This is a genomic window from Amycolatopsis sp. NPDC028719 (genome assembly GCF_055565395.1).
In genome coordinates this window covers 355227-411112 of sequence record NZ_JBVHUL010000005.1, presented here as the reverse complement: position 1 = coordinate 411112, position 55886 = coordinate 355227, and the positions used below count along the sequence as shown (strand labels likewise).

Genomic DNA, 55886 nt, shown 5'->3' with positions numbered 1-55886 from the left:
CGGCCGAGGCGGGTCATGAAGCTGAGCCGGTCGCCCCGGTACAGCGAGCGCACCCGCTCGAACGGCGCGCCGTCCGGACCCCACGAGACGCGGTGCGCGAGCAGCATCGGCAGGGCCGGGTTGGTGCCGATGAGCAGGGCTTCGCGCGGGGTCGCCAGGACCGTCTCGACGCGCTCCTCGGCGCCGTCGAACACCACGCCGAGCTGCTCACGCAGGCAAGCGTGCAGCGGCTGCCCGGGGTCGAACACCTCCAGCAAGGTCGGGAACCGTTCGGCCAGGAGATAAGTCGACTCCAGGCCGACGCGCTCCTCGTCGGCCAGCAGCACCCGCTCGAGGTGGATCACCTCGGCGTCCGACGTGACCTGCAGGTCCGCCGCCAGCGCGCTGCCGGCCAGGCGCCGCTCCAGCGTGATCACCGTGCGGCCCGGCCGGATGCCCTGGCGCCGCAGCCCGTCGGTGTAGCTCACCAGGGCCAGCGGCTGCACCAGCTTCGGGCCGGCCACGAACGTGCCGCTCCCCTGCCGCCGGCTGAGCCTGCCCTCGAGCACCAGCTCACCGACGGCCTGCCGGACGGTCGCCCGCGACACCTCGAAGCGCTCGCACAGCTCCCGTTCCGTGGGCAGCACCGAGCCTTCGCCGAGTTCCGCGATCACCGCCAGCAGTTCGACCTTGACCGCGTAGTAGCGCGGGACGCGGCCGTGCTCGGGAATCCCGTCGAGCACGGGACCGTCGGCGGACAGGCGGTAATGGCGCGAAGGGGCGGGCACGGAATCGACCCTATTCGGTTCCCGGTGCCCGGCGGTTCGCTGTGGCGCGCAACACGGCTGTCACACCGACGATCACCCGGATGCGCCCGGCGCGCTCCCCGCTGCCGTGCTGGGCGTTTCGGCCTACGGCGTTCGTCGGTCCGCCGGTGAGAAATCACCCAACCGCCCGAAACATCCGAAGAAAGTTGGTTGTCCGGGTATGTGGGCACCTGGTGTAGTCATGGGGCCACTCTCGAGCTCGGCTTCCACTGTGGACACTGGAAGGACTGATCCCCTTGGCTCCCAAGCGCTGGTTCACCCTGCTCAGAAACGTCACCACCGCGGTGGCCGCGGTCGCCGCGGCCGCGTCGTTCGCCACCCCGGCGATCGCGGCCCAGCCGCCGTCCACCGACGTCGTCGGCGGGACCCGGGCCGCCCAGGGCGAGTTCCCGTTCATGGTCCGGCTGTCGATGGGCTGCGGCGGCGCGCTCTACACCAACCAGATCGTGCTGACCGCCGCCCACTGCGTCAGCCGGACCGGGGCCAACACCTCGATCACGGCGACCGTCGGCGTGGTCGACCTGCAGAGCACGAGCGCCAAGAAGATCAAGTCGACCTACGTCTACCAGTCCCCGACCTACGGCACCTCGACCGGCGGCGACTGGGCGCTGATCAAGCTCGCGAGCCCGGTCACCGGTCTCTCGACGCTGCCGATCGCGACGACGTCGACCTACAACACCGGCACGTTCACCGTGGCCGGCTGGGGCGCGGCGACCGAGGGTGGCGCCCAGCAGCGGTACCTGCTCAAGGCGACCGTCCCGTTCGTCTCCGACAGCACCTGCCGCGCCCAGGGCGGCAGCTACCCCGACCTCATCCCGAGCGCCGAGATCTGCGCGGGCAACCTCACCGCCGGCGGGGTCGACACCTGCCAGGGCGACTCCGGCGGCCCGATGTTCCGCCGGGACAACAACAACGCCTGGATCCAGGTCGGCATCGTCTCCTGGGGTGACGGCTGCGCCCGGCCGCACGCCCCCGGCGTCTACACGGAGGTGAGCACGTTCGCGTCGAAGATCGCCGCGGCCGCCGCTTCTCTCTAGTCCCCAATGCCGTGAAGGCCTCCTTACCGGCCATGAGAGCCGGTAAGGAGGCCTTCACGGCTTTCAGCGGGTCTTGTCCAAACGGGACAGTGCGTCTTCGTAGCCGGAGACGAGGTCCGCGACGACCTCGGCGACCGGGCGGACCGCGTTCATCCGGCCGACGATCTGCCCGACCGGCATCGACACCACGCTCGGGTCGTTCGCCGCGTGGATCCGGTTGTGGGCGTGGGAAACCAGCAGGTTCTGCAGTGGCATCGGCAACGGCTCGGGCGCGTCGGCCGCGGCCCACGCCTCGGTCCAGCGGGTCTTGAGCAGCCGCGCGGGCTTGCCGGTGTAGATCCGCGTCCGGACGGTGTCCGACGACGTCGCGCCGACCAGCGCCTGCTGCATCGCCACGGATTCGCCCATGGTCTGCAGGTACTCCTCGGTCGCGAGCCACATCGAGCCCATCCAGACGCCGGCCGCGCCGAGCGCGAGCGCCGCCGCGACCTGCCGGCCGGAGCCGATCCCGCCCGCGGCGAGCACCGGCACGTCGACGGCGTCGACGATCTCCGGCACCAGCACCATGGACGCGATCTCGCCGGTGTGCCCGCCGGCTTCGTAGCCCTGCGCGACCACGAAGTCGACGCCGTTCGCGACGTGCCGGACCGCGTGCTCGGCCTTCCCGGCGAGCGCCGCGACCGGGACGCCCCGGTCGTGGCACTGGCCGATGACGTCCGCCGGCGGCGAGCCGAGGGCGTTGGCGATCAGCTTGATCGGGTGGTTGAGCGCGACCTCGACGTGGGACCGGGCCACCGAGTGGAGCCAGCCGAGCACGCCCGCGCGTTCGTCCGTGTCGTCCGGCAGCGGCGGCACCGCAAGGTCGCGGAGCACCCGGTCGACGAACGCGCGGTGGCCCTCCGGGATGTGCTTGGCCAGGTCGACCTGGGTGCCCTCGGCGGGAATCTTCGCCGGCATCACGATGTCGACGCCGTAGGGCTTGCCGCCGGTGTTCTCGTCCATCCAGGTGAGCACCCGGTCGAGCTCGGCGGCGTCGTTGAACCGGACGCAGCCGAGCACGCCGAGCCCGCCGGCGCGGCTGAGCGCCGCGGCGACGTGCTCCGAGGGCGTGAACCCGATGATCGGCAGGTCGATGCCGAGCCGGTCGCACAGGGATGTCCGCACTGGTCGTGTCCTCCTAGACGGGCTGGGCCGTGGCCGGGTCGTGCCCGGCGGCGTAGCGCTGGGCCCACGGGTAGTCCGGCTTGCCGCTGGGCGAGCGGCCGATCTCGTCGGCCAGCCAGACGGTGCGCGGCACCTTGTAGCCGGCGATCTCGTGCCGCACGTGCTGCTCGATCCCCGCGAGGTCGGCCTCGACGCCCTCGCGGAGCTGGACGACGGCGGCGACGCGCTGGCCGGTCCGCTCGTCCGGGATCCCGATGACGAGCGCGTCGAAGACGTCGGGATGCGACTTGAGCGCGCCCTCGACCTCCTCCGGGTAGACCTTCTCGCCGCCGGTGTTGACGCACTGCGAGCCGCGGCCGAGCAGGGTGACCGTGCCGTCCTCCTCGTAGCGGGCGTAGTCGCCCGGCACGACGTACCGGACGCCGTCGATGTCGACGAAGATCGTCTTGCTCTTCTCGGGATCGCCGTAGTAGCCGAGCGGGACGTGCCCGCGGCGGCCGATCAGCCCGACCGCGCCGGGCTTCGGTTCGACGAGGTTGCCGTCGTCGTCGAGCAGGATGGCGTCCTTGCCGAAGTTCACCCGCGGGCCGGCGCTGTGGTCGGAACCCTTGGCGACCATGCCGATGCCGGTGAAGCCGCTTTCCGACGAGCCGATCGCGTCGGTGATCACGGCGTTCGGCACGAGCTCGACGAACTCCTGCTTCACCGACTGCGAGAACAGCGCGGCGTGGCTCGACACCGCGACGAGCGACGAAGCGTCGTAATCGCCCTCGCGGAACGCCTCGATCAGCGGCCGCGCCATCGCGTCACCGACGATCGTGAGGACCTGGACCTGGTGCTCCTGAACGGCCTTCCAGATCTCGTGGGCGTCGAAGCGGGGCACGAACACCACCGGGCTGCCGGTGAACAGCGCGCCGAACGCGGCCCACTGCGCGGCGCCGTGGATCAGCGGCGCGGCGGGCAGCCGCGTCAGGCTCCCGGCCTTGCCCTGCTCGGCGAGCGTCCACTCGTCCGGGACGTACTCGCCGGTGACGAAGTTGATCCCGCCGCCGAGCGCGCGCCAGATGTCTTCGTGGCGCCAGAGGACGCCCTTCGGGTAGCCCGTGGTGCCGCCGGTGTAGAGGATGTAGAGGTCGTCGTTGCTGCGTTCTCCGAAGTCGCGCTCGGGCGACTGCGCTTCGAGCGCGGCTTCGTAGTCGACGCCGCCATAACCCGAGTAGTCGCCGTCGCTGCCGTCGTCGATCACGACAACGTGTTTCAGTTTTGGCGATTCGGCCAGCGCCGCCGCGACCTTGTCGGCGTAGCTTCTCTCGTGCACGAGCGCGACGAGGTCGGCGTCGTTGAAGAGGTACACGAGCTCGCCGTGCACGTAGCGGTAGTTGACGTTGACGGCGATCGCGCGCAGCTTGTACGCGGCGATCATCGCCTCGAGGGCCTCGATCGAGTTGCGGGAGTAGACCCCGATGTGGGATCCGCGTCCCACGCCGTGCGCGGCGAGGTGGTGGGCGAGCCGGTTGGCCCGCGCCTCCAGTTCGGCGAAGGTGACCCGCCGGTCGCCGCACACGACCGCGACGCGCTCCGGCACGGCGTCGACGGCGTGCTCCAGAAGATCCGCGATGTTGAGTGCCACGTCCTCAAAGTAGAACATGTTATCGTTCTGGGCAATGGCACTGCTCCTTCAGGAGGTTTCCGTGGGTGAACCGCACGCGCTGGTCTCGCAGGACGGGGCGACGCTCATCGTGACGATGAACCGGCCCGAGGCGCGCAACGCGATCACCGGCGAGATGATGTCGATCATGGTCGACGCCTGGGACCGCGTGGACGCGGACGACTCGATCCGCAGCTGCGTCCTGACCGGCGCCGGCGGCGCGTTCTGCGCGGGCGCGGACCTCAAGTCGATGTCCCGCAACTCGCCCGCCAAGTCCTTCGACGAAGGCAAGTTCGACCCCGCGCACATCCCGGGCCTCCTCAAGGGGCGCCGCCTGACGAAGCCGCTGATCGCGGCCGTCGAGGGACCGGCGATCGCGGGCGGGACGGAGATCCTCCAGGGGACGGACATCCGGGTCGCGGGCACTTCCGCGCGCTTCGGGGTGTCGGAAGCCCGGTGGGGACTGTTTCCGATGGGCGGGTCGGCCGTGCGCCTGCCGCGTCAGATCCCGTACACCCTCGCCGCGGACATCCTGCTCACCGGGCGCCACCTCAGCGCGGACGAAGCGCTGGCCATCGGCTTGATCGGGCACGTGGTGCCGGACGGCCAGGCGCTCGCGAAGGCACTGGAGCTGGCTTCCCTGGTGAACGCCAACGGGCCGGTAGCGGTGCGGGCGATCCTGCGGACGATCCGGGACACCGAGGGGCTCCACGAGGAGGAGGCCTTCAAGCTCGACTCGCAGTACGGGATCGAGGTCTTCGCGTCGGAGGACGCGAAGGAAGGGCCGAAGGCGTTCTCGGAGAAGCGGAAGCCCGAGTTCCGCGGCCGCTGAGCCCGGCTTGATAGAACACGTTACATCCAACCCGAGAGCAGCCGATGCGGGTGTCTTGCCGCCAGAACGAGAACGTGTTTCACTCATGGACGTGACCGAGACACCACTGGCGGCACCCCTCAACGTCGGCTTCGACTACACGCGCTCCACCGGGCCCGTCCTGGGCCGGTTCGTGAACGCCCTGCGGGAACGCCGCATCGAAGGCATCCGGGGCAGTGACGGCCGCGTGCACGTTCCGCCCGTCGAATACGACCCCGTCACCGCGGAGCAGCTCGGCGAGTTCGTCCCGGTGGCCGACGAGGGCACCGTCGTCTCGTGGTCGTGGTGCGCCGAGCCGCTCGACGGGCAGCCGCTGAGCCGGCCCTTCGCCTGGGCGCTGATCAAGCTCGACGGCGCCGACACCGCGATGCTGCACGCCGTCGACGCGGGCGGACCCGGGAACATCCACAGTGGACAACGGGTCCGCGTCCGCTGGGCCGAGGACACCGTCGGGCACATCCGCGACGTCGCCTACTTCCTGCCCGTGGACGCCGAGGACACGACCCCCACCGAGCCCGCTCCCCCGGTCGCCGAACGCGAAGAGGGCGCGCCGGTCAGCATCGTCATCATCCCGGTGCACCTGCGCTATATGCACTCCGCGTCCCCCGAGGAGAGCACCTACCTGCGCGGGCTCGCGGAAGGCAAGCTGATCGGCCAGCGCTGCCCCGCCTGCCGGAAGGTCTACATCCCGCCGCGCGGCGCGTGCCCGACCGACGGCGTCCCGACGACCGACGAAGTCGAACTGCCCGACACCGGCATCGTGACGACGTTCTGCATCGTCAACGTCCCGTTCCTCGGCCAGCGCCTCAAGCCGCCGTACGTCGCCGCGTACATCCTGCTCGACGGCGCCGACATCGCGTTCCTCCACCTCGTCCTCGGCTGCGACGCGCAGGACGTCAAGATGGGCATGCGCGTGCGCGCGGCCTGGAAACCCCGCGACGAATGGTGGACGTCGCTGGAGAACATCAGCCACTTCGAGCCGACCGGCGAGCCGGACGCGGCCTACGAAACCTTCGCCCACCACCTGTGAGGTCCTGATGCCAGACGTCGCGATCGCGGGCTTCGCGAAGGCCCCCAACGTCCGCGAGACCCCGGGCACCACCAACGGCGTGGAAATGCTCGTCCCGATCTTCTCCGAGGTGTTCGCCAAGACCGGCCTGTCCAAACAGGACATCGGGTTCTGGTGCTCCGGCTCGTCGGACTACCTGGCCGGGCGCGCCTTCTCGTTCATCGCCGCCGTCGACGCGATCGGCGCGTTCCCGCCGATCCACGAGTCGCACGTCGAGATGGACGCCGCCTGGGCGCTCTACGAGGCCTGGCTGAAGATCAAGATGGGCGAGGTCGAGACCGCGCTCGTCTACGGCTTCGGCAAGTCCAGCGCCGGGCAGCTGCGCCGGGTGCTCGCCCTGCAGCTCGACCCGTACGTCGTCACGCCGTTGTGGCCTGACTCGGTCTCGATCGCCGGGATCCAGGCGCGGCTGGGCCTGGAGGCCGGGCTTTGGTCCGAGAAGGACCTGGCCGAGGTCGCCGCGCGCGGCACCGGCAAGGACGTCAGCGAACTGCTCGACACCCCGTACTTCGCCGACCCGTTGCGCCGGCACGACATCGCGCCGATCACCGACGGCGCCGCCGTGGTCGTCCTGTCCACTGTGGAACGTGCGCGCGACATCGTCGAGCACCCGGCGGTGATCCAGGGCATCGAGCACCGGGTCGACTCCCCCGTGCTCGGCGCCCGCGATCTCACCCGGAGCCCGTCCACGGAGTCCGCGGGCCAGGCCCTGGACCTCGACGGCGCCGACCTCGCCGAGCTGCACGCGCCGTTCACGCACCAGGAGCTGATCCTGCGGACGGCCCTGAAACTCGACGACACCGCGAAGATCAACCCCTCGGGGGGCGCGCTCGCCGCGAACCCGATGTTCTCCGCCGGCCTCGCGCGCATCGGCGAAGCGGCGGCCCGGATCCACAGCGGCGAATCCCGCAAGGCCGTGGCGCACGCGACGAGCGGGCCGGCCCTGCAACAGAACCTGGTGACCGTGCTGGAGGCCCGATGACCAAGCAGCTCACCGCCGTGCTCGGCACCGGCCAGACGCACCACCGGGCCAAGCGCCAGGACGTCTCGATGCCGGGCCTGCTCCGCGAAGCGATCGACCGCGCGATGGCCGACGCCCAGGTCGGCTGGGCCGACATCGACGCCGTCGTGCTCGGCAAGGCGCCGGACCTGTTCGAGGGCGTGATGATGCCCGAGCTCTTCCTCGCCGACGCCCTGGGCGCGACCGGGAAACCGTTGCTGCGCGTGCACACCGCCGGTTCGGTCGGCGGGTCGACGGCCCTGGTCGCCGCCTCGCTCGTCCAGTCCGGCGTGCACCGCCGGGTGCTGACCGTGGCGTACGAGAAGCAGTCCGAGTCGAACGCGATGTGGGGCCTGTCGATCCTGCCGCCGTTCCAGATGCCGGTCGGCGCCGGCGCGGGCGGCTACTTCGCCCCGCACGTGCGCTCCTACATCCGCCGCTCCGGCGCGCCCGAGCACGTCGGGGCGATCGTCGCGGCGAAGGACCGGCGCAACGGCGCCCTCAACCCGTACGCGCACCTGCGGCAGGCCGACATCACCGTCGAGTCGGTGCGGAAGTCGCAGATGCTGTGGGACCCGATCCGCTACGACGAGACGTGCCCCTCGTCCGACGGCGCGTGCGCGATGGTGCTCGGCGACGAGGCCGCGGGCGACGCCGTCGAAGGCGGTGCCGCGTGGATCCACGCGACGGCGATGCGCACCGAGCCGACGACGTTCGCCGGCCGCGACCAGGTCAATCCGCAAGCCGGCCGCGACGCCGCCGCCGCGCTCTGGGCCGAGGCGGGCATCACGGACCCGATGTCCGAAGTCGACGTCGCCGAGATCTACGTGCCGTTCTCCTGGTTCGAGCCGATGTGGCTGGAGAACCTGGGATTCGCGCCCGAAGGCGAAGGCTGGAAGGTCACCGAGGCCGGCGAGACGGCGATCGGCGGGCGGCTGCCGTGCAACCCGTCCGGTGGGGTGCTCTCGTCCAACCCGATCGGCGCGTCCGGCATGCTTCGCTTCTCCGAAGCCGCGAAGCAGGTGATGGGCCGGGCCGGGGACTACCAGGTGGACGGCGCCCGCATCGCGCTCGGGCACGCCTACGGCGGTGGGTCGCAGTACTTCTCGATGTGGGTCGTCGGCGCCGCCAAGCCACGTTGATACGCTCGACCCACCATGCCGAGACTCGCCGACCACGAGCAACGCCGCCGCCAGATCGCCGAGGCCGTCTGGCGGATCGCGAGCACGCGCGGGCTCGAAGACGTGTCGCTGCGCAAGGTCGCGGCCGAGGCCGGCGTTTCGCTGCGGCTCGTCCAGTACTACTTCGGGACGCGGGACGACCTGCTGCTCGGCGCGCTCGAAATCCTCAACGCCGACGCCGGGGAGAGCATCCGCGCGGGCATCGGCCCGGAGGAGGACGCGCCCCCGCGCGAGGTGCTGCGCGCCCTGCTCGTCGGGATGCTGCCGGTCGGTGACGAGCGCCGCACGCGCTACCTCGTGCACCTCGCCTACTTCGTCCGGTCGCTTTCGGACCCCGGCCTGGCCTCGGCGTTCAGCGCCGCGCCGCCCGAGCTGGAACGGCTGACCGCGGACCTGCTCGCGTGGGGCCGCGACCGCGGCGAGGTGGCGCCGGACCTCGACCTGATGCCGGAGGCCGAGCTGCTCCTCTCGAGCGTCGACGGCCTGCAGACCAGCATCATCCTGGGTCAGCGGACGCCGGAAGCGGCGATCGCGCTGATCGACCACCAGCTGGACCGGCTCTTCAGTCTCGCGAACGTCGCCACCTGAGCGCCAGCAGCGTCCCGACCACCCCGGTCACGACGCCTACGGTGGCCGGCACCGCGACCGGCGGGTCCACCACGATCACCGGCTCGAGCACGACCGGCGCCGGCGGCTGGACCGGCTTCGGCGGCGCGTCGGAGCCGGTCGCCGTCCACGCCGTGACGTAGACGAGCAGCCGGGCGACGAGCGAGATGAAGAAGATCAGGCCGATGACCGAGCCGAACGCGATGCCGGTCGGCGAGTCGCCGATCAGCCGGAGGTAGAACCCGCCGGCCAGCTTGAGCAGCTCGAACCCCACGGCCAGGGCGATCGCGCCGCGCACCGCGCTGCGCACGCCCACCTTCTGCCGCGGCAGCCGCGTGAGGACCCACAGGAACACCAGCCAGTCGGCGACCAGCGCCAGCGGCACGGACGACGCCGACACGAGCTGGTGCCCCCAGCTCGTGTCGTCCAGCCCGGCCAGCCGCAGCAGGTAGCTGCCGAGCGCCGTGCCGGAGATCGTGATCGTGAACGACACCACGAGCGCCGCGCTCAAGCCGATCAGCGCGAGCAGGTCGACGGCGATGAGCCGCAGCAGCGACTGGTCGGACCGGTTCTGCCCCCACAGCGCGGTGAGCGAGTCCCGCAGCGCGTTCATCCAGTTCCAGCCCGAGTAGAGGCCGATGGCCAGGCCGAACAGCCCGACGCTGGTCCGCTGCTCGACGAAGCCGGTGAGCAGGTCGGTGGCCTTGTCGCCGAGCCCGCCGGGCAGCGTGGACACGATCGCGTGCACGAGGGTCTCGCGCAGGGCCGGCTGGCTGGCCAGCACGAACCCGGCGACCGACGACGCGACCATCAGCAGCGGCACCAGCGACAGCAGGCTGAAGTAGGTGATGGACGCGATGTAGTGGTAACCGCCGGCGTCGAGGTAGCGGTCGGCGGCGCGGGCGATGTGGTCCAGCCACCGGTACCGGGCACGGGCCCGCGCCCAGGGGCTCGGGGCCTTCGGGGAACTCTTCACGGACACTGTCTACCCAGCGGACGGCCACTTCGCGCGGGCAACACGCGGTTGGCCCATCAGCCCAGGACCACGAGCCCCGTGCCGTCGTCCACCGGGAGTGCGGCGTCCGTCGTCGCGAAGACCGTGCTGCCGAGGAAGTCGAGCTCGCAGCCGAGGGTGGCGAGGAAGGACGTGTCCGCGGCGTCGCGGCCGGTCGAGATCCGGAGCATGGTCTGGCGCGGAGCGAGGTGGGTGGCGTCGAAGACGTACCAGTGACCGTCGACCCCGGCCTCGAAGACGGCGTGGAAGTCCATCGGGGAGAGCCCGGGCGCGTAGACGCCGACGTAGCGCGCGGGGATGTCGAGGAACCGGCACAGGGTGACGCAGACGTGCGCGAAGTCGCGGCAGACGCCCTGCCCGGCGAGGAGCGTGTCGATCGCGTCGTCGGTCGGCCGGCTGGATCCGACCACATAGGACAGTCGCTGGTGGACGGTGCGGACGATCGTGTCGACCTTCTTCTTGGTGCTCTTCAGGGAGAACAGCTCCGGCGGCACGAGCCCGGCGACCCGGTCGGACGGGCAGTACCGGCTCGGCCGGGTGAAGACGGCGGCCTCGGCGCGCGTGACGGGCTCGGGTTCGGGCTCGGCCAGCACGCGTTCGGCGTGGTAGGTGACGCGGTGCTCGCCGGCGGGGAAGTCGAAGACCTCGGCGCGGGTACCGTGCTCGAACTCGACGAGCTCGCTTTCGCCGTGCCAGGAGACGGTGAGTTCTTCGGTGTCCGCGTGCGCCGCGGCGACCGAGATCGCGGCGGGACCGGGTTCGGTGACGCGGACGGAGAACTCGACGTCGACGGTCGCTCGCGGGGCCATCGCCTCATGATGTCATGGTCGGGTGACCGACATCGCGCTGTTCCATTCCGTCCTGGGGCTGCGGCCCGTCGAACTCGGTATCGCCGACCGGCTGCGGGAGGGCGGGCACCGCGTGGTGACGCCGGACCTCTACGACGGCCGGACGGCGTCGACCCTCGACGAGGGCTTCGCGCTGAAGGACGTCGTCGGCTGGGAGACCATCACGCGGCGGGCCCGCGAAGCCGTGCGCGACCTCCCCGCCGAGACCGTGCTGGTGGGGGTGTCGATGGGGGCGGGCGTCGTCGAGACCGTGCTGCCGCACCGGCCCGGCACCGCCGGTGTCCTGCTGCTGCACGCCCTCGGGAACCTGCCCGCCGGGAGCCGCGCCGGCCTGCCCGTGCAGGTCCACGTCGCCGATCCCGACCCGATCGCGCCCCCGGCCCAGGTCGCGGCGTGGTTCACCGCCGCGACCCGGTCGGGCGCCGATGCCGAGGTGTTCCGCTACCCCGGCATCGGCCACTTCTACACCGATGCGGACGGGCCCGACCACGACGCACGCGCGGCCGCGCTCACCTGGCAGCGCGCCGAGGAGTTCCTCAGGCGTACCGCACCGGGTAGTGCTTGATCCCGTTGAGCCAGCTCGACCGCAGCCGCACCGGGGGCGCGGCCTCGGTGATGCCCGGCATCACGTCCGCGATCGCGTTGAAGATCAGGTCGATCTCCAGCCGGGCCAGGTTGGCGCCGATGCAGTAGTGCGAGCCGGTGCCGCCGAAGCCGACGTGCGGGTTGTCTTCGCGGAGGATGTCGAACTTCTCCGGGTCGGCGAAGACCTCGTGGTCGAAGTTGGCGGAGCTGTAGAACATGCCGACGCGGTCGCCCTTGCGGATGTGCGCGCCGCCGAGCTCGGTGTCACGGGTGGCCGTGCGCTGGAACGCGACCACGGGGGTGGCCCAGCGGACGATCTCGTCCGGCGCCGTCTTCGGCCGCTGCTCCTTGAAGAGCTCCCACTGGTCCGGGTGGTCGAGGAACGCCTTCATGCCGTGGGTGATGGCGTTGCGCGTCGTCTCGTTGCCGGCGACGGCGAGCAGGATGACGAAGAAGCCGAACTCGTCGGAGCCGAGCGCTTCCCCGTCGACGTCGGCCTGGATCAGCTTCGTGACGATGTCGTCCATCGGGCACTTGCGGCGGTCCTCGGCCATGTTCCACGCGTAGCCGATGAGCTGCGCGGATGCCTCGAGGGGCTCGACCTCGTACTCCGGGTCGTCGTAGGCGACCATCTGGTTCGACCAGTCGAAGATCTTGAGCCGGTCTTCCTGGGGGATGCCGATCAGCTCGGCGATGGCCTGCAGGGGAAGCTCGCACGCGACGTCGGTGACGAAGTCGCCGGACCCCTTCTTGCGCGCCTCCGAGACGATCCGCTCCGCGCGGTCGCGCAGGGTGTCTTCGAGCTTCGCGATCGAGCGCGGGGTGAAGCCCTTCGACACGATCTTCCGCAGCTTCGTGTGCTGCGGCGCGTCCATGTTGAGCAGGACCAGGCGGTTCGCGTTGAGGCGGTCCTCGGTCATGCTCTCGTCGAAGCGGATGATCGCGGTCTTCTCGCTGGACGAGTAGAGCGTGCTGTCGCGCGAGACCTCCTTCACGTCCTCGTGCCGCGAGACGACCCAGTAGCCGTCGTCGCCGAAGCCTGCGGTGTTGGTCTTCTGGGGGTTCCACCACACGGGCGCCGTCCGCCGGAGTTCGGCGAATTCGGCCAGGGGCAGCCGTTGGGCGTAGAGGTCCGGGTCCGTGAAGTCGAAACCGGCGGGGATGAGCGGAGCGGCCACGTTGCCTCCCACGGTTCGCCTTTGAAACACGTTCTAAGACCGATTAGAGCATACGGTGTTAACTTGCGGAAGACCGTTCAGTGAAACCCGTTAACTTGACCGATGAGGCCAGGTGAACGTGCGCTCACTCGGCAGAGATCAAGATCGCGTCGACCCTGGGGTCGCTTGCACAGAATGATAACTTGTTCTAGTTTTGGGTAACAGCATGACACCGACGAAAGGGACGACATGGGCGTGCCGGTCATCGTCGAAGCCGTGCGGACCCCGATCGGCAAGCGGGGCGGGCTGCTGGCCGGCCTGCACGCGGCCGAGCTGCTGGGTGCCGCGCAGCAGGCCCTGCTCGACCGCGCCGGGATCGACCCGGTCCTGGTCGAGCAGCTGATCGGCGGTTGCGTCACGCAGGCCGGCGAGCAGTCCAACAACATCACGCGCACGGCGTGGCTGCACGCGGGCCTCCCCGAGACGGCCGGCGCGACGACGATCGACGCCCAGTGCGGCTCGGCGCAGCAGGCGACCCACCTGATCGCCGGTCTGATCGCCGCGGACGCCCTCGAGGTGGGCGTCGCGTGCGGCGTCGAGGCGATGAGCCGGGTGCCGCTGGGCACGAACCGGGCGGGAGCGTCCCCGCGGCCGGCGTCGTGGTCGATCGACCTGCCCGACCAGTACGGCGCGGCGGAGCGCATCGCCGTCCGGCGCGGCCTGACGCGCGCCGACGTCGACGCGTTCGGCGCGGCGTCCCAGCAGAAGGCGGCGGCCGCGTGGGAAGCCGGGCACTTCGACCGCGAAGTGGTACCGGTGAAGGCCCCGGTCCTGTCCGATTCCGGTTCCCCGACCGGGGAGACCCGCCTGGTCGGCCGCGACCAGGGCCTCCGCGAGACGACGGCCGAAGGCCTGGCGCGGCTGAAGCCGGTGGTGGCGGACGGCATCCACACGGCGGGGACGTCCTCGCAGATTTCCGACGGCGCGGCGGCTTTGCTCCTGATGGACTCTTCGCGGGCTTCGGCGCTCGGACTGCGGCCGCGGGCCCGGATCGTGGCGCAGGCCCTGGTCGGCGCGGAGCCGTACTACCACCTGGACGGCCCGATCCGCGCGACCGAGCGGGTGCTCGCCCGCGCCGGGATGACGATCGCCGACCCGGACCTGTTCGAGGTGAACGAGGCGTTCGCTTCGGTGGCACTGTCGTGGCAGCGTGTTATGGCGCCCGATCCGGCCCGGGTCAACGTGAACGGCGGCGCGATCGCGCTGGGTCACCCGGTGGGCAGCACGGGAGCCCGCCTGCTGACGACGGCGCTGCACGAGCTGGAGCGCCGGGACGCCTCGACGGCCCTGGTGACGATGTGCGCCGGCGGCGCCCTCGCCACGGCGTCGATCATCGAACGCCTCTAACCGGGAAGGTGCGCGTCCACGCACCGAACACGGTGAGCCTCAGCCGGCCATCGCGCCGGGATGACGGGTCATCGCGGCGAAACCGGCCGCAAGCGCCTGCGCAGCCGACTCGGCGGAAAACGACCAGTGCACAGCGAACCCCTGGTTCGTCGAGAGATCCACCTCGCCATAGCGCATGACGGGCAACCGGCGGTTGTTCTTGAACCGCCGGTCCGGGCCACCCCGCTTGTTCACGTACTGCCAGGTCGTGTCCACCTGGACGGCGTCGGGAGGCACCTGCCCGTCCTCGATGAACCGGGTGGCTCCGGCGACCGCGAAGACCGCGCCGTAGGCCAGGTCCGCGTAGGTGTTCCGGTCCCGGACCAGGATCCGGTCCGGGAGGAAGTAAACCGATCGGGTGGCCGACTGCAGGGAAGGAATGGCGATGTTCGACTCGAGCTGAGCCGATCCGCCCACCCCGCGGCGCAGCGGCTCGCGCCGGACCAGAAAACCCGCGCCCGCGTTCACCTTGCGCTGGTAGGTGGTCTGCAGGTCGCCGCGCGCGACCGTGCTCCACGCGTTGTGCGCGCGGCAGACCTCGCCGAAGGCTCCGAGCAGGCGCTCGAACTGTTGCTGCGCGGGGCCGTCGACCTCGTAGAACGCCACCACGGTCCGCCGGATCTTGTCCCGCCAGGCGACCCAGATGGTGAGCGGGAGGCCGGCCAGGAGGATCCACGGAGTCGCCGCGACGAGGAGCAGGCTCGCGACGAGCACCCAGGGCCAAATCCGGTGCGCGCCCGCCGCAGCATTGAGCTGCGCAACGAGGGTGCTGGGCGTCGCCGGCAGGAGCTCTTCCGCGCGTTTGCCGGTCACGTCGGACAGCACGACATCACCGGGTTCCGGCAGCACGGACGCGGGTACCGGCGCGGATCCGCGAGCATCGGTGCGCCCGCGGCGTCCGCCCACGGTCGCGCGGTAGGACACCCCGGCGGCACCGATCCGCACATAGCTCCCGCGCGGCCCGGCGCCCACTCGCAACCCTGGGACACCGGCGGAAACACCGATGCCCGACTTCGAAACCCCCACCCGGACCGGTCCCAGCCGGATGCTGGTGCGCAGGTAGATCGACATGTGTCCTCGCTTCCCGTCCGTGACCACGTCGTACGGGAAGCGGTGATCGCTACGGCGGACCACCGAACGCAACCGGCCTGAGATCTTCGCGTGATGGGGACTTCGACGATGTCGGGCAGGTCAGGACGGCAGGTGCGCGTCCACCTCGATCTCGATCTTCATGCGCGGGTCCGCCAGGCCGCACTGCAGCATCGTCGCCGCCGGGCGGACGTCCGCGAAAGCCTTGCGCAGCACCGGCCAGCACGGCTCGAAGTCCTCGCGCTCGGGTAGCAGGTAACGCACGCGGACCACGTCCGCGAGCGTGCAGCCCGCCTCCGTCAGCGCCGCCGCGATGTTGCGCAGGCACTGGGCCGCCTGCTCGACGACGTCGTCGGAAATGGTCATGGTCGCGTAGTCGAAGCCGGTCGTGCCCGACACGTACACGCGGTCGCCGTCGACCACCGCGCGGGCGTAGCCGATCTGCTCCTCGAAGGTCGACCCGCTGAGGATCGCTCGCCGTTCACCCATGCCGCGCACGCTAGGGGCCGACCACCGCGCCGTCCACTTCATTGTCTGTGCTTGACTTCCACGCATGATCTCGGAGAGCCGTTGCCCGGTGGAGGACGGCGAGCTCCTCGTCCGCCGCGGCGGCGAGGGCCCGGCGCTGCTGCTCATCGCGGGCGGCACCGGGGCGGGTGACTCCTACCGCGCGCTGGCGAAGCAGCTGTACGCGGACTACACCGTCATCACGTACGACCGGCGCGGTCACTTCGGCAGCACGGACACCACCACGGGCCCGGTCCCGGTGTTCCGCCAGGCCGACGACGCGCGGGCGGTGCTCGACCACGCGACCGGCGCCCCGGCGCTGGTGTTCGGCACGAGCGCGGGCGCGCTGATCGGCCTCGACCTGGTGGCCCGCTTCCCGGACCGGGTGACGACGCTGGTCGCGCACGAACCCCCGGCGGTGCACCTGATGCCGGACGCGGGCGGCTGGCTCGAAGCGGCCGCGGACCAGGTCCGGCTGGCCCGGTCGGGCGAGCTGCTGACCGCGGTGACGCGCTTCGCCGACGCGATCGCGGGCGCGGCGCTGCCCGACCTGCCCAACCTGCGCCTCCCGCACGAGGCCGACTGGATCCGGCTGTTCGACCGCGAGCTGACGGAGTTCTTCGACTACCTGCCGGACCTGCGTGCCCTGCGCAGGGCGAGCACGGAGATCATCCCGGTGGCGGGCGAAGGCAGCCGCGGGCGCTACCACTACCAGCCGGCGAAGATCCTGGCGCTGGAGCTGGGGTTGCCGTTCACGGAGATGCCGGGGGCCCACCTGGCTCCGCAGCGGAACCCGGCGAAGTTCGCGGTGGCGTTGAAGGAACTGCTGAGCCCGGAGGCGTCGTGACGAACGCCTGGACGCCCGGCGACTTGAGCCTCCTGGACGCGGCCCAGGAGCTGGAGATAGCCGTCGGCGGATCGCGGCGGTGGGTCCCGATCTGGGTCGTGTGCGCGGGCGGGCAGGTGTACGTGCGGACCTGGTACCGGCGGGACACCGGCTGGTTCGGCGCCGCGGTGCGCTCCGGCCGCGCCCGCGTTCGCGTGCCGGGCCTGGAAGCCGAGGTCGCGATCGAAGACATCGGCGCCGCCTCGACGCGGGCCACGGCCGACGTGGATGCCGCCTACCGCACCAAGTACGCCGGCGGGGGCACCGACGCGATGGTGACGGCCGAGGCCGCGGCGACCACCCTCCGGCTCGACCCCCGGTAGCGCCTCAGACCACCCGGACCCCGTCCTTCCAGACCTCCCGGATGTTCGACGCCAGCGCCGGGAAGTCGTACGGATCCCCCGCCACCACGACAAGATCCGCCCGCAGGCCCGGCTCGATCCGCCCCAGCTCGCCGTCCAGCCCCATCAACCGGGCCGCCGAGGACGTCGTCGCCTCCAGGACGTCCGCCTGGGTCATGCCGCACGCCGCCATCAGGGCCAGTTCCTCCAGGTTCGTGCCGTGCGGCCCGACTCCGCTGTCGGTCCCCATCGCGATCCGGACCCCGGCCGCGTACGCGCGGCGGACCGAATCGCGGTGCGCCTCCACCACTTCGCGCGCCTTGGCGACCACGGAAGCCGGCAGGTCGACGCCCGCGTCGGCCGCGCGGACCACGTTGACCGGGGCGATCAGCGTCGGGACCAGCCACGTCCCGTGGCCCAGCATCAGCTCGATCGCCTCGTCGTCGAGGTAGATGCCGTGCTCGATGGACCGGACGCCCGCCCGGACCGCGTTCTTGATGCCCGCCGCGCCCTGGGCGTGCGCCATCACCGGACGGCCCTGCGCGGCCGCCTCGGCGACCAGGACCTCCAGCTCCTCCGGGGTGTACTGCGAGTGCCGCGGGTCGTCGCGCGGCGAGAGCACGCCGCCGGTCGTGCACACCTTCAGCACGTCCGCGCCCGCGCGCAGCAGCGTCCGGGCGACGCGGCGCATCTCGTCGGGGCCGTCGGCCGTCGCGTCCGGGCGCCCCGGGTGCGGCACCAGCAGCGGCACGCAGATGCTCGACGGGTTCCAGCTGTCGCCGTGCCCGCCGGTCTGGCTGATCAGCCCGATCGAGATCTGCAGCCGCGGCCCCGGGATCAGCCCGTCGTCCACCGCCTGCTTGATGCCGAGGTCCGCGCCCGACGCGTCGCGCACCGTCGTGATGCCCAGCCCGAGCGTCGCCCAGAGGTTCCGCGCCGCCTCGTAGAACTGGTAGGAGAACGGCTTCTGCACCCGCGACAGCAGCCCGATCTCCGACACCGTGACGTGCACGTGGCAGTCGAAGAGCCCGGGCAGCAGCACCGCGCCGGAACAGTCGACACCCTCGTCGCCGTCGAGGTCCGTGCCGACGTCGACGATCCGGCCGTGCTCGACGACGACGTCCGCCGACGCCGGCTCCGCGCCGGTGCCGTCGAACACCGAACCGCCCGTGAAAACCGTGCGCGTCACGCCGCCTCCTTGGCCGAAGCCGAAACCACGAACCGGTCCACCACGACGGCCAGGCCGAGGACGACGACGTTGACGCCGAGCCCGATCAGGCCCACGTTGACCGTGCCGGCGAAGTGAGTGTCCACAAAGGTCAGCCAGATCACGACGAGCTCGCCGGCGATCAGCCCGGCGAACACCGGGCCCTTGCCGACCGGCACCCGTCGCAGGAAGCCCAGCAGGTTGGCCGGGGCCAGCTGGACCGAGCCCGAATACGTGAGCAACAGCAGGTTGGCCAGCAGATCCGGCCGGAAGATGCCGAGCACGAGGGCAAGAGTACTCGCGAGCACAACCGTGCCGTGGTTGATCCAGAACTGCTTGCGGCCACTGCGGACGCGGACTATGTTGCGCGCCACCAGCGACGAGATGCCGATCAGGATCCCGGCCGCCGGGACCATCGCGGTGGCCGTCGCGGCGACCACGACGACCCCGGTCACCCAGCCGGGCAAAGCATCCTTCGACAGCGTCAGCAATACGCCGTTCGGGTCACTGCCCTCGGGCACCACGACGATCGCCGCGAACCCGATGATCATCGGCAGCAACAGCGAAAGCTCGTACACCGGCATCCAGGTGTAGTTGCGCCGCAGCACCTTCGGGTCGCGCGCGGACATCAGCGCCGGCCACGAGTGCGGCAGCGTCATCAGCCCGACGCCGATCGCGCTGACCAGCATGCTCGTCACGAACCAGACGTGATCGTTCGCTCCACTGTGGACGATCAGCTTCTCCGGGTGCAGCTGCTCGATCTTGTGGAACACTCCCCCGATCCCGCCGGCGAAGTGCGTCGGCACGGCGATGATCAGCACCACCAGCGCGACCAGCATGATCCCGTCCTTGAAGTAGGACGTCGCCGCGACGCCGCGCAGCCCGGCCCACAGCACGAACGCGACCACCAGCACGCTGCCGGTCACCATGCTGAGCGTGCCCGACGCGCTGTCGCCGGTGACCAGCCGGACGATCAGGCCCAGCCCCGTGATCTGCAGCTGGAGGTACGGCAGCACGAACACGACGCCGAGCACCGCGGACAGCGTCCCGAGCGCCCGGCTGGAGTACCGGTCCTCGAGGAAGTCGCCCTGCGTCAGGTAGCCGCGTTCCTTGCCCAGCGTCCAGAGGCGTTTCGCGAGGAAGAACAGCACGACGTAGGCGATCGGCACGTACGGCAGCGCGTACATCGCCGCGACGCCGCCCGAGAACGCGAGACCGGCCATCCCGAGGAAGGTGAAGGTGGTGAACACCTCGCCCGCCTGCAGGAACCACATCGTCAGCGCGCCGAAGCGGCGGCCGCCGACGGTCCATTCGGCGAGGTCGGCGACGGGCTTGCGCCGTCCGACGAAGCCGAGAACGCCGATCAGGACGATGCCCACCAGGGTGAAGGTGAGGATCACGGCTCCTCCTCCCGCCCGCGCATCAGGCGTTCGGACAGCAGCAGCGCCGGGGTGAACATCAGGCACCAGAACGCGCCCCAGACGATCATCCGCGGCAGCCCGAGCCACAGCCCGGTGGTGTTGACGAACGGCAGGAACGGCATCAGGACCAGCGCGAGCACGGGCAGCACCGGGGGCCAGTGGTAGCTGCGCACGGCGTCACCCGGCCAGGAGCCCGAGCCGGCGGACGGCGAGTTCGGCCAGCAGCGCGGCGCCGTCGCCGAGCACGCTGTCGTCGAAGCGGGCGCGTGGCGAATGGTTGTCCGCCGCGGTGGCCGGGTCCGTCGGGCACGCGCCGAGGAACAGGTACGCGCCGGGCACGCGTTCGAGCACGCGGGAGAAGTCCTCCGAGCCGGTGATCGGGTCGGCCATCTCGGTGAACCGCTCTTCGCCGAAGACGTCACGGATCGTGGCGGCGACGAAGTCGTACGCGGCCGCGTCGTTGACCGTCGCCGGGTACTCCGGCTCGTAGGTGACGTCGATGTCGAGGCCGTGTGCCTGGGCGATGCCCTGGCAGAGCTGGACGGCCCGCTCCCCCACCCGCGCCGCGACCTCGGGCGAGAACGACCGCAGCGTCGCTTCGAACACCGCGTCGTCCGGGATGATGTTGCGCCGGGTGCCCGCGTGGAACGAGCCGACGGTGACCACCACCGGGTCGAAGACGTCGAAGGTGCGCGTCACCATCGTCTGCAGAGCGGTCACCATCTCGCAGGCCGCCGGGATCGGGTCGCGGGCGTCGTGCGGGGACGAGCCGTGGCCGCCCGCGCCGAGCACCCGGACCTCGAGGGCGCCGGAGGCCGCCATGAGCGTGCCGGGGCGGGCGACGAACTGGCCCTTCGCGTAGCTGGCGGCCGAAACGTGCAGGCCGTAGGCGGCGTCGACGTGCTTGCCCGACGCCGTGAGGACACCTTCGTCGATCATGCGGCCGGCGCCGTCCCAGCCCTCTTCGCCGGGCTGGAACATGAAGACGACGTCCCCGGGCAGGTCGTCCTTGCGGGCGGCGAGCAGGCGGGCCGCGCCGACCAGGCCCGCGGTGTGCAGGTCGTGGCCGCAGGCGTGCATGGCGCCGTCGAGGGTCGAGCTGAACTCCTCGCCGCTGGCTTCGGTGACCGGGAGGGCGTCCATGTCACCGCGCAAGAGCACGGTACCGCCGGGTTTGCCGCCGCGGAGGACTCCCGTGATCGACGAGAGGTTCTTGCCGAGGCTCACTTCGAGGGGCAGGCCGTCGAGGGCCACGAGGACCCGCTCCTGGGTGCGCGGCAGGTGCAGGCCGATCTCGGGGATGCGGTGGAGGTCGCGGCGGAGGGCGACCAGGTCGTCGAGCAGGGCGGCGGCGTCCGAACGCAGGGTCATCCGCAGATCATGCAAGTGTCGAGCACAATGGCCGCAGGAATTACCTGAAACCACCGTTGCGAGAGCCGATGAGCGAAGAATCCGCCATGTTGACCGAGCAGGACCTCAAACTGGTCGACGCGCTGCAGGCGGCGCCGCGGGCGTCGTGGTCGACGGTGGGCCGCGCGCTGGGCCTGGGCGCGGTGACCGCCGCCCGGCACTGGGACGCGCTGGTCGAGCGCGGGGACGCGTGGCTCACCGCGTACGTCGGCGGGGAGCTGACCGCGCAGCTGGCGCTGGCCTTCGTCGAGATCGACTGCTCGCCAGGGGCCGCCTTGCGCGTGGCGTCGGCGCTGGCCGCGGACCCGCACGTGGTCACGGTCGAGTACGTCGCCGGGCCGTGCGACCTGCTCGCCCACGTCGTCGCGCCGACGGTGCGGGAGCTGGGCGCGCACGTGCTGGACCGGGTGGCGGCGGTGCCCGGAGTGGCGCGGGTGCGCACGGTGCTGTCGCCGCGGATGTTCACCGAGGGCAGTCGGTGGCGCGTGCGGGCGATTTCGCCGGGGCAGCGCGAGGCCCTCTCCCCGAAGCCGGCGAAGAACCGCGCGCCGCTGCGGTTCGACGACGCGGACCGGGCGCTGGTCCTCGCCCTCGGCGTCGACGCCCGGGCGTCGGCCGCGGCACTGGCGAACGAGCTCGGCGTCGGCGCGACGACTGTCCGGCGCCGGCTGGACGCCCTGCTGGGCCGGGGCGCGATCCGCGTCCGGTGCGAGATCGCGCGGTCGGCGTCGCCCGCGCCGGTCACGGTGACGCTGTGGCTGCGGGTGCCGCCGGACAAGCTGGAGACGACCGCGCGGTCGCTGGCGATGCTGCCGGAGGTGCGCATGTGCGCGGCGCTGACCGGGGCGGCGAACCTGATGCTGGTGGTGTGGCTGCCTTCGCAGCACGACACGGTGGCGCTGGAAGCGGTGCTGGCCGCGAAGCTGCCGTGGCTGGAGATCACCGGCCGGGCGGTGACGCTGCGGAACGTCAAGCTGATGGGCCGCCTGCTCGACGCGGCCGGGCGCGGGATCGGGCGCGTGCCGCTGGACTTCTGGGCCGCGGTCCCCGTGCCGGAGCACGGGGACCGCAGCGGGGGCCGGTCCGGGGGATGAGGGGGGTGAGGTGGAGGGAAGCATCCACCGGACCGGGGTCTTCGGGGGTTCCGGCCGGGTGACCTAGGGGTGGCCGGCGGGCCGGGAAGTCTGGGCGGATCTCGCGTGAGGGGAGCCGTGATTCGCGTGGCTGAGGGCGGAACTCGGGTGACTGGAGCCGGATCTCGCGTGGTTTGAGGCGGAACTCGCGTACCTGGAGAGTCGGCTCGCGTACCTGGACGGTCGGCTTGCGTACCTGGAGAGTCGGTTCGCGTGATCGGAGGGGGATCTTGCGTGATTGGGAGGGCATCTCGCGTGACTGGAGGGGCATCACGTGTGATTGGGAGGTCGGGGAGGAGTTCCGGCGCGGTGGACTCGGGGGGTGAGGTGGAGGGAAGCGTCCACCGGCCGGAACTCGCGGGGCGGGAAGGCGCCCGCCTGTTTCCTCCTTCGCTGACCCGGCGAAGCCGGATCGGGGTGGGGTGAGGAATCCCGGCCCGGGGGGACATGGGGGGGGTGAGGTGGAGGGAAGCGTCCACCCGGGCCGGGGCTCGGGGCGCGGGACGGGGGTCCCGCGGTACTTCGGGTGGTGCTACCGGCCCGGCGGACTGGGGGGGTGAGGTGGAGGGAAGTGTCCGCCGGGCCGGGTTCGTGGGGCGGGTCAGTACCCGCCGGTGGAGACCGTCGCGATGGCGGTGTCGGGCCGGCGCTGCGGGTCGACCCGGCAGCCGTCGGGTTCCATGGCGTACCAGGTGTCCCCCGCGCCGTGGCCGGTCGCCTCGCCGGGCGCGCCGTCCTGGGCGTAGGTGTAGACGGGCCAGCCGCCGACGGTCACCTGCCTGCTCCCGTCGGCGCGGGCGATCTGCCCGACGAGGCCGGTGTCGATGTCTTCGGCGACGGTACTGCGGCCGTTGACGAGAAGCGGTGGCCACGTCCGCGCGCACGCGGTGTCGCAAGTGGACTTCCCGGAACCTCTGCCGTCCCGGGTGAAGAGGTAGAGCGTGCGGCCGGCCTGGTCGGTCAGGACCGGGCCGAGGCCGCCGATGTCGGTGGTGCCGAGGGTGGTCGGCGCGGCAGGCCGGCTCGCGGCCGCCGCCTTCTCCCCCTCCGGCGTGATCGCCGCCCAGTCCGCGCCGACGTTCTGGCCGAGCGCGATACCGGCGCCGGTGTCCTTGGCGTAGCGGTAGACCGGCCGGCCGGCGACGGTCACCTGCCGGCGGCCGTCGGGCCGGGTGACCAGGCTGACGAGCTGAGCGTCCACCCCGGCGGCCAGGGCCGGGGAGTCGGAGACCAGCGGTGGCCACATTTCCGCGCAAGCGTCCACGCAGGCGACCTTCGGGGGCTGTGCGGTGTCCTGGGCGTAGCGGTAGAGCGTGTGGCCTTCGGCGTCGGCGAGGACCGCGCCGAGACCCTCCACAGTGGACGTTATCAGCTGGGCCTGACCGGCCCCGGAGTTCGCCTGAACCGTGCTCGCCGAGAGCTGCTGCGCGCCGAGCGACACCTGCCGGCCGGTCGTGGCGTACGGGTTGGTCCCGCAGGCCGCGACCAGCGCGACACCGGCGACGGCGGACAAGGCAGCGGCACCCGGACGAGCACGGTTCATCGGACGTTCTCCCTCCTGGCGTGGACTGACTGGTGCGGAAGGGCTATTCCGCGCAGGCCTTGCCGGAGTTGATGCAGTTGACCAGGCGGCCCATGATCTTCTTGCTCATCACGTTCGCGAAGTCGTCGTGGTCGGACCGCGGGTTGTGCTTTTCCTGGGCGAAGGCGTCCACTTTGTACTGGCCCTTCTGCTGGACGTCCTGCGGGACGTCGTAGACCAGGGTCACCTGCAGCTGGGGCACGTTCTTGAAGCCCTGCGGGCACTTGCCCTGCTGGTTCGCGAACACGATGTGCGTGCGGTGGTTCGCGCTGTCGGTGTTCTTGCCGTCCCAGCAGTTCGGGAAGGCGTGGATGCGCTCGACCTTGCTGCCCGCGGGGCAGATCGGGTAGAGGTCGGTCAGCCGGTCCTCGAACCCGGTGCAGGTCCAGCTGGGCCGGGCGTTGGCCGGGCCGTTGGTGCTCTGCTTGGCGTCACCGTAGAGGACGCGGAGGCCGAGCGGCATCGGGACGACGTTCCGGGCGCCGCCGCCGATGAACTTCAGCGTCGCGGACTCCGGCTCGATGATCTCGCCGTCGTTGTCGCCGACCTCTTCGTTCTCGCCTTCGGGCCCGCCGAGCTCTTCGGCCGGCGGTGCGGCGGCCGAGCTGCTCTGGTTGCCGTTCTGGCCGCCGTTGTCGTTCTGGCCGCCGTTCTGGCCGCCGTTCTGACCGCCGTTGTTCTGGCCGCCGTTCTGCCCGCCACGACGGCGGTCCTGGGCCTGCTGCTGGTCCTGCTGGCCCTGGTCGCCCTGCTGCTGGGCGCTCTGGTCACCGTTGCGGGTCGCGCCGCCACCGGTGTTCCGGCGCTTCTGCTCCTGCCCGTTCTGGTCCTGGGCGTTCGGGTCCTGCTGGTCCTGCTGGTCCTGCGCGTTCTGGTCCTGCTGGTCCTGGGCGTTCTGGCCCTGACCGGCGTCGTCGGCGGCCTGGGCGTCCTTGGCGCTCTGGTCCTGTTCGACGTCACCGGTCTTGCCCTGCTGGTTCTGCTGGGCCTGCTGGTTCTCGTTCTCGTTCGCCGCGTCGTCTTCGCGGTCGATGCGGATCACGGGCCAGAAGTAGGCCGACTGGTCACCGTTCTTGCAGGTGGTGTCGCCGGCGAGCAGGCTCTTGAGGCTCGAGTCGGCGTCGGTGGTCACGTTGCCGACGTAGTCGTGCAGGTGCTGCGCGCCGTTCTTGATCCCGGGCTGCGCGATGAAGTTGTCCGGGTTGTGGTGCGCGCCGTCCGCGTTCGTTCCACAGTCGACGGTGAAGGATCCTTGCGCACCCTTCTTCTGCAAGGCCGCGTTGACGTTGTTGCCGGCGGGAACCTTGTTGATGTCGATGAAGAACGACGGGTCCGCGGGGTCCGCGCTCGCTTCGCCCGTGCGGCCCGTGCTGACCGCGACGGCGAGTGCGCCGACGGCGATCGCCAGGCCGATCGCGCCCATGGCGATCTTCGTACGGCGGGCGACGCGATGCTTGCCCGTCACGGGGGACCGAGAATTCCGGGCCATAGACTAGTTCACCTCGTTCGTTATTCCGGGCACGCCGAATAGCGCGGCGGCCCGGGCAAGAACTACCGTTGGTTGAGGTCGAGATCGCACGGAACCCGCGGGGAGCTCTGGTTCCGGCTGTCGGGATGCATCGGGGGATGCATTGGGGGATACGGACGTGAGCGCGCCGAGGTTCAAAAGCGACCAGCCCGTTATCTGTTCGTTATCAAGCAGAACGCAACCGGACGCCATTCACCCAGGTCATCGCGGTGAGACCGGAAAAAGAACTTCCTGAACGACTCGCTCATATCCTGGACCACGGGTCAGCCGGGGCGGTGGTTCAGACCAGAACCGGACGCGCGGGCTGTGACACCGTAAGTGCTGACGCCACGACCCCGCGCCGGGCCGGGCCGCCTCCGATGCAGTGAATGACTCATTCCTTGCGTCCGGCGCCAGGAATGAGTCATTCACTGCGGCAGGGCGAGCCTGCGTGGCCGGGCCGGGGCGTACACGACTCAGGGAGGGAAAGAGTCAGCGCTGCACGACGACGAGAACGGTTCCGTCGTCGCCGCGGACCTCGAAGCGGGCGATCTGGTCCATCGGCAGCGAGACGGAACCCTGCAGCCGCAACGGCTCCGGGGAGCCGGGGATGCCGAATCCCTTGGGCGGCACCGACCACCCGGACACGACGCGGGCGTCGCCGGTCGTCGAGATGGCGAACAGCTGGCACTTCAGCGGCCCGACGATGCCGCGGAGCTCGAGGTCGACGCGGCTGCCCCACTCCACCGGGGACACCTTGATCACCGCGCTCACCGCGGACCCGCCGCTCCCGCTGCCGCGGCCGTAGGTCTGGCCGCCGCCCGGCTCGCTCGACGTGCCGGTGGACGGGGCCGGGACACTCGTCGCCAGGACGCTCGTCGCCGGCGGTGGCTGCTTCGTACCCGGGGCCGAGAGCGACGCGGGCGGGACCGCGTCGGCCGGCCGGACCGCGAGGGTCACCAGCGGGCCGGCCACGACGAGCGCGGCGGCCGCGGCGCCGGCGATGATCCCGAGCCGCTTGCGGCGGCGGCGCTTCACCGAGGCCTCTTCCATCAGGCCGCGCAGCACGCGGGGCCCGGGCGCCAGGGTGCGCGGGCCGGGCGCCGGCAGCGGCGGCTCCGGCCAGCTGCGCTTCACCAGGTCGAGCACGTCCGGCAGCTGGTAGAGCTCGATGAGGTCGAGCTGGCAGTGCGGGCAGTTCATGAGGTGGGCTTCGAACTGGGTGCTCTCGGCCTCACTGAGGACGCCGAGCACGTACGCGGCGACGTCGGTGTGTGCGGACCCGGCCACCTTCCGATCACCCCCGCTCACGCAAGGCCCGGCGCAGCGCGCGGACGGCGTGGTGGATGCGGGACTTGATGGTGCCCGGGGGCACGCCGAGGGTCGCCGCCACCTCGTTCACGGTGCGATCGCGCAGGTAGGTCTGCTGGATCGCCTCCCGCTGCTCGGGCGAAAGGCCCTGCAGCGCCTCGTAGACGATCATGGCGGCGAGCGTCCGGTCCGACTCGTCGGACACCGTGATCGCGTCGGACTCGATCTCCTCGAGCTCCTGGGGACGGACGCTCCGGCTGCGCCAGCCGTCGATGACGATGCGGCGGGCGACCGTGAACAGCCACGCGCGCAGCATCTCCGGCTGGCGGTCGAGCTTGTCCGCGTTCCGCCACGCCTTGATCAGGGTCTCCTGCACGACGTCTTCGGCCCACTGCCGGTCGTGGCCGGTCAGCCGGAGCGCGAACGCCATGAGGGACCCGCCGAACTCCTGGTAGAGCGCCTTCGCCAGATCGTCATGGGCGTCGTTGGGCTCGACGACGACTTCCTGATCTTCGACGGATCTCAGCGCTCGAGTGTGCCGTCCCACGCCGGACATCCTGGTGGGCCGGACGGCGTACGTCTAGTACCAAATGCCGCAACCCGGGGGCCAAAACTTTTTTGAACCGTTTCCCGACCGTGTCCGTATCCCCTACCGAAGACCCCCGACAACGCGTTGTCCCCCGCAACGCTCCGCATTCACTCCGGACCGAATGTCCACAGTGGATCTTTCGCGCGCATTTTCGCCTCACCCCAGGCTACTGCGCGTAGTCATGCCCACGGAGGAGCAGTGATACGCATTCCCCGAACGGTGGTCCCCTCCGCCGTGTGCCTCACCGCACTCGCCCTGCTCACCGCCTGTACCGCCGGCGCGGCCACGACCTCGTCCGGTTACGGTGGCGCCGGTATGCAGCAGATGCCCGGTATGCAGGCCCCGTTGACCCTCGCGATGCCGCAGCCCATCACCGCGAACCCCAACGACCCGATGAAGAGCCAGATCAGGGCCGCGAAGACGTTCGACCTCGGTCTTCTCCTCGTCGACGGAACCGGATACACGATCTACCGCTACGACCGGGACACGACCGACCCGTCCCGGTCGAACTGCAACGACGCGTGCGCGGCCAAGTGGATCCCGGTCAAGACCGGCGGCCCCGCGCCGATCGACGTCGACCAGTCGCTGATCGGCCAGATCACCCGTGACGACGGCACCCAGCAGCTCACCCTGGCCGGCTGGCCGCTGTACCACTTCACCGGCGACAGCGAACCGGCCGACACGTCCGGCCAGGGCGCCGACCAGGCCTGGTACCCGATCGCGCCGGACGGCAAGAAGATCACGCTGACGCAGGACGAGTGGAGGACCAATGCTTTCGGCATCTGAGTACGCCGGGCTGGAGTTCGCCCCTCCGTCCCCGCTCGAGCGTTCCCGCCCGGTGGTCCGGGTCCTGTTCGTGCTGGTCGCGGTGCTGACGCTGCTCGCGTCGGTGTCGCCGGCGTCGATCGCCCAGACGACCGCGGTCTCGCCCGAAGACGCCGTGCTGCTGACCAAGGTCCGCCAGGCCGGGCTCTGGGAGATGCCCTCCGGCATGATGGCGATGCAGAAGGGCAGCCCGAAGGTCCAGGCGATCGGCTTCGCGATCATGATGGACCACGGCCGCCTCGACGTCGCGACCCGCGCGTTGTCGGCGAAGCTCAACTCGCCGGTGCCGGACCAGCCCTCGGACGAACAACGCGGCTGGCTGCTCGAAGAGATGAACGCGCCCCCCGGGCCGTCGTTCGACAGCGTCTTCGCCAACCGCCTGCGCGCCGCGCACGGCCAGGTGTTCGCCGTCCTCGCGCAGCTGCGCGCCGGCACCCGCAACGAGGACGTGCGGGCGTTCGCGACCGTCGGCAACCAGGCCGTCCTGCGGCACATGACGATGCTCGAGAGCAGCGGCATGGTCGACTACACCGCACTCCCCGCGCCGGCCGTCTCCACCACGGCCGCGCCCATCGGGCAGCCGCTCGGCCTCGACTCGTCCCAGATCGCCGTGGTGGCGGCGCTGTTCCTCCTGGTCGGCGGCGGCCTCTTCTACGTGCTGCGCCAGATCAAGGGCAACCGCGGCCGCGCCCGGGCGTCCCGCCGGCCGGCCACCGTGAGAACCGGGGGTAGCCATGGTTGAGACCTGGCACGACGCGACGCTCTTCCTCACCCAGCAGTTCCAGCCGAAGACCGACCCGGCGGCCCGCGGCCTCGCGGCCTTCGCGGCCCGGGCGTCCTACGCGGCGATGATGCTGACGCTCACCTGGGGCGTGCTCACCGCCACCGGCTGGGTGCGCTCGGTCACCGGCCGCAAGGCGCTGCGCAGCTCCCACATGGTGCTGGCCACCGGCACGCTGATCTTCGGCGGCATCCACGCGCTGGGCTTCTTCTACCTGACGGTCCAGCCCTACAGCCTGCAGTACCTGTTCCTCCCCTTCCTGTCGGGCCAGGAGACCCGGCACAGCATCGGCATCGTCGGCTTCGAGGTCATGCTGGCCATCGCGCTCACCGCGGGCCTGCAGCGGTTCACCTCCTACCGCCGCTGGCTGTGGCTGCACCGCTGCGCCTACCCGGCCGTCGCGCTGACCGCGCTGCACGCGTGGTTCGGCTCGATCGCCAACGGCCACCTCGCGGTCGTCTGGCTGGGCGGCATCACGCTGCTCATCCCGGCGGTCACGACGTCGCTGCTGCGGTTCATGCCCGCGCGGACCCTCGAACGCATCGGACTCGTGGAAGAGCAGGTGGCCTGACATGCCCTTCCGACTGCCCGGTGGCGGCCCCCGGATCAGCGTCGACAACGACCGGTGCGAGCTCTACGGCATCTGCGCCATGGAGGCGCCGGACGTGTTCGACCTCGGCCAGGACGGCCGCCTGCGCTTCCACACGCGGCTGCTGGACGAAACGACCATGGAACAGGCGAAGATGGCGGCCCGCTGCTGCCCGATGCAGGCGGTCGTGATGAGAGGAGAGCTCGATGGCTGACGGCGACCGGATCGTCATCGTCGGCGCGGGTGTCGCCGGGTTGCGCGCCGCCGAACGGCTGCGCGAGCAGAACTTCGACGGCGAGATCGTCCTCATCGGCGACGAAGCCCGGCGGCCCTACCACCGGCCGATGGTCTCCAAGGCACTGGTGATGGGGACCGAACGGCCCAGCGACGTGGGCCTTTCGCACTACCTGCCGGACCTCGACGTGCACTGGCGCCTCGGCGCGCGGGTCACGCACCTGGACACCACCGAGCGGGTCGTGCACCTGCCCGGCGGCGAATCCCTCTGGTACGACGGCCTGATCGCCGCGACCGGCGTCTACCCGCGGCACCTGCCCGGGGCGCCGCGGCACGACCCGCGCGTGCGGATCCTGCGCACGGTCGAGGACTCGATGGCGGTGCGGCGCTGCCTCAACGCCAGCAAGAAGCCGGCCGTCGTGATCGGCGCCGGCCTGATCGGCAACGAGTTCGCCGCGAGCATGCGGCACATCGGCCGGGACGTCACGCTCATCGGGCACGCGAAGGCCCCACTGCACCGCTTCGGCGACCGCGTCTCGAGCGGCATCGTCGAAGCGCACCACGAGCACCGCGCGAAACTCGCGATGAAGAGCGAAGTGCGGCACTGGATCAGCACCAAGGACACCGTCGGTCTGCACCTGACGAACAACCAGCTGCTGGTCGCCAGCGTCGTCGTGCTCGCCATCGGCAGCGTCCCGTCGGTCGACTGGATGCGCGGCTCCGGCCTCGACATCAGCGACGGCGTGCTCTGCGACTCGAAGCTGTTCGCCGAGGGCGCCTCCGACGTCGTCATCGCCGGCGACATCGCGCGCTGGCCCAACCTGCGGTTCGACGAGACCCCGCGGCGGGTCGAGCACTGGATCAACGCCGTCGAGTCGGCCCGGCACGCGGCGGACAACCTGCTGATGGGCCAGTCCAGCGCGAAGCCGTTCACCCCGCTCCCCCGGGCCTGGTCGACGCTGTACGACACGCGGCTGCAGATGTGCGGGATGCCCAGCCTGGCCGAGGACACCGTGACGCTGGCGGACGGCATCACCGGCTTCATCCGCGACGGCCGGCTCGTCGGCATCTCCTCGTGGGACAAGCCGCGGGCGATGCTCGACTGGATGGCCGAGCTCGACCGCCGGCTGCCCGCACCCGACTACGTGCCGGAGCCGGAGCCCGCTCCCGCCCCCGAGGTGGCGGAGGTCCCGACGGTCGAACCGTCGCCGGCCGCGCTGGCGGCCGACGTGCCGCCGGAGTTCGACAGCGGTTTCGACCACCAGGCCTTCGAGCGCGAGTTCGAGAGCGAGTTCGCCAACGACATCCCCACGACGGCGTTCCCCGCGCTGGCGGCCCCGCCCACCACGGCGTTCGCCGCGCAGCCCGGCGCGGCGGCGCCGCCGACCATGGCCATCCCGATCGGGAGGTAGCAGAAGCCGGGACGTGGCTGCGCGCGGCGGCCATCGTCCCTCGCCGGTCACCACACCCCCTCCGCGGCTGGGCGGTGTGGTGACCGGCCCCCAACGTCCCTCTGCCCGCCTCGCGTCCGTAGTGGAACGAGCGCCCGGCGGGCCGGAAGAGGGCCATCCCGAGGGAACCCGACACCCCCGGGGTGGCCTTCTTCCGGCGCACCGGGCGGGGGTCCGGGGTCGAGCGTCACGGCGGTTCCGCCGTCGCGGCGTGCACGTCCGGGCCGGCCGTTCCGGCGGAAGGGTATGCCGCCGGAACGGCCGGCCCGGTCGAAAAGTCGGGTCGGGGTTGCACCGGTGCGGGCCGTCTCGAGGGAACGGGAACCCTCGAGACGGCCTTCACCTCGTCCGGACCCCTTGGGACACCTTCGATTCGGCCACGACGAGCACGCCGAGGACGAGGACCGCGATCCCGACCACCCGCAGGCCGGCGTCCGCGCTCGCGACGAAGGCCGTGGCGACGTCGTGCGCGCTTCGCGTCCTGGCCAGTGCTTCGGCCACCGTGTGCGCGCCGCGAGCCTCGGGCGGGAGCGCGGCGGCGAACTTCGCGGTCATGACCGTCCCGATGACGGCGACGCCGAGCGCGCTGCCGAACTCCCGGGTGGTGGCCTGCAGCCCGGTGCCGACGCCCGCCCGGTCCGGCGGCAATGAACCGGCGATGACGCCCGACAGCGTCGGCAGTGCGAGTGTCACACCGATCCCCGTCACCACCAGCCAGGCGGCGTAACCCGCGTACGGCGTCTCCGCGTCGCTCGTGGACAGTCCGAGCAGGCCGCCGCCGACGAACGCGAAGGCCAGCGCGACGGTGGTGTCGAGGCCGATCCGCCGCGCCAGCGGGCCGGCGTGGCGGCCGCCGAGGATGATCGGGACGGTCAGCGGGATGATCCCCAGCCCGGTGCCGAGGACGCCGAATCCCTTGGCGTACTGCAGGAACGACGCGTTGACGTAGAACAGCGCGAACATGCCGAAGAAGATCGCCGTCATCCCGAGGCAGGCGCTGCGCAGGCCCGCGTTCCGGAACAGCCGCGGGTCCAGCAGCGGGTGCCCGGCCCGGAGTTCGACGAACGTCCACGCGGCGAACAGCACGGCGGCGCCGGCGAACCCGGTCACGACGACCGCGCTCCCCCAGCCCGCTTCCGGACCCTGGACGATCCCCACGAGCAGGGCGACCGACGCGCCGACGAGCAGTACCGCGGCGAGCGGGTCGAGCCGGCGGTCGTGGCGCGACGACACCGGCGCGGTGCGCGCCACCAGGGCCGCGGCGACCAGGGCGAGCGGCCCGGCAGCGGCGAACAGCCAGCGCCACGACCCCGCGGTCAGGACCAGCCCGCCGCCGGCGTTGCCGAGGACGCCGCCGATGCCGGTCATCGACGCCCAGGTCGCGACGGTCGCGGCCTTCTTCTCCGGCGGCACGGCGTGGAGCAGGACGGCGAGCGAGTTGGGCAGCACGGCGGCGGCGCCGACCCCGGTGAGCGCCCGGCCGGCGAGCAGCAGGACGACGTCCGGGGCCACCGCCGACAGCAGCGCGCCGGCGGCGAACAGCCCGAGCCCGGCCAGCAGGACGCCCTTGCGGCCGAACCGGTCGCCCACCGCACCGCCTGGGATCACCAGGCAGGCGAACACGATGACGTACGTGTCGACGATCCAGACCAGCGTGGACGCGGACGGGTGCAGTGGGCTCGCCGCGAGCATCGGGACGGCGAGGTTGACCGCCGCGACCATGCCGACGACGAGCACGACGCAGGCGCACATGAGCGTGAGCAGGCCGCTTCGTTTCTCGAGGTGCATGTGCCTGACGGTAGAAACCGCCAGGTGCTGCACGCCACGCAACTTCGGCAAGGCAGCCTTGCGTACAGTGCAACCATGGACCTGAACCTGCTGCGCGTGTTCGACGCGCTGTTGCGGGAGGGCAGCGTCACGGCCGCGGCCGAACGCCTGAACCTGTCCATCCCGGCCACGAGCCGCGCGCTCGGCCGGCTGCGGCGGGCGATGAACGACCCGATCCTGGTCCGCGCGGGCCGCGGGATGGCCCCGACGCCGTTCGCGCTGCGCACCGCCCCGCGCGTGCGGTCGCTGCTGGAGGAGGCGTCGGCGCTGATCAGCACCGAGGTGGCGATCGCCGACCTCGAGCGGACGTTCACGATCCGCATCAACGACGGCGTGGCGGCGACCCTGGCCACGGCGGCGGCCGAAGCGACGGCTGCCACCGCCCCCGGCGTCACGCTCCGCTTCGTCGCGGAGGGCACCGAAAGCGCCGAGGCGCTCCGCGACGGCTCGATCGACCTGGACATCGGCGTGGGCGAGCACGCGGCCCCGGACATCCACAGCGCCGTGCTGTACCGCGAACGCCTGGTCGCGGCGGTGCGCGCGGACAGCCCGCTGGGCAGGCACCGCCGTCCGACGCTGGCGCAGCTGTGCCGCCATCCGCACGTATCGGCGTCCCGGCGGGGCCGGGCGCGCGGGCCGCTGGACGAAGTCCTCGCCGCGGCGGGCCTGCAGCGGCGGGTGGCCGCGGTGGTGCCGACGTCCGCGGTGGCCGCGCTGGTGGTCTCGTCGAGCGACTACGTGGGGCTGCTCCCGCAGCGCCTGGCCGAGCAGCACGGCCCGGCGCTGGGACTCCGGTGGTTCCCGGTCCCGGCGGAGCTGCCGGAGGTGGAGGTGCGCCTGTCCTGGCACGCGCGGCTGGCCGCGGACCCGGCCCAGCGCTGGCTGCGCGACACGATCACCGACGCGCTCCGCTGACCGCGCCACCGCTTCCGGCGTCTTGAATGAGTCATTCAAGACGTTTCGGGAGCCGCCGAAGCGTCCCGCGGGGACGGTCCGGTGTGGGACGATCGGTCCCGTGACCAGCACTGCCGCCACGGCTCAGTACCTGCGCGACCTCGCGCTGCTGCGCCGGGTCCGGGACCGGATCGACCGGGAGTACGCCCAGCCGCTCGACGTCGAAGCGCTCGCGCGCGGGGTCGGCATGTCCGCCGGGCACCTCAGCCGGCAGTTCCGCAAGGCCTACGGAGAGTCACCGTATTCGTACCTGATGACGCGGCGGATCGAGCGGGCGATGGCGCTGCTGCGCAAGGGCGAGCTGAGCGTCACCGAGGTCTGCTTCACCGTCGGTTTCTCGTCGCTGGGCACCTTCAGCACCCGGTTCGCCGAGCTGGTGGGCGTGCCGCCGAGCGTCTACCGCGAGGAGCAGGCGGCGGCCACCGTCGGGATGCCGCCGTGCGTGGCCAAGCAGGTCACCAGACCGATCAGGAATCGAGAAGCGCGGCCCTCGGCGGCCACCTAGGGTGACGGCCATGGACGTCACCATTCACTCGAGCTTCCTCCCCCACACCGACCCGGAAGCGTCCCTCGCCTTCTACCGCGACCTGCTCGGCTTCGAGGTCCGCCAGAACGTCAAGTACGGCGAGATGAGCTGGATCACCGTCGGCCCGCCGAACCAGCCCGACACGGCGATCGTGCTGTCGCCGGTGGCCGCGACGCCCGGCCTCACCGACGACGAGCGCCGCATGATCGCCGAGATGATGGCCAAGGGCACCTACGCTTCGGTCAACCTCGCCACCAAGGACCTCGACGCGCTCTTCGCCAAGCTCGAGGCGGGCAACGCCGAGGTCGTCCAGGAGCCGGTCGAGCAGCCCTACGGCATCCGCGACTGCTCCTTCCGCGACCCCGCCGGCAACCTCCTGCGCATCCAAGAGCTGCGCTGAAGGGAACCCGCATGTGCCTCGGCCTGACCGTCGCCGCCCGCGAGCACTTCCGTGAGCTGACGTTGCTGCGGCGCGTCCGCGACCACATCGACCGAAATCCCACGCGCCCCCTCGACCTCGAGGCCCTGGCGCACCTGGCGGACCTGCCGGCGCCCCAGTTCGTGGACCGTTTCCGGCTGGCGTACGGGCTTTCCCCGCACGCCTACCAGCGGGCCGCCCAAGCGGTGCGGGCCGGCCGTACGCTCACCACCCACTTAGTGCTGGAGACCCGATGACCAAGCCCACGAGGAAGTCCGCGCCGCACGTCGCCGACAGCCACGACCTGATCCGCGTCCACGGCGCGCGCGTGAACAACCTCAAGGACGTCCATGTCGAGCTGCCGAAGCGGCGCCTGACGGTGTTCACCGGGGTCTCCGGTTCCGGCAAGAGCTCGCTGGTGTTCAGCACGATCGCCGCGGAGTCGCAGCGGCTGATCAACGAGACGTACAGCACCTTCGTGCAGGGGTTCATGCCGACGCTGGCCCGCCCCGACGTCGACGTCCTCGACGGGATCACCACGGCGATCATCGTGGACCAGGAGCGGATGGGCGCCAACCCGCACTCCACGGTCGGCACCGCCACCGACGCCAACGCGATGCTGCGGATCCTCTTCAGCCGGCTCGGGCAGCCGCACATCGGCTCGCCGCAGGCGTTCTCGTTCAACGTCGCCTCGATCAGCGGCGCGGGCGCCGTCACCATCGAGAAGGCCGGGCGGCAGGTCAAGGAGCGGCGCAGCTTCAGCATCACCGGGGGCATGTGCCCGCGCTGCGAGGGCCGCGGCAAGGTCAACGACATCGACCTGACCGCGCTGTTCGACGAGGACAAGTCGCTCAACGAAGGCGCGATCACGATCCCCGGCTACAGCATGGAGGGCTGGTACGGCCGCATCTTCCGCGGCTCCGGCTTCTTCGACCCGGACAAGCCGATCAAGAAGTACACCAAGAAGCAGTTCAACGACCTGGTGTACAAGGAACCGACCAAGATCAAGGTCGAGGGCATCAACCTGACGTACTCGGGGCTGGTCCCGGCGATCCAGAAGTCGATGCTGTCCAAGGACGTCGACTCGATGCAGCCGCACATCCGCGCGTTCGTCGAGCGGGCCGTCACGTTCACCACGTGCCCGGACTGCGCCGGCACGCGGCTGTCCGAAGAGGCCCGGTCGTCGAAGATCGACGGGATCAGCATCGCCGACGCGTGCGCGATGCAGATCAGCGACCTGGCCGGCTGGGTGGGGAAGCTCGCCGAACCGTCCGTCGCGCCGCTGCTGGACGCGCTGCGGCGCACCCTCGACTCGTTCGTCGAGATCGGGCTCGGCTACCTCTCGCTCGACCGGCCGTCGGGCACGCTCTCGGGCGGGGAAGCCCAGCGCACCAAGATGATCCGCCACCTCGGGTCGTCGCTCACCGACGTCACCTACGTCTTCGACGAGCCGACGATCGGGCTGCACCCGCACGACATCCGGCGCATGAACGAGCTCCTGCTGCAGCTGCGCGACAAGGGCAACACGGTGCTGGTCGTCGAGCACAAGCCGGAGGCGATCGCGATCGCCGACCACGTCGTCGACCTCGGGCCGCGCGCCGGCGCCGAGGGCGGCGAGATCGTCTTCGAGGGCACTGTGGACGGTCTGCGGAAGAGCAAGACGCTCACCGGGCGGCACCTGGACGACCGCGCGTCGCTGAAGTCGTCCGTGCGGTCGCCGTCGGGCTTCCTGGAGGTGCGCGGCGCCTCTACGCACAACCTCCAGGACGTCGACGTCGACGTCCCGCTCGGCGTGCTGACCGTCGTGACCGGGGTGGCCGGCTCGGGCAAGAGCTCGCTGATCCACGGCTCGGTGTCCGGCGGTGAGGGGGTGGTGACGGTCGACCAGACCGGGATCCGCGGCTCGCGCCGGAGCAACCCGGCGACGTACACGGGGCTGCTGGAGCCGATCCGCAAGGCGTTCGCCAAGGCCAACGGCGTCAAGCCGGCGCTGTTCAGCGCGAACTCCGAAGGCGCGTGCCCGAACTGCAACGGCGCAGGCGTGGTCTACACCGACCTGGGGATCATGGCCGGCACCGCGACGCCGTGCGAGGTCTGCGAGGGCAAGCGGTTCCTGGCCGAGGTGCTCGACTACCAGTTCGGCGGCCGGGACATCAGCGAGGTGCTGACGATGTCGGTGGCGCAGGCGCTCGAGTTCTTCGCGGGCGGCGACGCGGCCCTCCCGGCGGCGCACAAGATCCTGACGCACCTGTCCGACGTCGGCCTGGGGTACCTGACGCTCGGCCAGCCGCTCACGACGCTGTCCGGCGGCGAGCGGCAGCGCATCAAGCTGGCGACGCACATGGCGGAGAAGGGCGGGGTCTACGTCCTCGACGAGCCGACGGCCGGCCTGCACCTGGCCGACGTCGAGCAGCTGCTGGGCCTGCTGGACCGGCTGGTGGACGCGGGCAAGTCGGTGATCGTGATCGAGCACCACCAGGCGGTGATGGCCCACGCGGACTGGATCATCGACCTCGGCCCGGGCGCCGGCCACGACGGCGGCCGCGTGGTGTTCGAAGGCACACCCGCCGAACTGGTCGCTTCGCGGTCCACAGTGACCGGTGAACACCTCGCCGAGTACGTCGGCTGATCGTTACGGGCCCCTATACCAGATTCGGGGGTGGGGCAGGCCCCCGGAATGTGCCGGGGGCACTCCGGGTTTCCCGGGCCGACCCCTACCCGGAAGACTAGGGACGGTGACCACCACCGAGAACCCCGTCAGCACCGGTAGCGACTTCGCCCGGCTGAGCCAACGCATCTCCGCCGCCGGCCTGATGGTGCGCCGTCCCGGCTACTACACCGCCCGGTTCGCCGTCGTGGGCGGCTTGTTCGCCGCCGGGTGGGTCGCCTTCGCCCTGCTCGGGAACTCGTGGTGGCAGCTCGCCGTCGCCGCATTCCAGGCCGTCATGTTCGCGCAGATCGCGCTGCTCTCGCACGACCTCGCGCACAAGCAGGTCTTCCGCCGCCGGCGGCCCACCGAGATCGCCGGGATGCTCGTCGGCAACCTCGGCATCGGGATGAGCTACGGCTGGTGGATGGACAAGCACACCCGCCACCACGCCAACCCGAACCACGAGGAGCTCGACCCCGACGTCGACCCGGACATCTTCGTGTGGTCGAAGGGCCAGGCCCGGGAAGCGAGCGGCGCCGCCCGGTTCATCGGGCGCTACCAGGCGTTCCTGTTCTTCCCGATGCTGACGCTCGAAGGCCTCAACCTGCACGTGTCGGGAATCCGCGCGGTGTGCAAGCCGGGCCTGCGCCGCCGCTGGGTGGAAGCCGCGTTGCTCGCCACGCACGTCGTCGTCTACCTCGGCGCGCTGATCACCGTGCTCTCCCCCGGCATGGCGATCCTGTTCTTCGTGGTCCACCAGGCACTCTGGGGCATCTACATGGGATCGATCTTCGCGCCCAACCACAAGGGCATGCCGACGCTGACCGGGCAGCCCGAGCTCGACTTCCTCCGCAAGCAGGTGCTGACCTCCCGCAACGTCCGCGGCGGCGCCGTGATCGATGTCGCCCTCGGCGGCCTCAACTACCAGATCGAGCACCACCTGTTCCCGAGCATGCCGTCGCGGCACCTGCGGCTGGCGCAGCCGATCGTCGAGGGCTACTGCGCCGAGCTGGGCGTCCCCTACCTGCAGACGAGCCTGGTCGAGTCCTACCGCCAGGCCCTCACCCACCTGCACGAAGCTGGGGCCCCTCTCAGGAACCGTTCGTAGACTCGGAGTATGAGGAAGACGATCGCGGCCCTGCGGGACCTGCCGGCGGCGTTCGGCGCGAAGGCCGCCGGCGCCCGGGCCGAGCGGGTCCGCACCTCGCCGCAGTTCGACGGCAAGGTGTTCCGCAACGTGGCGCCCCGGCACCCGATGACGGCGGCGGCGATGCGGACGATCTTCCGCGAGATGTTCTTCGGCGAGCACCGCGAGCTGCGCAAGCCCGCCGGCGCGGTGCCGCTGGTGGCGTCGGAGCCGGTGCTGTCGGCCGACGGCCTGCACGTGACGTGGTACGGCCACGCGTCGGCGCTGGTCGAGCTGGACGGCGCCCGCGTGCTGCTCGATCCGGTCTGGAGCGACCGGGTGTCGCCCGCGGCGTTCGCGGGCCCGCGGCGGCTGCACGAGCCCCCGGTGACGCTGGCCGGGGTCGGCCGGGTCGACGCGGTGGTGATCTCGCACGACCACTACGACCACCTGGACCTGGCGACGGTCCGCGCCCTGGTCGCGTCGTCCGAGGCGCCCTTCCTGGTGCCGCTCGGGGTGGGCGCGCACCTCGAACGCTGGCGCGTCCCGGCGTCGCGCATCATCGAGCTGGACTGGCACGAAGAGGCCACGGTGGCCGGCGTACGCTTCGTCGCGACGCCGGCCCAGCACTTCTCCGGCCGGGGCATCACGAACGACGACACGCTGTGGACGTCGTGGTCGCTGCTGGGGCCGGCGCACCGCGTCTTCTACAGCGGCGACACGGGATATTTCGACGGTTTCGCCGCGATCGGCGAGCAGCACGGCCCGTTCGACGCGGCCTTGATCCAGGTCGGCGCGTACGCCCCGCACTGGCCGGACATCCACATGACCCCGGAGGAAGGCGTCGCGGCGGGCCTCGACGTCCGGGCGAAGCTGCTGATCCCGGTCCACTGGGCGACGTTCCAGCTGGCCATGCACCCGTGGGGCGAGCCGGCGGACCGGGTGTGGCGGGAGGCGAAGGCGGCGGACCTGGCGCTGGCGATCCCCCGCCCGGGCGAGCGCATCGACGTGACGGAGCCGCCCCCGGTCGACGGCTGGTGGCAGGCGCTGTGAAGCTGAAGCTGGACCTCCACGACATCTACAACCGCGGCGGGGAGATCGACCGGGCGCTCAAGGGGATCATCGACGAGGCCGTCGCGAAGAAGGCACCGCTCGTCGAGATCATCCCCGGCAAGGGTTCAGGCCAGCTGAAGAAGCACGTCCTGCGGTTCCTCGAGCGCAAGGACGTCAAAGCGCTCTACCACCGGATCGAGAAGGACAAGGACAACTTCGGCCGGGTGTTCGTGCACTTCCGCTGGAAGTGAAGGCGAGTCACCGCCCGGCTTCGTCGGCATCGGGTGGCGCGACGGTCGCGAGCTCCCACGCCTGGCGGAACGCGCTGACGGTCAGCCAGGCCAGCCGGGCGTTGACGGAGAAGAGCTGGCGCACCGAGCCGAGGGTGTCGAAGGACGTGTCTCCCCCGGTGCGGCCACGGTCGAGATCCGCCGGAGCGAAGCCGGCGCCGAACACTTCGAGCACGGTGGCCAGGTAGTAGAGGTACCCGAGCGTCTCCAGCCGCAACCGGTGCAACGAGGCCGGCTCCGCCGCGTGGCCGGCGGCTGCAGGTGGCTGCCGCACCGCGCGCAGCAACACGGCCGGGTCGGCGACGGCGTGCGCGTCGACGTGCCGGACCAGTTCACTCGCGGCGACGTCGTCGTAGGTGCCGTGTGCGACGACCGTGCGCAGCGCGCCGAGCTTGTTCCTCAGGTCCCCGGCGACCATCCGGTGCGCGACGTCAGGGAGTGAGCCGCTTTCGCGGATCATCTCCCGCGTCACCCGGATCAGTTCCCGGGGCAGTCCGCCCGCCAGGCAGTGGGCCAAGCAGGTGAAGGGCTCCGGCAGGCCGAGGACGCGGTTGCTCAACATCTCTTTCGCTTCGCCGAGGGTCAGGTACTCCAGCCGGAGGATGACGTCGAACGTGCTGTCGAACGCGTCCCGGACCGGGAGCCCGCGCCGCTCGAAGGACGCGAGGGCGTCTTCCGACACCGACACGAGCAGCAGGAATCCCGGCACGCCCACGTCGACGAGCGCCTTGATCTCGTTGACGAAGTCCTGGGCGGCTTCCGGTGTGGCGATCTTGTCGAGCTCGTCGAGGATGATCACCACCGAGGGGGTCGCGACGCCGGGCTCTCGCTCGACACACGCGACGGTCGCCCGGAGGAACTCGCCGAAATCGCGAACGATCTGCGGGTACGTGCGGGGTTGCCGGGTCACCTCCCGCGAACCGCTGAGTCCCACTTCGGCACCGGCGAGGACACCGACCTTCCCCGACCAGCCCGCCGTGTGCTTCTGCTGGAACTCGATCTCCTCGAGCCGGTCCACCGCCAGGCGCCGCAGCGCGGGCAGGTCTTCCGGCGGTGTTTCCCCCGGTCCGCCTGCGCGGCTCGGTGCGGGAGCGGGAGGACCGGCCGGCCGGTGGCGCACCGCCACGGCGAGCAGACCGCCCACCCCGAACAACGACACCACGGGCCACCAGAGCGACGTGAGCCACGTCCTGATGTCGACCTTCGGGTCGCGCAACGACAGGGAGCCGGCCAGTCCCAGGACGAGCCACGAGGCCACGATCGCGGCGAACGGCCACCACCGCCGCAGCCGGGCGCGCCAGACCGGCCGGAAGGCCGACTGCCCGGCATCGCCACCTCCGGGTCCGTCGCAGAACTTGATGACCGCGCCGCACATGCGGGCGTACAGGTACAGGACGAACTCGCGCATGTCGTAGCGCACCGGCACGCTCTCGAGCAACGCGATGTGCGCGTCGCGGAAGTCCTGGAGCTTGCCGTCCCGGAACGCCTCGAGCCAGGTCGACTTGCCGGCGCCCCGCGGTCCCGCCACGCCGACCGCGCCACCGCTCAGGCCGGCCAGCACCATCTCCAGCCGCTGGCCGGCCGCGGTCTTGCGAGCGATCGGCTGGTCCGCGCGCATACGGCCGAGCGCGCGGGGGTCGTAGCTTGGCAGCACCGTGCTGAAGGGCGGGTGGCGCGCCTCGTTGGTGTGGTGCACGACCAGCTGCCGGACGGGTCCCTCGGCTGCTTTCCGCCACGCGCTCATGGCCTCTTCGCATTTCTTCGCCAGCCGGTCTTCCTGCTGTTTCCACCCGCGGCTGCCGACACGGCTCACGTCCCGCGACAGCCACCGGGGCAGTCGTGCGCTCAGCACCAGCGGACCCCCGAGCACCATCGTCAGCAGGGCCAGCACATCGGCCGACGACCAACTCACCCAATCCGGCCCCGGCACCGGCACCACTCCGGTCAGCACGAGAGCCGCGAGAACCATCGCGACTGCGGTGACGCGGACTTCCCGGCCGACGACCGGGGTCGGGATGCGATGCGCTTTCAGCTCCGGTCGAGCGGGCTCGTTGGTGGCCGCGTAAGCGCCGAAAGCCAGCACGAGGATGCCCACGCCCGCGACGATCCAGACTCCCTTCGACAGCACCGGGCCCGCGAACTCCTCGAAAGCCGTCCAGTACCGCCACAGCATCAGCAGGTACACCGTGACGAAGCCGGTGACCAACGGCCATCCCGCGCCACCGCGGGCCGGTACGCCGGTGAGCCTGCGACCCGCCCGCTCGACGGCCACGTAAATCGGGCGGAGCAGGGCGAAGCCGACGACCACGACGGCCACGGACACCCAGAAGTGGCCGGTGGGGCTCAAGGGCGCCTGGAGGAACTGCCAGAAGGCCACCGGACCGAGCACGCCGAGCGCGAGCGCGGCGCCGAGCGCCGCATGTGCCCTCTTGTCCCGGAGATCCGGCGGACCGGCCGGGGGTACGGGCGGGTGCCGGTGGGCCGACAGGGCTTGACGAGCGTCCTCGAGCGCGGCGGTCTCGCTCTTCACCTCACTGAGCAAAGCCGGCCAGTCGCCCGTCACCCTGGTGATCACGTCCGGGCGCAGCTCGCCGAGGTCGATCTCCGGACGTTTCCGGTCGAGCCGGCGCTCGAGGTCGTCGAGCACCTCGCCGGCCAGCTTGCCCAGCTCGTCGACGAGATCCTTCGGGGCCCTGCTGTCCGGGTTCCCGTGGTCACTCCGGGAACCGGAGCCGGTCTGTGGCGAAGCGGTCACGGAGCGGGATGGTAACGAACGTGAGCGTCCCGGCCGGGCGATATCGGCTTTTCGGTGACTCAGAACCGGCTGTCGTGGCGGGCTTCGGCCCAGGCCCGGTCCCACGCCGCGGAGTGGAAGCGGCCCACCGCGAACCGCGCGATTCCGTACAACCCCGCCAGGGACCCGGTGATCGCGACCCACAGCAGGATCGCCGCGAAGACTCCGTCCGCCGCCGAAGTGGCCGGCGAGAGCGGCTCGTTCGCCAGCTCGCCGCGCTGGTCCAGCCACACCGGCACGTGCGTGCCCGCCGAGCTGCCCGCGTCGGCGAGGACGTCGCCCGTGTGGCGGGCGCCGCGGGCGTCGAACCAGGCGGCCTGGACCGTCGTCCGGTCGGCCGGGGCTCCCGCGCCGTCGGTGCTGTAGGGCTGGTTGGGCGCCGCGGCCAGGGACACCGCCGTCGCCGGGTGCCGGGTCGTGCGTTCCTGCTCGGCGCGGGCGGTCTGCGACGCGTAGGTGTCGGACCCGAACGCCGCCGCGAACGGCAGCGCCAGCAGCGCGCCGGCGAAGACCAGCGCCAGCAGCGCGGCCTCGACGCGGTCGCCGAACCTGGTCAGCGGATTGCGGCCGGGGTGCAACCGGCGCCGGAACCGGGCGATCCGTCCGCTGGGCCCACGCATGCGCGACACACTCCTCCCGGAAACACTGCAACTGGGTAACAGTGTGCGCTCTAAGGCTCGCCTTTCTCTCGTGAATGGGATGGGGCCCACCTGTGAAACCCTGCACAACCACCCGGTCGCCCTAACTCGCCGCGATCGCCGACCACAACGCGTGAGCGATCTCCGGGCCGCAGACGTCGTCGTGACCGCGCACGAACCGGTCGGCCGGCAAGTTGTGCGGGACGCCCGGACGCCAACGGTATGTCCCGCTCACCGGTAACAGCTCGGCGGTGACGGCTTCGGGCGTCCGCTGCGCGCCGTGGCGGCCGATGCCGCCGTAGGAGCCGCCCACCAGCGTTTCCGCGATCGAGTAGGGGACGTCGGCAGCGGCGTCGTGGACGGTGTGCGTGATCAGGATCGGCCCGGTCACGACGTGCTCGTCGAGGACGGAGCGGAATTCACCGGGCTGCCCGTCGCCCCGGTCCGCAGCGAAGCCGTACTGCGAGACCATCGCCTGCAGCAACGTCACCGTGGCCGTTGAACCGGCCGGACGCGCGTTCGCCGCCGCCGTCACCACCCGGCCGCCGAAACCGTGTCCGGCGAGGTGGATCCGCAGGCCCGGCCGGGCGAGCGCGCCGAGCAGCGGAGCGAGGCCGTGCTCCCCCACCGTGCTCGCGCGGGCCTTGAGCTCGTAGTGCACCAAGTAGTCGAGCAGCCGCTCGGCCGCCGGTTTCGCGAGCCGGTCCATGACCGTGCCGCCGGGCAGGGAGAACAGCTGCGCCGACGCGTCTTCGTGGTCTTCGGCACCTCGGGTGGCCACGGAGAGCACGGCGGCGGCGAACGCCGTGCGCGCGGTCGCGCGGGCCGTCAGCGCCGGCACGAGGTCGGCGGCCGCGTCGATGGTGAGCCGTTCCCCGGGCCGGAGGTCCCGCAGCCGGTCCAGCCGCTCCGCGAGGTCGGCGCCGGGCGACTCGGGGGACGGCCACCGGACGCAGGCGAGCGCGACCCGGCGGCCGGGCACGTCGTCGCGTACCGAGCGCAGGGACTTGGCGAGCGCGGCGCAGAGCCGGTGACTCCAGCCGTGGCAGAGCACGAGCAGATCGGTGGCTTCGACGGCGATCGCCCGCACGCCCACACCCCGGTCGCCGACGAGCTCGCCCGCCCGGCCGAACTCGACTTCGGCGGCCGGGAAACCGCACAGCTGCACGGTGGTCCTCCTCGGGCGACGACTCCCCGGGAAGTCGCCCGCGGCGCGGCGGCCGTTACGTCAGAGCCAGTCGTCGGGACGCGGCCAGGGCATCAGCGCCGCGAGCGCGTCGCGGGCCGGCTCGGTGACCGCGTACCGGCCCCGGTGGAACAGCAGCGGCCGGGCGTCCGACGGCGTGCCGAGCGCCGTCACCCGGCCGATCACGACGTAGTGGTCGCCCGCCTCGTGCACGGCTTCCAGTTCGCAGTCGATCCAGGTGAGCGCGCCGTCGAGCAGCGGGGCCCCGGACGGCGCGGGCGTCCAGCCGACCCGCGCGAACTTGTCCTCACCACGGGCCCCGAACACCGCGCTGACCTCCTGCTGGTCCTCGGCCAGGACGTTGACCGCGAACCGGCCCGCCGCGGCGAGCACCGGCCAGGTCCGCGACGTGCGGGCCGGGCAGAACAGCACCAGCGGCGGGTCGAGCGACAGGGCGGCGAACGACTGGCAGGCGAACCCGGCGAGGGTGTCGCCGTCCCGGCCGGTGACCACGGTGACGCCCGTGCAGAAGTGCCCGAGGACGCTGCGGAACCCGGCCTGGTCGACCACCACCGAAGTCATGCGCCGGGCGGCCGTGCACCGACCGAGAAGTCGTGGCCCCACAGGGACACCGCGGTGCTCTCGCGGGCGATCCAGTTGTCGTCGTCGACCTGGCGGCCTTCGCAGCCGAACTCGACGTCGAAACCGCCGGGGGTCTTCATGTAGAACGACAGCATCAGGTCGTTGACGTGCCGGCCGAGCGTGGCCGACATCGGCACCTTCCGCCGGATCGCGCGGTCGAGGCACAGGCCGACGTCGTCGGTGTTCTCCACCTCGACCATCAGGTGCACGATCCCGCTCGGCGTCGGCATCGGCAGGAACGCCAGGCTGTGGTGGCGGGGGTTGCAGCCGAAGAACCGCAGCCACGCGGGCGGGCCGTCGGCGGGCCGGCCGAGCATCTGCGGCGGCAGGCGCATCGAGTCGCGCAGCCGGAAGCCGAGGACGTCACGGTAGAACCGCAGCGACGCTTCGTCGTCCTTTGTGGACAAGACGACGTGGCCGAGACCCTGCTCGCCGGTGACGAACGTGTGGCCGTACGGGCTCACGACGCGCCGGTGCTGCAGCGCGACGCCGTGGAACACCTCCTGGGTGTTGCCGGACGGGTCCTCGAAGCTGATCAGCTCGTCGACGCGGCGGTCGGCCAGCTCGTCCGGAGTGCCCTCCTTGTACGGCACCGCGGCACCGTCCAACCGCGACCGGAGCTCGGCGAGCTCGCCCGCGTTCGCGACCTCCCAGCCGGTGACGACCAGCCGGTCCGCGGACCCGGGCGAGATGACCAGCCGCGCGGGAAAGTCGTCCATGCGCAGGTAAAGCGCTTCGGAGTTGGTGCCCTTGCCTTCGACCATGCCGAGCACCTTGAGCCCGTACTCGCGCCACGCGGCCATGTCGGTGGCTTCGATGCGGAGGTAGCCCAGTGACCGGATGCCCATCAGGAACTCCCGAGGAAGTCGAGGGCCAGCCGGTTGAACTCGTCGAACTTCTCCAGCTGGGCCCAGTGCCCGCAGCCGCCGAACACGTGCAGCTGCGCGCGCGGAATCGTCTTGAGCGCCACGAGTGCCCCGTCGAGGGGGTTGACGCGGTCCTCGCGGCCCCAGATCAGGAGCACGCGCTGGCGGAGGCGGTGGGCTTCGCGCCAGAGCATGCCTTCTTCGTAGGTGTCAGGCTGGGCGAAGGACATCCCCATCGCCCGCATCGCGGCCAGGGACTCCGGCGTGTTCGCCGCGGCGAAGCGGTCGTCGATCAGCTCGTCGGTGATCAGCCCCTGGTCGTGGACCATGATGCGCAGGAAGGCTTCCATGCGTTCCCGGCTGGGTTTCGCGGCGAACTTGCCGAGGTTCTTGACGCCTTCGGTGGGGTCGGGCGCGAAGACGTTGACGCTCAGCCCGCCGGGTCCCATGAGCACCAGCCGCCCGGCCCGCTTCCCGTGGTTCAAGGCGAGCCGGACCGCGGCCCCGCCCCCCAGGGAGTTGCCGATGAAATGGGCGCGCTCGACGCCGAGGGCGTCCATCAGGCCGACGACGGCGTCCGCGCTGTGGCGGAAGTACTGCGGGTGCTCGGCCGGCTTGTCCGAGCGCCCGAAGCCGGGCTGGTCGACGGCGATCGTGCGGTAGTGCTTGGCGAACTCCGGCAGGTTGCGCCCGAAGTTGCTCCACGCCGACGCGCCGGGCCCGCCGCCGTGCAGCAGGATCACGGTCTCGGCGTGTTCGGCGCCGGCTTCGTGGTAGTGCAGCTTCAGCGAGCCCGCCTGGACGTACTTCCCTTCCGGACCGGCCATCAGTACATCGCGTTCTCGACGGGGAGCCCGAAGACCCCGGTGCCGAACATGACGTACGCGCGCTCGGCGTCGTTGGCCGCGTGGACCCGGCCGGCGTGCGCGTCGCGCCAGAAGCGCTGGATCGGCGTGCCGCGCTGGATCGCGCGGCCGCCGGAGTTCTCGAAGAGCCGGTCGATCGCGGAGATCGCGCGTTCGGTGCCGCGCACCTGGTCACGCCGGACACGCAGGCGCAGGTCGGACGGCAGCCGTTCCTCGCGCTTGGCCAGTTCGTAGAGCTCGTCGATGTTGCGCGTCAGCTGCAGCCACGCGGCGTCGATCTCGCTGGCGGCTTCGGCTATCCGCACCTTGGCGAACGGGTCCTCTTTGGACTGCTCGCCGGCGTACGCGGCCCGCACGCGCTTGCGCTGGTGCTCGACGTGCGCGTCGTAGGCACCCTGCGCCATGCCGATGATGGGTGCCGTGATCGTGCTGGGGTGCACCGAACCGTAGGGCAGCCGGTACAGCGGCCCGGGGTTGACGGCCTGGCCGGGCACCTTGCACTTGGACGTCGCGATGAAGCTCAGCGCGCGGTGCTGCGGGATGAAGACGTCCTCGACGACGATGTCGTTCGAGCCGGTGCCACGCAGGCCGACGGTGTCCCAGACGTCCACGATGGTGTAGTCCGCGATGGGCAGGAGATACGTGCAGAAGTCGACCGGCTTGCCGCCGGAGAACGCGGGTCCCCCGAGCAGCACCCACGTGCAGTGACCGGAGCCGGAGGAGAAGCTCCAGCGGCCCGACAGCCGGTAGCCGCCTTCGACGACCTCCGCCTTGCCCATCGGGGCGTACGACGAGGAGATCCGCACGTCCTCGTCCTCGCCCCAGACCTCCTGCTGGGCCTGCGCGTCGAACAGCGCCACGTGCCACGGGTGGACGCCGAGGATGGAGGCGACCCAGCCGGTGGACCCGCACGCGCTCGCGATCAGCTTCACCGCGGTGTAGAAGCTCACCGGGTCGGCTTCGAAGCCGCCGTAGGGCTTCGGTTGCAGCAGCTTGAAGAACCCGGTCTCCTGCAGGGCCTTGACGGACTCCTCGGGGACGTTTCGCGCGTCCTCGGTGTCCTGGGCCCGTTCCCGCAGGACCGGCAGGAGGTCCCGGACCCCGGCGATCACCTGCTCGCTCATGCGCAGTCCTCTCTCGTTTCGCTACCACCGAAGACTAGAACACGTTCTCGTTTTTGTCGAGAACGCCCTGCGCCAGAGCGCTGTTGATCCCCGCCCTGCGGCCGGAAAACACGCAGTCGGCCAGCGAGAGCCCGCTGACGTAGGACCTGGAACAGATTCCCACGGCGGTGCGGCCGGCGGCGTACAGCCCGGCGATCGGCTCCCCCGCCGTGCTCCGCACCGCGCCGGTGTCCTCGTCGACGACCAAGCCGCCGAGGGTGAGCATCGGCGTGGGGTAACCGAGGTTGGGCCGTACCGAGATGTCGATGAGCGAGAACGGCGGGTGCTCCAGCCGCCGCCGGAACTCGGCGGGCTTGCCCATCGGGTCTTCGTCGCCGTGGTACGCCTCGACGCTCGCCCGCAGGCCCTCGGCGTCGACCCCGGCTTTGCGCGCCACCTCGTCCAGCGTGGAGCCGAGCACGCGGCCGCGGCGCAGCAGGTACCGCAGCTGAAGCCATTGGAACCACTGGCTTTGCTTCCGGCCGTCCCGGCGGGCCTCCGCCACGATCGAGGCGTCGACGAGCAGCCAGCCCTTGCTGCCGTGCTCCTCGATGAGCTTCTCGCCGACCGCGGCACCGTACCGCGACTCGTCGATGACCCGCTTCCCCTCGGCGTCGACGATGATCCCGCCGAGGAACGCGCTGGGCGGCGTGACGAACCGCCACGCGGAGATCCGGCCCAGCTCGCCGGTCGCACCGCCGGCCTCGACGCCCATCCGGATACCCGAGCCGTCGTCGGCGGACGTGCCGAGAGGGAGCCCGCCGCGGTACCGCGGCGCGTGCTCGCGCACCATCTCACGGTCGGCGATGAACCCGCCCGCGGCGAGGACGACCCCGCGCCGGGCGGAAATCCGCAGCTCACGGCCGTGACTGCGCTCGAAGCGCTCGACCCGGCGGTGCAGCGACTTGCGCAACGCGGGCACGTAGATGCCCGGCTTCGCGGCGTACTGCGCGAAGCGCTGGTGCCGGGCCCGCACCCACGCGGGCGCGTCGCCGAGCGAGTCGGCGACGAGGCCGGTGACGCGCCCTTCGCCGTCGCGGACCAGGGCCCGCGCGGTGGTCTGCGTCAGCACGCGGATGCCGCGCTTGCGGACAGCCTCCTCGAGGCGCGCCATCAGCATCTTCCCCGAGGTCCCAGGCCCCTTGACGCGGTGGCCGCGCGGAGCCGGTTCCGCCGCGTCGCGGAAGCCGCCGGCGGCTTCGCTGCCGGAGTAGTAGAGGTAGTGCTCGTCGCTCGGGTACGACGTCTTGTACGGGCAGAGACTGCCTTCGAACGGCACGCCGTTGGTCTCCAGCCAGGTGATCATCTCGCGGCTGCCCTCGCAGAACCGCATCAACGTCTTCTCGGACACGACGTCGCCGGCCTCGAGCCGCAGGTAGGCGTACATCGCGTCGACGGAGTCGTCGACACCCGCGTCGAGCTGCTGGCGCGTGCCGCCGCCCGCGTAGACGACGCCACCGCTGACCGCGCTGGCGCCCCCACCGGCGAAGCGTTCGACGATGACGACGTCCGCGCCCGCGTCGGCCGCTTCCAGGGCGGCACAGGCGCCGGCCGCCCCGAACCCCACGATCACCACGTCCGCGACGAGTTCGTCCATGGTCACCACCCTAGAACTGGAACACGTTCTCGTCTATGGTGGCCGAAAGCGACTCTCAACTGGATACTCTTCTTGTGGAACACGTTACCGATATGGCCGAAAAGCAGGCGGACACGGACCGGCGGCTACCCGCTCACGGGCAGCCTTTCCGCCGTGGCTGTCGGCCGGATCGGTAACCATGGATACAGCAGGTGAGGTGGCATGAGCGAGCAGTTCGACGTCGTCGTCGTCGGCAGTGGCGCCGCCGGGATGACCGCCGCGCTGGCCGCGGCCAAAGCCGGTCTGAGCGTCGTTGTCCTCGAGAAGGCGGCCCGCTTCGGCGGCTCGACCGCTCGCTCCGGCGGCGGGGTCTGGCTGCCGGGCAACCACGCGCTGCGCGCCGCCGGGATCGACGAACCACCCGAACGGGCCCGCGAGTACCTGGCCTCGATCGTCGGTGACGTCGTCCCGGCCGTCCGGCGCGACACGTTCCTCGACCACGGTCCCGAGGTGCTGAAGTTCGTCTGCGACCACACGCCGCTGAAGTTCCGCTGGGTCCGCGACTACAGCGACTACCACCCCGAAGCCCCGGGCGGACGCCCCGGTGGCCGGTCGGTCGAGCCGATGGCCTTCGACGGCAAGCTGCTCGGCGACGACCTGGCCCACCTCGAACCGCCGTACAGCGCTCCCCCGCTCGGCGTGCCCATCACCCAGGCGGACTACCGCTGGCTGAGCCTGCTGGCCCGGCACCCGCGCGGCGCCGTCCGGGTGCTGTCGCTCGGCGCCCAGTGGCTGGCCGGGAAGCTGCGCGGGCAGCGGCTGCTGAGCATGGGGCAAGCGCTTGCGGCCGGCCTGCGGGTGGGCCTGACCAGGGCGGGCGTCGACGTCCGGCTGAACACCCCGCTGGTCGACCTGCACCTCGAGGACGACCGCGTCACCGGCGTCGTCACCGCGACGGGAGTCGTCCGAGCCCGGCGGGGCGTGATCCTGGCCAGCGGCGGGTTCGAGCAGAACCTCGAGATGCGCGAGAAGTACCAGCGCGCGCCGATCGGCACCGACTGGACCGTCGGCGCGGCCGCCAACACCGGCGACGGCATCACCGCCGGCCTCAAGCTGGGTGCGGCCCTCGACCTGATGGACGACGCCTGGTGGGGCCCGTCGCTGCCGCTCACCGGCGGTCCCTGGTTCGCGCTGGCCGAACGCTCGCGGCCGCGCTGCATCATGGTCGACGCCCGCGGCGAGCGGTTCGTCAACGAGTCGGCGCCCTACGTCGAAGCCGTGCACGCGATGTACGGCGAAGGTGACGGGCCGGGCGAGCACATCCCGACCTGGCTCGTGTTCGACCAGCGCTACAAGGACCGGTACATGTTCACCGGCGTCGGGCCGCGCCAGCCGCTGCCCGGGCGCTGGTTCAAGGCCGGGATCGCGGTGAAGTCCGGCTCACTGGCCGGGCTGGCCACGAAGATGGACGTCCCGCCGGACGGTCTGCAAGCGACCGTCGAGCGCTTCAACGGCTTCGCCCGCAACGGCGTCGACGAAGACTTCCAGCGCGGCGTCAGCAAGTACGACCACTACTACGGCGACCCGCGCAACAAACCCAACCCCAGCCTCGGCCCGCTCGACAAGGCGCCCTACTACGCGGTGAAGATCGTGCCGGGCGACCTGGGGACCAAAGGCGGCCTGCGCACCGACGAGCACGCGCAGGTCCTGCGCGAAGACGGCTCCGCCGTGCCGGGCCTCTACGCCGCGGGCAACGTCAGCGCGGCCGTGATGGGCCGGACGTACGCCGGGCCGGGCGCGACCATCGGTCCCGCCATGGTGTTCGGCTACCTTGCGGCGACGCGGCTGGCGCACGAAGATCAGGGGACCACGGGAGGCGAGCGATGACGCAGGAGTCCGTACGCACCATCTACGCCGGTGAGCCGCCGACCCGCTACGCGCGCGGCTGGCACTGTCTCGGCCTGGCGAAGAACTTCCGCGACGGGAAACCCCACGCGGTCACGGCGTTCGGCACGAAGCTGGTGGTGTTCGCCGACTCTCACGGAGAGCTGAACGTCCTCGACGGCTACTGCCGGCACATGGGCGGCGACCTCACCCAGGGCACCGTCAAGGGCGACGAGGTCGCGTGCCCGTTCCACGACTGGCGCTGGAACGGCAAGGGCAAGTGCGTCTCGATCCCCTACGCCAAGCGGGTTCCGCTGCGCGCGCGGACGCGGTCGTGGACGGCGTCGGAGCAGAACGGCCAGCTCATGGTCTGGCACGACCCGGAAGGCAACCCGCCGCCGGAGGAACTGGCGATCCCGCACATCGAAGCCGCCGACAGCTCCGAGTGGAGCAACTGGACGTGGGACTCGATCTTCATCGACGGCTCCAACTGCCGCGAGATCATCGACAACGTCGTCGACATGGCGCACTTCTTCTACATCCACTACGCCTACCCGACGTACTTCAAGAACGTCTTCGAAGGCCACATCGCGACGCAGTACCTCAACACCAAGGGCCGCCCGGACATGGGCATGGCGTCCAACTACGGCGGCGAGGACAACCTGCTGCGGTCGGAGGCGTCGTACTTCGGGCCGTCCTACATGATCAACAAGCTGGTGAACTCGTTCCAGGGCTACGAGATCGAAAGCGTGCTCATCAACTGCCACTACCCCGTGACGCCGACGTCGTTCGTGCTGCAGTACGGGATGAAGGTCAAGAAGCAGAACGGGCTGACCGACGAGCACGCGGACAAGATCGCGGCGAAGCTCGCCAAGGGCATCGGCGCCGGGTTCCTGCAGGACGTCGAGATCTGGAAGCACAAGACGCAGATCGACAACCCGCTGCTGTGCGAAGAGGACGGTCCGGTCTACCAGCTTCGCCGCTGGTACCAGCAGTTCTACGTCGACGTCGCCGACGTCACCGAGGACATGACCCGGCGGTTCGAGTTCGAAGTGGACACTTCGAAGGCCAACGAGGCGTGGGCGGCCGAGGTGGCGGAGAACCTGGCCCGCCAGAAGACCGAGGCGGAAGTGTGACCACCGCCGAGACCGCCGAGTTCCTGTCGGGCGGGCTGCGGCCGCACGAGTGCCGCAGCTGCGGGACGTGCGTGCTCGTGAAGAAGAACAGCATCCAGCACACGAGCATCCAGTGGACGTCCTCACCGGCGGAGACGTGCCCGGTGTTCGCCGACGCGGACGGGCCGTCGGCGCTGCTCGACACGTGCCCGAAGCTGGCGGACAGCATCGGCGACGCGGTGCGCGACGGCACGCTGGCGGTGGCCGATGGCTGAGCGGGTCTACACGCTGACGGTCGCCGACGTCGTCGTCGAAACGCCGGACGCGCGGTCGGTGGTGTTCGAGATCCCGGCCGAGCACGCCGAGGCGTTCCGGTATTCCGCCGGCCAGTTCCTGACGGTGAAGATCCCCAGCGACCGGACCGGTTCGGTCGCCCGGTGCTACTCGCTGTCGAGCGCGCCGCACGAGAACCGCGTGCAGGTGACGGTCAAGCGCACCGACGGCGGGTACGGGTCGAGCTGGGTCTGCTCGTCGCTTCGCCCGGGGATGACCGTGGACGTCCTGGCGCCCGCGGGGGTGTTCTGCCCGGCGTCGGTGGACGAGGACTTCCTGCTGTTCGCCGGCGGCAGCGGGATCACGCCGGTGATGGCGATCCTGAAGACGGCGCTGGAGCAGGGCTCCGGCCGGGTCGTGCTGGTCTACGCGAACCGCGACGAAAGCTCGGTGATCTTCGCGAGCGAGCTGGCGTCGCTGGCGAAGCGCTACGGAGACCGCCTGGTCGTCGTGCACTGGCTGGAGAGCGTGCAGGGGCTGCCGGACGTCTCGCAGCTGCGCGGGCTGGCCACGGCGTACACGTCTCACGAGGCCTTCCTGTGCGGGCCGGCGCCGTTCATGGCGGCCGCGCGCGAGGCGCTCGGCCAGCTCGGCGTGCCGCGGGACCGGGTGCACGTCGAGAAGTTCACGTCGCTGACGGGCAACCCGTTCGAAGAAGTCCCCGTCGAGGAGGAGCCGGCGTCGGACGAGGCGCCGGCGTCGCTGACCGTTTCGCTGGACGGCGACACGCGCTCGATGGCCTGGCCGCGGCGGCGGAAGCTGCTCGACCACCTGCTGGAGGCGGGGATGGACGCGCCGTACTCGTGCCGCGAGGGACAATGCAGTGCGTGTGCGTGCCGGGTCGTGTCGGGTGAGGTGAAGATGCTGCACAACGAGGTCCTGGACGCCGAGGACATCGCGGACGGCATCGTGCTGGCCTGCCAGTCGCTGCCGGTCACCGACGACGTCTCGATCAGCTACGAATAGGAGTTTCCGCGTGCCCATCGATCCCGCGGTCGCCATCGGCGCCGAGATCGGCGAGGTGAACTTCGCCTGGACGTCGTCGGACGTGCTGCTCTACCACCTGGCGCTGGGGGCCGGCCCCGAGGAGCTGCGCTACACCTATGAGCAGGACTTGGTGGTGCTGCCGACGTTCGCGACGGTCGCGGCGAACCTGCGGGTCTTCGAGCCGCCGGCGCTGTCGTTCCCGGGCGTGGAGATCGACCTGGCGAAGGTGCTGCACGGCAAGCAGGAGATCACCCTGCACCGGCCGATCCCGACGTCGGGGAAGGCGGTGGCCCGCTCGCGGATCGCGGACGTGTACGACAAGGGCAAGGCCGCGGTGGTGATCCAGGAGGTTTCGGTCACGTCGTCGTCAGGGGATCCACTGTGGACGGCCCGGTCGAGCATCTTCGCCCGCGGTGAAGGGGGTTTCGGCGGCTCGCGGGGTCCGTCGGATCGCATCGAGTGGCCTTCGCACGAGCCGGACTTCGTTTTCGAGACGCCGACGCTGCCGCAGCAGGCGCTGCTGTACCGGCTGTGCGGCGACCGCAACCCGCTGCACGCGGACCCGGCGTTCGCCGCGGCGGCCGGGTTCCCGAAGCCGATCCTGCACGGGCTGTGCACGTACGGGATCGTGGCGCGGGTGCTGGTGAACGAGTTCCTGGACGGCGACCCGGCGCGGGTGGCGTCGTTCGCGACGAAGTTCGCCGGTGTCGTGTTCCCGGGCGAGACGCTGCGGATCCGGGTGTGGCGCTCGTCCGACCGGCTGCTCGTGACGACGACGGCGGTGGAGCGCGACGACGCGCCGGTGCTGGCGGACACGGTGCTGGTGCCCACTTCGTGAGAGTGTCCCGGCGGTCGCCCGCTAACGTGGAGGGGTGACTTCGGAATACTTCGTGGTGCGGGGCACGGTCGAGCCGGGCGACCAGCGGGGCCGGGAGCTGGGCTTTCCCACGGCCAACATCGCACTGGGCGACCAGGCGGGCTCCGTGGGCGACGGGGTGTGGGCGGGCTGGGTGGGCCGGGCCGACGGTTCGCGCGTCCCGGCGGCGATCTCGGTCGGCCGCCGCCCGACGTACTACGGAGCGGACGGCTACCGGCTGCTGGAGGCCCACCTGCTGGACTTCACGGGCGACCTGTACGGCGAGACGCTGGTGGTGTGGCTGGGGTCCCACCTGCGCGACCAGCAGGCGTACGCCTCGGCGGAGGACCTGATCACAGCGCTGAAGAGCGACATCGCGGCGGCCGCCCAGTGGACGGCCGCCCACCCGGCGGCCTCGCTGCCGGCCGCCGGCGAAAGCCCCCTGGGCGAGGTCCGCCGAGTCGAAGGCTGAGAGCGCCGAGCCTCCACTCGGCGCGATGCCCCTCCAAACACACACGATGCCCCTCCAAACACACGCGATACCCCTCCAAACACACGCGATACCCCTCCAAACACACGCGATACCCCTCCAAACACACGCGATACCCCTCCAGACACACGCGATACCCCTCAGCGCACGCGAGATCCGCGCCGGATCACGCGAGTTCCGGCCCTGATCACACGAGTTCCGGGCGCTCACCATCCGAACTCCGGCGGACCGCGGGCTGGCGAGCGCGGCCTCTCACCCGGCCGGGCGTGGGGGGGGGGGGGGGGGGGGGGGGAGGTGGGGGGGGGGGGGGGGGGGGGGGGGGGGGGGGGGGGAAAAAAAAAGAGGGGCGA

At 71.2% G+C, this 55886-nt stretch carries 55 protein-coding genes (1 of these 55 only partly in view); 30 read left to right on the top strand and 25 right to left on the bottom strand.

All coding sequences use genetic code 11. The annotated features are described in order from the left end of the window. On the bottom strand, window positions 1-767 hold the 5' portion of the coding sequence (locus tag ACZ4TR_RS25245; protein WP_364522459.1) for a GntR family transcriptional regulator. The gene continues 7 nt to the left of window position 1, outside the view; only the first 767 of its 774 coding nucleotides appear in the window; its start codon is at window positions 765-767; its stop codon lies beyond the left edge, outside the window. 275 nt (window positions 768-1042) lie between these two features. On the opposite strand from ACZ4TR_RS25245, the gene ACZ4TR_RS25240 reads away from it, so the two are divergent. Further along, a complete protein-coding gene (locus tag ACZ4TR_RS25240; protein ID WP_465289293.1) occupies window positions 1043-1843 on the top strand; it encodes a S1 family peptidase in 801 nt (266 codons plus the stop codon). Between the two features lie 63 nt (window positions 1844-1906). On the opposite strand, the gene ACZ4TR_RS25235 is transcribed toward ACZ4TR_RS25240, so the two are convergent. Together ACZ4TR_RS25235 and ACZ4TR_RS25230 are read right to left on the bottom strand one after the other, a co-directional pair. Further along, a complete protein-coding gene (locus tag ACZ4TR_RS25235; RefSeq protein WP_465289292.1) occupies window positions 1907-3007 on the bottom strand; it encodes an NAD(P)H-dependent flavin oxidoreductase in 1101 nt (366 codons plus the stop codon). 13 nt (window positions 3008-3020) lie between these two features. Further along, window positions 3021-4637, bottom strand: coding sequence for an acyl-CoA synthetase (locus tag ACZ4TR_RS25230; protein WP_465289291.1), 1617 nt, complete (start codon window positions 4635-4637; stop codon window positions 3021-3023). A gap of 61 nt (window positions 4638-4698) precedes the next feature. Between ACZ4TR_RS25230 and ACZ4TR_RS25225 the strand changes: the two genes are divergently transcribed. From ACZ4TR_RS25225 to ACZ4TR_RS25205, 5 genes are all read left to right on the top strand, one after another. Further along, window positions 4699-5487 carry a crotonase/enoyl-CoA hydratase family protein gene (locus tag ACZ4TR_RS25225; RefSeq protein ID WP_465289290.1) on the top strand — a complete coding sequence of 263 codons (789 nt, stop codon included), beginning with the start codon at window positions 4699-4701 and terminating at the stop codon, window positions 5485-5487. Window positions 5488-5572: 85 nt separating this feature from the next. Beyond that, entirely contained in the window at window positions 5573-6556 is a 984-nt protein-coding gene (locus ACZ4TR_RS25220; protein WP_465289289.1) for a Zn-ribbon domain-containing OB-fold protein, read from the top strand. A gap of 7 nt (window positions 6557-6563) precedes the next feature. Continuing rightward, window positions 6564-7577 carry a thiolase domain-containing protein gene (locus ACZ4TR_RS25215; RefSeq protein WP_465289288.1) on the top strand — a complete coding sequence of 338 codons (1014 nt, stop codon included), beginning with the start codon at window positions 6564-6566 and terminating at the stop codon, window positions 7575-7577. Further along, window positions 7574-8737 carry a thiolase domain-containing protein gene (locus ACZ4TR_RS25210; RefSeq protein WP_364522442.1) on the top strand — a complete coding sequence of 388 codons (1164 nt, stop codon included), beginning with the start codon at window positions 7574-7576 and terminating at the stop codon, window positions 8735-8737. Before ACZ4TR_RS25215 ends, ACZ4TR_RS25210 begins: the two co-directional genes overlap by 4 nt. 15 nt (window positions 8738-8752) lie before the next feature. Beyond that, on the top strand, window positions 8753-9364 hold the full coding sequence (locus tag ACZ4TR_RS25205; RefSeq protein ID WP_465289287.1) for a TetR/AcrR family transcriptional regulator: 612 nt from the start codon (window positions 8753-8755) through the stop codon (window positions 9362-9364). Here the strand turns inward: ACZ4TR_RS25205 and ACZ4TR_RS25200 are convergent. Continuing rightward, window positions 9339-10358, bottom strand: a complete 1020-nt coding sequence (locus ACZ4TR_RS25200) for a YhjD/YihY/BrkB family envelope integrity protein (protein WP_364522438.1) — start codon at window positions 10356-10358, stop codon at window positions 9339-9341. The genes ACZ4TR_RS25205 and ACZ4TR_RS25200 overlap by 26 nt on opposite strands. 56 nt (window positions 10359-10414) lie before the next feature. After that, a complete protein-coding gene (locus ACZ4TR_RS25195) occupies window positions 10415-11206 on the bottom strand; it encodes a transglutaminase-like domain-containing protein (RefSeq protein WP_465289286.1) in 792 nt (263 codons plus the stop codon). Between the two features lie 22 nt (window positions 11207-11228). Between ACZ4TR_RS25195 and ACZ4TR_RS25190 the strand changes: the two genes are divergently transcribed. Beyond that, window positions 11229-11810, top strand: a complete 582-nt coding sequence (locus ACZ4TR_RS25190; RefSeq protein ID WP_465289285.1) for a dienelactone hydrolase family protein — start codon at window positions 11229-11231, stop codon at window positions 11808-11810. On the opposite strand, the gene ACZ4TR_RS25185 is transcribed toward ACZ4TR_RS25190, so the two are convergent. Next, the gene (locus ACZ4TR_RS25185; protein ID WP_465289284.1) at window positions 11782-13008 is read right to left on the bottom strand and encodes a cytochrome P450; all 1227 of its coding nucleotides are present in this window, start codon (window positions 13006-13008) and stop codon (window positions 11782-11784) included. The two genes, ACZ4TR_RS25190 and ACZ4TR_RS25185, sit on opposite strands and share 29 nt — an antisense overlap. A gap of 228 nt (window positions 13009-13236) precedes the next feature. On the opposite strand from ACZ4TR_RS25185, the gene ACZ4TR_RS25180 reads away from it, so the two are divergent. After that, window positions 13237-14394 carry a steroid 3-ketoacyl-CoA thiolase gene (locus ACZ4TR_RS25180; protein ID WP_465289283.1) on the top strand — a complete coding sequence of 386 codons (1158 nt, stop codon included), beginning with the start codon at window positions 13237-13239 and terminating at the stop codon, window positions 14392-14394. 39 nt (window positions 14395-14433) lie between these two features. On the opposite strand, the gene ACZ4TR_RS25175 is transcribed toward ACZ4TR_RS25180, so the two are convergent. Both ACZ4TR_RS25175 and ACZ4TR_RS25170 read right to left on the bottom strand, forming a co-directional pair. Beyond that, complete coding sequence (locus ACZ4TR_RS25175) at window positions 14434-15504, bottom strand: DUF4236 domain-containing protein (protein WP_465289282.1); 1071 nt, start codon at window positions 15502-15504, stop codon at window positions 14434-14436. A gap of 120 nt (window positions 15505-15624) precedes the next feature. After that, window positions 15625-16011, bottom strand: coding sequence for a RidA family protein (locus tag ACZ4TR_RS25170; protein WP_465289281.1), 387 nt, complete (start codon window positions 16009-16011; stop codon window positions 15625-15627). 64 nt (window positions 16012-16075) lie between these two features. Between ACZ4TR_RS25170 and ACZ4TR_RS25165 the strand changes: the two genes are divergently transcribed. Both ACZ4TR_RS25165 and ACZ4TR_RS25160 read left to right on the top strand, forming a co-directional pair. After that, on the top strand, window positions 16076-16876 hold the full coding sequence (locus ACZ4TR_RS25165) for an alpha/beta fold hydrolase (RefSeq protein ID WP_465289280.1): 801 nt from the start codon (window positions 16076-16078) through the stop codon (window positions 16874-16876). Beyond that, window positions 16873-17238 (top strand): DUF2255 family protein, encoded by a 366-nt coding sequence (locus ACZ4TR_RS25160; protein WP_465289279.1) that lies wholly within the window; start codon window positions 16873-16875, stop codon window positions 17236-17238. The genes ACZ4TR_RS25165 and ACZ4TR_RS25160 overlap by 4 nt, the downstream gene beginning before the upstream one ends. 4 nt (window positions 17239-17242) lie before the next feature. On the opposite strand, the gene ACZ4TR_RS25155 is transcribed toward ACZ4TR_RS25160, so the two are convergent. The 4 genes from ACZ4TR_RS25155 to ACZ4TR_RS25140 are packed head-to-tail and all read right to left on the bottom strand — an operon-like array spanning window position 17243 to window position 21255. Beyond that, window positions 17243-18445 (bottom strand): metal-dependent hydrolase family protein, encoded by a 1203-nt coding sequence (locus ACZ4TR_RS25155; RefSeq protein WP_465289278.1) that lies wholly within the window; start codon window positions 18443-18445, stop codon window positions 17243-17245. Further along, a complete protein-coding gene (locus ACZ4TR_RS25150; protein ID WP_465289277.1) occupies window positions 18442-19863 on the bottom strand; it encodes a sodium:solute symporter family protein in 1422 nt (473 codons plus the stop codon). Before ACZ4TR_RS25150 ends, ACZ4TR_RS25155 begins: the two co-directional genes overlap by 4 nt. Continuing rightward, a complete protein-coding gene (locus ACZ4TR_RS25145; RefSeq protein ID WP_465289276.1) occupies window positions 19860-20057 on the bottom strand; it encodes a hypothetical protein in 198 nt (65 codons plus the stop codon). Before ACZ4TR_RS25145 ends, ACZ4TR_RS25150 begins: the two co-directional genes overlap by 4 nt. 4 nt (window positions 20058-20061) lie before the next feature. Further along, window positions 20062-21255 (bottom strand): M20 metallopeptidase family protein, encoded by a 1194-nt coding sequence (locus tag ACZ4TR_RS25140; protein ID WP_465289275.1) that lies wholly within the window; start codon window positions 21253-21255, stop codon window positions 20062-20064. A 68-nt stretch (window positions 21256-21323) separates the two neighbouring features. Between ACZ4TR_RS25140 and ACZ4TR_RS25135 the strand changes: the two genes are divergently transcribed. Further along, window positions 21324-22388 carry an Lrp/AsnC family transcriptional regulator gene (locus ACZ4TR_RS25135; RefSeq protein WP_465289274.1) on the top strand — a complete coding sequence of 355 codons (1065 nt, stop codon included), beginning with the start codon at window positions 21324-21326 and terminating at the stop codon, window positions 22386-22388. 640 nt (window positions 22389-23028) lie between these two features. On the opposite strand, the gene ACZ4TR_RS25130 is transcribed toward ACZ4TR_RS25135, so the two are convergent. From ACZ4TR_RS25130 to ACZ4TR_RS25115, 4 genes are all read right to left on the bottom strand, one after another. Next, the gene (locus ACZ4TR_RS25130; protein ID WP_465289273.1) at window positions 23029-23970 is read right to left on the bottom strand and encodes an SCO0930 family lipoprotein; all 942 of its coding nucleotides are present in this window, start codon (window positions 23968-23970) and stop codon (window positions 23029-23031) included. A gap of 43 nt (window positions 23971-24013) precedes the next feature. Then, on the bottom strand, window positions 24014-25498 hold the full coding sequence (locus ACZ4TR_RS25125) for a DUF1996 domain-containing protein (RefSeq protein WP_465289272.1): 1485 nt from the start codon (window positions 25496-25498) through the stop codon (window positions 24014-24016). Between the two features lie 510 nt (window positions 25499-26008). Further along, complete coding sequence (locus ACZ4TR_RS25120) at window positions 26009-26806, bottom strand: zf-HC2 domain-containing protein (RefSeq protein WP_465289271.1); 798 nt, start codon at window positions 26804-26806, stop codon at window positions 26009-26011. A gap of 7 nt (window positions 26807-26813) precedes the next feature. Beyond that, complete coding sequence (locus ACZ4TR_RS25115; RefSeq protein ID WP_364522406.1) at window positions 26814-27374, bottom strand: sigma-70 family RNA polymerase sigma factor; 561 nt, start codon at window positions 27372-27374, stop codon at window positions 26814-26816. Window positions 27375-27635: 261 nt separating this feature from the next. Here ACZ4TR_RS25115 and ACZ4TR_RS25110 point away from each other — a divergent pair, with 261 nt between their 5' ends. The 5 genes from ACZ4TR_RS25110 to ACZ4TR_RS25090 are packed head-to-tail and all read left to right on the top strand — an operon-like array spanning window position 27636 to window position 31257. Continuing rightward, window positions 27636-28202 (top strand): hypothetical protein, encoded by a 567-nt coding sequence (locus tag ACZ4TR_RS25110; protein ID WP_465289270.1) that lies wholly within the window; start codon window positions 27636-27638, stop codon window positions 28200-28202. Then, window positions 28186-28983 carry a DUF4142 domain-containing protein gene (locus ACZ4TR_RS25105; RefSeq protein ID WP_465289269.1) on the top strand — a complete coding sequence of 266 codons (798 nt, stop codon included), beginning with the start codon at window positions 28186-28188 and terminating at the stop codon, window positions 28981-28983. Before ACZ4TR_RS25110 ends, ACZ4TR_RS25105 begins: the two co-directional genes overlap by 17 nt. After that, window positions 28976-29593 carry a ferric reductase-like transmembrane domain-containing protein gene (locus ACZ4TR_RS25100; RefSeq protein ID WP_364522400.1) on the top strand — a complete coding sequence of 206 codons (618 nt, stop codon included), beginning with the start codon at window positions 28976-28978 and terminating at the stop codon, window positions 29591-29593. The genes ACZ4TR_RS25105 and ACZ4TR_RS25100 overlap by 8 nt, the downstream gene beginning before the upstream one ends. Window position 29594: 1 nt before the next feature. Beyond that, window positions 29595-29825 (top strand): ferredoxin, encoded by a 231-nt coding sequence (locus ACZ4TR_RS25095; protein WP_257922546.1) that lies wholly within the window; start codon window positions 29595-29597, stop codon window positions 29823-29825. After that, complete coding sequence (locus ACZ4TR_RS25090; RefSeq protein WP_364522398.1) at window positions 29818-31257, top strand: NAD(P)/FAD-dependent oxidoreductase; 1440 nt, start codon at window positions 29818-29820, stop codon at window positions 31255-31257. The genes ACZ4TR_RS25095 and ACZ4TR_RS25090 overlap by 8 nt, the downstream gene beginning before the upstream one ends. A 378-nt stretch (window positions 31258-31635) precedes the next feature. Here ACZ4TR_RS25090 and ACZ4TR_RS25085 read toward each other — a convergent pair whose 3' ends face one another. After that, window positions 31636-33048 (bottom strand): MFS transporter, encoded by a 1413-nt coding sequence (locus ACZ4TR_RS25085; RefSeq protein ID WP_465289754.1) that lies wholly within the window; start codon window positions 33046-33048, stop codon window positions 31636-31638. A 111-nt stretch (window positions 33049-33159) separates the two neighbouring features. Here ACZ4TR_RS25085 and ACZ4TR_RS25080 point away from each other — a divergent pair, with 111 nt between their 5' ends. The 8 genes from ACZ4TR_RS25080 to ACZ4TR_RS25045 all read left to right on the top strand — a co-directional run bounded on the left by ACZ4TR_RS25080 (window position 33160) and on the right by ACZ4TR_RS25045 (window position 40101). Beyond that, complete coding sequence (locus ACZ4TR_RS25080; RefSeq protein WP_465289268.1) at window positions 33160-34038, top strand: LysR family transcriptional regulator; 879 nt, start codon at window positions 33160-33162, stop codon at window positions 34036-34038. A 100-nt stretch (window positions 34039-34138) separates the two neighbouring features. Continuing rightward, the gene (locus tag ACZ4TR_RS25075; protein ID WP_465289267.1) at window positions 34139-34582 is read left to right on the top strand and encodes a helix-turn-helix transcriptional regulator; all 444 of its coding nucleotides are present in this window, start codon (window positions 34139-34141) and stop codon (window positions 34580-34582) included. A gap of 10 nt (window positions 34583-34592) precedes the next feature. After that, window positions 34593-35003 carry a VOC family protein gene (locus ACZ4TR_RS25070; RefSeq protein ID WP_465289266.1) on the top strand — a complete coding sequence of 137 codons (411 nt, stop codon included), beginning with the start codon at window positions 34593-34595 and terminating at the stop codon, window positions 35001-35003. Window positions 35004-35014: 11 nt separating this feature from the next. After that, window positions 35015-35278 (top strand): AraC family transcriptional regulator, encoded by a 264-nt coding sequence (locus ACZ4TR_RS25065; RefSeq protein ID WP_465289265.1) that lies wholly within the window; start codon window positions 35015-35017, stop codon window positions 35276-35278. Further along, complete coding sequence (locus tag ACZ4TR_RS25060) at window positions 35275-37650, top strand: ATP-binding cassette domain-containing protein (RefSeq protein WP_465289264.1); 2376 nt, start codon at window positions 35275-35277, stop codon at window positions 37648-37650. The genes ACZ4TR_RS25065 and ACZ4TR_RS25060 overlap by 4 nt, the downstream gene beginning before the upstream one ends. A 106-nt stretch (window positions 37651-37756) precedes the next feature. Next, window positions 37757-38779 carry a fatty acid desaturase family protein gene (locus ACZ4TR_RS25055; protein ID WP_465289263.1) on the top strand — a complete coding sequence of 341 codons (1023 nt, stop codon included), beginning with the start codon at window positions 37757-37759 and terminating at the stop codon, window positions 38777-38779. Window positions 38780-38788: 9 nt separating this feature from the next. Continuing rightward, a complete protein-coding gene (locus ACZ4TR_RS25050) occupies window positions 38789-39850 on the top strand; it encodes an MBL fold metallo-hydrolase (protein ID WP_465289262.1) in 1062 nt (353 codons plus the stop codon). Further along, complete coding sequence (locus ACZ4TR_RS25045) at window positions 39847-40101, top strand: Smr/MutS family protein (protein ID WP_364522382.1); 255 nt, start codon at window positions 39847-39849, stop codon at window positions 40099-40101. The genes ACZ4TR_RS25050 and ACZ4TR_RS25045 overlap by 4 nt, the downstream gene beginning before the upstream one ends. A 7-nt stretch (window positions 40102-40108) precedes the next feature. On the opposite strand, the gene ACZ4TR_RS25040 is transcribed toward ACZ4TR_RS25045, so the two are convergent. The 8 genes from ACZ4TR_RS25040 to ACZ4TR_RS25005 all read right to left on the bottom strand — a co-directional run bounded on the left by ACZ4TR_RS25040 (window position 40109) and on the right by ACZ4TR_RS25005 (window position 49892). Then, entirely contained in the window at window positions 40109-42895 is a 2787-nt protein-coding gene (locus ACZ4TR_RS25040) for a transcriptional regulator (RefSeq protein ID WP_465289261.1), read from the bottom strand. Window positions 42896-42954: 59 nt separating this feature from the next. Continuing rightward, complete coding sequence (locus ACZ4TR_RS25035) at window positions 42955-43554, bottom strand: Rv1733c family protein (RefSeq protein WP_465289260.1); 600 nt, start codon at window positions 43552-43554, stop codon at window positions 42955-42957. Between the two features lie 121 nt (window positions 43555-43675). After that, window positions 43676-44740 (bottom strand): hypothetical protein, encoded by a 1065-nt coding sequence (locus ACZ4TR_RS25030; RefSeq protein ID WP_465289259.1) that lies wholly within the window; start codon window positions 44738-44740, stop codon window positions 43676-43678. 60 nt (window positions 44741-44800) lie between these two features. Next, on the bottom strand, window positions 44801-45340 hold the full coding sequence (hsaB, locus tag ACZ4TR_RS25025; protein WP_465289258.1) for a 3-hydroxy-9,10-secoandrosta-1,3,5(10)-triene-9,17-dione monooxygenase reductase subunit: 540 nt from the start codon (window positions 45338-45340) through the stop codon (window positions 44801-44803). Then, window positions 45337-46248: an iron-dependent extradiol dioxygenase HsaC gene (hsaC, locus tag ACZ4TR_RS25020; protein WP_465289257.1), complete on the bottom strand. Its 912-nt coding sequence runs from the start codon at window positions 46246-46248 to the stop codon at window positions 45337-45339. Before hsaC ends, hsaB begins: the two co-directional genes overlap by 4 nt. Further along, window positions 46248-47093 (bottom strand): 4,5:9,10-diseco-3-hydroxy-5,9,17-trioxoandrosta-1(10),2-diene-4-oate hydrolase, encoded by an 846-nt coding sequence (gene hsaD, locus ACZ4TR_RS25015; protein ID WP_465289256.1) that lies wholly within the window; start codon window positions 47091-47093, stop codon window positions 46248-46250. Before hsaD ends, hsaC begins: the two co-directional genes overlap by 1 nt. After that, on the bottom strand, window positions 47093-48256 hold the full coding sequence (hsaA, locus tag ACZ4TR_RS25010; protein WP_364522368.1) for a 3-hydroxy-9,10-secoandrosta-1,3,5(10)-triene-9,17-dione monooxygenase oxygenase subunit: 1164 nt from the start codon (window positions 48254-48256) through the stop codon (window positions 47093-47095). The genes hsaD and hsaA overlap by 1 nt, the downstream gene beginning before the upstream one ends. A gap of 34 nt (window positions 48257-48290) precedes the next feature. Next, a complete protein-coding gene (locus tag ACZ4TR_RS25005; protein ID WP_465289255.1) occupies window positions 48291-49892 on the bottom strand; it encodes an FAD-binding protein in 1602 nt (533 codons plus the stop codon). 201 nt (window positions 49893-50093) lie between these two features. Here ACZ4TR_RS25005 and kstD point away from each other — a divergent pair, with 201 nt between their 5' ends. From kstD to ACZ4TR_RS24975, 6 genes are read left to right on the top strand one after another with little or no spacing between them, the layout of a single operon-like run. Next, a complete protein-coding gene (gene kstD, locus ACZ4TR_RS25000) occupies window positions 50094-51758 on the top strand; it encodes a 3-oxosteroid 1-dehydrogenase (protein WP_465289254.1) in 1665 nt (554 codons plus the stop codon). Continuing rightward, a complete protein-coding gene (locus ACZ4TR_RS24995; RefSeq protein ID WP_465289253.1) occupies window positions 51755-52891 on the top strand; it encodes a Rieske 2Fe-2S domain-containing protein in 1137 nt (378 codons plus the stop codon). Before kstD ends, ACZ4TR_RS24995 begins: the two co-directional genes overlap by 4 nt. Next, window positions 52888-53145 carry a hypothetical protein gene (locus ACZ4TR_RS24990; protein WP_364522360.1) on the top strand — a complete coding sequence of 86 codons (258 nt, stop codon included), beginning with the start codon at window positions 52888-52890 and terminating at the stop codon, window positions 53143-53145. Before ACZ4TR_RS24995 ends, ACZ4TR_RS24990 begins: the two co-directional genes overlap by 4 nt. Next, window positions 53138-54169, top strand: a complete 1032-nt coding sequence (locus ACZ4TR_RS24985) for a 2Fe-2S iron-sulfur cluster-binding protein (RefSeq protein WP_465289252.1) — start codon at window positions 53138-53140, stop codon at window positions 54167-54169. Before ACZ4TR_RS24990 ends, ACZ4TR_RS24985 begins: the two co-directional genes overlap by 8 nt. Before the next feature lie 10 nt (window positions 54170-54179). After that, window positions 54180-55028: a MaoC/PaaZ C-terminal domain-containing protein gene (locus ACZ4TR_RS24980; protein ID WP_465289251.1), complete on the top strand. Its 849-nt coding sequence runs from the start codon at window positions 54180-54182 to the stop codon at window positions 55026-55028. Window positions 55029-55062: 34 nt separating this feature from the next. After that, on the top strand, window positions 55063-55518 hold the full coding sequence (locus ACZ4TR_RS24975) for a riboflavin kinase (RefSeq protein ID WP_465289250.1): 456 nt from the start codon (window positions 55063-55065) through the stop codon (window positions 55516-55518). Window positions 55519-55886: the final 368 nt, after the last annotated feature.

Coding starts and splice junctions, on each gene's coding strand:
- ACZ4TR_RS25220 (WP_465289289.1), top strand. CDS start 5,573: ATGGACGTGACCGAGACACCACTGGCGGCACCCCTCAACGTCGGCTTC.
- ACZ4TR_RS25215 (WP_465289288.1), top strand. CDS start 6,564: ATGCCAGACGTCGCGATCGCGGGCTTCGCGAAGGCCCCCAACGTCCGC.
- ACZ4TR_RS25210 (WP_364522442.1), top strand. CDS start 7,574: ATGACCAAGCAGCTCACCGCCGTGCTCGGCACCGGCCAGACGCACCAC.
- ACZ4TR_RS25205 (WP_465289287.1), top strand. CDS start 8,753: ATGCCGAGACTCGCCGACCACGAGCAACGCCGCCGCCAGATCGCCGAG.
- ACZ4TR_RS25195 (WP_465289286.1), bottom strand. CDS start 11,206: ATGGCCCCGCGAGCGACCGTCGACGTCGAGTTCTCCGTCCGCGTCACC.
- ACZ4TR_RS25180 (WP_465289283.1), top strand. CDS start 13,237: ATGGGCGTGCCGGTCATCGTCGAAGCCGTGCGGACCCCGATCGGCAAG.
- ACZ4TR_RS25175 (WP_465289282.1), bottom strand. CDS start 15,504: ATGTCGATCTACCTGCGCACCAGCATCCGGCTGGGACCGGTCCGGGTG.
- ACZ4TR_RS25170 (WP_465289281.1), bottom strand. CDS start 16,011: ATGGGTGAACGGCGAGCGATCCTCAGCGGGTCGACCTTCGAGGAGCAG.
- ACZ4TR_RS25165 (WP_465289280.1), top strand. CDS start 16,076: ATGATCTCGGAGAGCCGTTGCCCGGTGGAGGACGGCGAGCTCCTCGTC.
- ACZ4TR_RS25140 (WP_465289275.1), bottom strand. CDS start 21,255: ATGACCCTGCGTTCGGACGCCGCCGCCCTGCTCGACGACCTGGTCGCC.
- ACZ4TR_RS25135 (WP_465289274.1), top strand. CDS start 21,324: ATGAGCGAAGAATCCGCCATGTTGACCGAGCAGGACCTCAAACTGGTC.
- ACZ4TR_RS25130 (WP_465289273.1), bottom strand. CDS start 23,970: ATGAACCGTGCTCGTCCGGGTGCCGCTGCCTTGTCCGCCGTCGCCGGT.
- ACZ4TR_RS25125 (WP_465289272.1), bottom strand. CDS start 25,498: ATGGCCCGGAATTCTCGGTCCCCCGTGACGGGCAAGCATCGCGTCGCC.
- ACZ4TR_RS25105 (WP_465289269.1), top strand. CDS start 28,186: ATGCTTTCGGCATCTGAGTACGCCGGGCTGGAGTTCGCCCCTCCGTCC.
- ACZ4TR_RS25100 (WP_364522400.1), top strand. CDS start 28,976: ATGGTTGAGACCTGGCACGACGCGACGCTCTTCCTCACCCAGCAGTTC.
- ACZ4TR_RS25095 (WP_257922546.1), top strand. CDS start 29,595: ATGCCCTTCCGACTGCCCGGTGGCGGCCCCCGGATCAGCGTCGACAAC.
- ACZ4TR_RS25090 (WP_364522398.1), top strand. CDS start 29,818: ATGGCTGACGGCGACCGGATCGTCATCGTCGGCGCGGGTGTCGCCGGG.
- ACZ4TR_RS25085 (WP_465289754.1), bottom strand. CDS start 33,048: ATGTGCGCCTGCGTCGTGCTCGTCGTCGGCATGGTCGCGGCGGTCAAC.
- ACZ4TR_RS25080 (WP_465289268.1), top strand. CDS start 33,160: ATGGACCTGAACCTGCTGCGCGTGTTCGACGCGCTGTTGCGGGAGGGC.
- ACZ4TR_RS25070 (WP_465289266.1), top strand. CDS start 34,593: ATGGACGTCACCATTCACTCGAGCTTCCTCCCCCACACCGACCCGGAA.
- ACZ4TR_RS25065 (WP_465289265.1), top strand. CDS start 35,015: ATGTGCCTCGGCCTGACCGTCGCCGCCCGCGAGCACTTCCGTGAGCTG.
- ACZ4TR_RS25060 (WP_465289264.1), top strand. CDS start 35,275: ATGACCAAGCCCACGAGGAAGTCCGCGCCGCACGTCGCCGACAGCCAC.
- ACZ4TR_RS25050 (WP_465289262.1), top strand. CDS start 38,789: ATGAGGAAGACGATCGCGGCCCTGCGGGACCTGCCGGCGGCGTTCGGC.
- ACZ4TR_RS25035 (WP_465289260.1), bottom strand. CDS start 43,554: ATGCGTGGGCCCAGCGGACGGATCGCCCGGTTCCGGCGCCGGTTGCAC.
- hsaB (WP_465289258.1), bottom strand. CDS start 45,340: ATGACTTCGGTGGTGGTCGACCAGGCCGGGTTCCGCAGCGTCCTCGGG.
- hsaC (WP_465289257.1), bottom strand. CDS start 46,248: ATGGGCATCCGGTCACTGGGCTACCTCCGCATCGAAGCCACCGACATG.
- hsaD (WP_465289256.1), bottom strand. CDS start 47,093: ATGGCCGGTCCGGAAGGGAAGTACGTCCAGGCGGGCTCGCTGAAGCTG.
- hsaA (WP_364522368.1), bottom strand. CDS start 48,256: ATGAGCGAGCAGGTGATCGCCGGGGTCCGGGACCTCCTGCCGGTCCTG.
- ACZ4TR_RS25005 (WP_465289255.1), bottom strand. CDS start 49,892: ATGGACGAACTCGTCGCGGACGTGGTGATCGTGGGGTTCGGGGCGGCC.
- kstD (WP_465289254.1), top strand. CDS start 50,094: ATGAGCGAGCAGTTCGACGTCGTCGTCGTCGGCAGTGGCGCCGCCGGG.
- ACZ4TR_RS24995 (WP_465289253.1), top strand. CDS start 51,755: ATGACGCAGGAGTCCGTACGCACCATCTACGCCGGTGAGCCGCCGACC.
- ACZ4TR_RS24985 (WP_465289252.1), top strand. CDS start 53,138: ATGGCTGAGCGGGTCTACACGCTGACGGTCGCCGACGTCGTCGTCGAA.